This is a genomic window from Bosea sp. 685, assembly GCF_031884435.1.
Lineage (GTDB): Bacteria > Pseudomonadota > Alphaproteobacteria > Rhizobiales > Beijerinckiaceae > Allobosea.
The window spans coordinates 2,742,550-2,799,044 of the sequence record NZ_CP134779.1; the positions used below are offsets into that span (position 1 = coordinate 2,742,550).

Genomic DNA, 56,495 nt, shown 5'->3' on the forward strand with positions numbered 1-56,495 from the left:
GGCGGGCGCGATGTCCGGGCCGGCCAGCAAGGCGAGTGGCATGACCGTCATGACCGCGAGCGCCGGCAGCAGGCCCGCCGCACCGGGCAAGGCGACGAGCGGGCCGAGGACACGGCCGACGGACAGCCCGGCGCTCAATCGCGCCAGAGCGGCATGGCGCTTCTCCGGGCCGCTCATCCGCACGACCGCGGCCTGCGCCTGCGGCATCACGCCTGCAGCCGCGGCGCTGTAGACGATGCGCGAACCGGCCAGCAGCGCGAAGGCGAGCATGGCGGGCATCGACCCGGCGCTCAGCACGCCCAGGAACACGAGCTGCGCCCCGACCATCAGCCAGGCCAGCAGCCGGAAGCGACTGCGCAGCCCGCCTTCGCGATAGCCCCAGGCCGGCGCGGCGGCGAGGAAGGCCAGCGCACCGAGAAAACCGATCGCACCGATCGCCGGCGCATCAAGCCCCGTCGCCACCGAGATGATCGGCACCAGCGCCAGCAGCGCCGACTGGCCGAAGCCGACGGTCGCCGCCATGAGCGAGAGTCGATTCACATCTCTGGCGGCCATCACAAAAAACCCTCGAAGAAATCAATCCAAATCACGTCAATACATGCAATATCTTCGATATCAAGACGAAATATTCAATATAGAAAAAATCTAATCTAAGAATCTACCGATAAAACTAGGTCGTATATCTCGACAATGAAGGTCGAACCATGATCGAAACCAAACCCAAAACCCTGGAACTCGCCAGCCGTATCTCGGTGCGCGCACTTCTCCTGAGCCTGATGCGGGAATGGCAAGGCTGGTCCGTGGGGAACGAGGATGGCGCATCCGCCACGGATTCCGGGCTTCCGCGCCAGGTTCTCAAGTTGCCGCTGGCTGGGCGCGAGATCCATGTCGCGCTCACCCATCTCTCCCAGGTCGGCGCCCATGGTCTGCGCCCGCCCTTCTACGAGATCGGGCCGGAAGGCGCGATGCGTGTCGTCCCCTTCCCCGAGTTGTTGAACCTGATCACGGCAGAACCTGGCATCGCGGGCGCGGATTCCGACATAAGAGGGCTCGTCTTCCTGCGTCGCGCGCTCGACAGCCTCGCCACTATCGAAGACGCCTTGCGCCATCCCTGCCTCGATGAGGCGGTTTTCGCCGAACGCGACCCAAGCTTCATCGAGGCCGAGCAGGCCCTGCGCTTCGGCCACAATGTGCACCCGACGCCACGCAGCCGCGACCAGTTCACGCTGGAGGATACGCGCCGCTTCTCGCCCGAATATGGCCAGGGCTTCGCACTGCACTGGTGGTCCGTCTCGCCGCAGATCGTGCTCCAGGGCAGCTCACGCGGACAGGCTGCCTCGGAGATGGCTGCCAGCCTCGTCGCAGACGATGCCGCCATGGAACCGGCCATTCGCCGGCAGGTGGAAGAGGTGCGCGTGCTGCTGCCGATGCATCCCTGGCAGGCCTCGCAGCTGATGCTCGATCCCGCGATCACGCGCCTGATGACGGCTGGCGACATCCGCGCGCTCGGCCCGGCCGGCTCGAACTGGCACGCCACCTCGTCCCTGCGCAGCATCCATGCGCCGCATGCCGCCTGGATGCTGAAGATGTCGCTGAACCTGCGATTGACCAATTCGCAGCGCATCATCGAACCCTATGAATGCGAGCGCGGGCTCGAGATCGACAAGCTCCTGGCGGGACCCGTGGGACGGCGGATCGCCGCGCGGTTTCCAAGCTTCCGGGTCATGGGCGAGCCGGGCTATCTCGCTTTGCGCGACGAGAATGGCGCGACGCTGCGCTCGACCATCGTCGTCTTCCGCGACAACCCGTTCAGCGGCGATCGCCAGCACAGCACAGCAGTGGTGCTGGCGGCGCTCTGCGAGATTGGCCCGGACGGGCGCAGCAGCGCGCTCTCGACCACCATCGGACGCATCGCGACGCGCCAGGGCAGCGCACCAGCCGCAACCGCGCTGGCCTGGTTCGAGCGCTTCCTGCACAACGTCGCCCTCCCCCTGCTCGGCATTCAGGCGGATCACGGCCTGCTCTTCGGCGCGCATCAGCAGAACATCGTCGTCGGCCTTGATGATGGCTGGCCCGTCACGCTGCATTTCCGCGACTGCCAGGGCACCGGCTATGTCCGCGAATTCCTGCCGGATCTCGCGGCGCAGGCGCCGGATGTGCGGCTCGAGGCCGGGCATGTCTTCGACAGCGCCTATGCTGCGAGGCTCGCCGGCTACTACCTCATCGTGAACAGCGTCTTCTCGGTCATCGGCGCGCTCGCTCTTGCCGGTCTTGCCAGCGAGGAGCGCCTGCTTGCAGCGCTGCGCACCGCGCTGGCGGCGCTCGCCGCGCAGCCGCTGCGCGACAGGACCTGCCTCGACTACCTCCTCACCTCGCCAACCCTCGTCAGTAAGGGGAATTTCATGATCTGTTTCCGCAACATCAACGAGAACACCGATGTGACGGACCCGCTCGCCGGCTATGTCGAGCTGCCCAATCCGATCGCGGGAGCGCGGTCATGACCATCGCTCCCAGGATCGACACCGCTGCCGTGACCCCGTTGACGAAGCGGGCGACCAGCCGGCACTTCCCGGCGCGCGGCGAGAGCGTGTTCGTCATCGAGGCCAGCGACAGCGCTGACGGCGTGCTGTTCACCGGGGGCGCGGAGCGCGGGATCGAGGCACGGCTCACGGCCGCAGTCGACGCAGCCAGCGGCCGCCTCGACGTGACCCGGCCCGACGGCGACCATCCCGCCGATGCGGATGCGCTTGCAGCCCTGATCGAAGCGGCTTTCCAGAGCGCCCCGTTGCTGTCGCGGCTGGAGCTGCCCGGCTATGCCCGCAAGCCCGCGATCGTGGGGCTCTGCGTCGAGACCGGCCGGACGGCGGACGGCGCGGAATGCGCGGTGATCACCCGCAGCGTCTTCCAGCAGCTGCCGCTGCTCTGGCGGCAGGCCGGCGCGCATGCGGCCTATCCGGCGATCCGCTCCACGCTCGGGCCGGCGGAGCGCCTGCCGGTGCTGCGGCCGGCGCAGCCGAACGGGGTGATCTACCGCCGCTGGCTGCCCCATCTGGGCATGACGCTCTCGCTGCGCACCATCGACCGCCGCCGTGACCTCGACCTGTTCCATCACTGGATGAACCAGCCGCGCGTCGCCTTCTTCTGGGAGCTGGCACAATCGCGCGAGGAGCTCGATCGCTACCTCGCCGAGCAGGAGGCGGATCCGCATCTCATCGGCGTGATCGGCAGCTTCGACGACGAGGCGGTCGGCTATTTCGAGTTCTACTGGGCCAAGGAAGACCGGCTCGGCCCGCATTACGAGGTCGAGGATTTCGACAGGGGCTGGCACGGCCTCATCGGCAATCCGCGCCATCTCGGCCGCGCCAAGACGCTGGCCTGGTTCCGCTCGCTCACGCATTATCTCTTCCTCGACGAGCCGCGCACCCAGCGCATCGTCGGAGAGCCTCGCGCCTCGCATCACAAGATGCTGAGCTATTGCGCGGACGTGGCCTATGACAAGGTCAAGGAGTTCGACTTCCCGCATAAGCGCGCGGCTCTCGTCTGCTGCGAGCGCGAGCGCTTCTTCCGGGAGATCGCGCTGTGAATCTCGGCCCCCTCCCCGGCGGCCGGCCGGTCGAGGCCCGGTTGTGGCGCGAGCTCAACCAGGCCCTCATCGCCCGGGCGATCAGCGAGCTCAGCTTCGAAGAAGGGCTGAAGCCCGAACCACTGGACCAGCAGCACGAGCTCTGGACGCTGCGGCTCGGCGAGACGGTGAGCTATCGTTTCAAGGCGAAGCGGCGCATCTGGGGCAATCTCGCGATCGAGCCCCGGAGCCTGTCGCGCCATGAGGGCGCGCTCGCGGCCCCGGCGGACGATGTCGCCGGTTTCATAATCGATGCCAGGGCGGTGCTGGAGATCGAGCCCGACACGCTCGCCATCTACATCCGGGAATTGTCGAGCACCTTGTCCTCGGACGCCAGGGTCGCGGCCATCAACGCCGCGATCGGCGAGGACGAGCTGATCACCCTGCCCGACCATCTGCTGCAGCAATATCTCGACGGGCATCCGAAGGCGCCGGCCGCCAAGGGGCGCATCGGCTGGGGGCTCGGCGATGCCGAGGCCTATGCGCCGGAATTCCAGGCCGAGCTGCAGCTCTTCTGGGTGGCGCCCGCGCGCGACGCCTGCCAGATCTCGCATGATCCCGCGATCTTGGAAGAGGACCTCCTCGCCGCCTCGCTCGACCCCACTGAGCGGCGCCGGCTCGAAGCGGCCTGCCTGGAGGCCTGCAGGAAGCTCGGGCTGGATCGCTCCCGCTACCTGCTCATGCCCGTGCATCCCTGGCAGTGGGACAACATGATCGCGCTGCAATTTGCCGGCGAGATCGCGGCCGGTCGGCTCCTGCCGCTTGGTTCGTTCGGCAGCGGCTACCTGCCGCAGCAATCCTTGCGGACGCTCGCCAATGCCAGCGCCCCCCGCGCACTGCACCTCAAGCTCTCGCTCAGCATCCTCAACACCTCGGCCTGGCGCGGCGTGCCGGGGAAGTACATGGCGATCGGGCCGGCCTTCTCGGCCTGGCTCGCAGACAAGGCGGCGACTGACCCGGCACTCGCTCCAGCCACCGTGCTGCGCGAGCCCGCCGGCGCCTTCTATCCGCATCCGCTCTACGAGCGCATCGAGGGCGTGCCCTACCAGTTCCGCGAAATGCTCGGCGCGATCTGGCGCGAATCGGTCGAGACCCATCTGGAACCTGGCCAGAACGCCATGATGCTGGGCGCGCTCACCAAACTGACCTCGGCGGGGCGACCGATCGTGAGCGCGCTGATCGCCCGCTCCGGTCTGTCGCACGAGGCCTGGCTGGAGCGCTTCTTCGAAACTGTCGCCGTGCCGCTCTACCATTTCCTGTGTCGCTATGGCGTCGGCTTCATCGCCCATGGCCAGAACGTCACGCTGGTGCTGGAGCAATTCGCGCCCAGGGGCGTCGCGCTCAAGGACCTGCAGGGCGACGCCGATCTCGTCGATCAGGATTTCCCGGAGGCGGACGACCTCGCTCCGGAGATCAAGGCGGTTCTGCAGCGCCGACCCGCCGCCCATCTGCAGCAGCATCTCCAGACCGGCCACTTCACCAGCGTCCTGCGCTTCCTCTCGGATGCGCTGGAGACGCATGACCGTTTTCCGGAGCTGCGCTTCTATGCCTGCCTCGCCCGCAGCCTGCGGCGCTATCAGGCAGCTCATCCGGAACTGGCCGAGCGCTTCGCCCTGTTCGACCTATTCACCGCCAAGGTGCCACGCATCTGCATCAACCGGGTGCGGCTGGCCATCGGCTATGGCGACGCCAATCGCCGTCCGGTCCCGAGCCTCGGCACCCATCTCGACAATCCCCTTCATCTCGCCGAGCGCTCCGAAACGGAGCAGCCGCGCAGCCTCGTCGGAGCCCAGCCATGATGACAAACCACCCGCTCGATCTGGCCGGTATCGGCATCGGGCCGTTCAACCTCAGCCTCGCAGCCCATCTCGACGCGGTCGAAGGCGTCGAGGCGCTGTTCTTCGAGCGCCGCAACGCGTTTGACTGGCACCCCGGCATGATGCTGCCGGACGTGACGCTGCAGACCTCCTTCCTCAAGGATCTGGTGAGCGCCACCCATCCGTCGAGCCCCTGGACCTTCCTCTCCTTCCTGGTGGCGAAGAAGCGCTTCTACGATTTCATGAACGCGGATTTCAGCGCGATTCCCCGGCGTGAATTCGCGCAATATCTCAGCTGGGCGGCGCAGGGGCTCCCGACCCTGCGTTTCGGCGCCGGCATCGACGAGGTTGATTTCGATGGCCGCAGCTTCGTCCTGCGCAGCGGCAAGCGGGAACAGCGCGCCCGCAACATCGCGCTCGGGGTCGGGCTGAAGCCGGCCTTGCCGGCCTTCGCCGGCCGTCTGAGGGAGGATGACCATTTCCATTCCTCACAGGCGCGGTTCCGGCTGGGAGCTTGCGCCGGCAAGCGCGTGGCGGTCATCGGTGGCGGCCAGAGCGGCGCCGAAATCCTGCTGCACTTGCTGAGCCAGACAGACAATGCGCCGAGCCATGTCGCCTGGATCAGCCAGCGTCCCAATTTCCTGCCACTCGACGAGACGCCCTTCACCAACGAGCTCTTCACGCCGCCTTATGTCGCAAGCTTCCGCGATCTCCCGGAGCCGCGTCGCCATGCCACCGTGGAGCGCGAGAAGCTCGCCGGTGACGGGGTGTCGAGCGAGACGCTCACCGCCATCTATCGCCGTCTCTACGTTCTGCGGCATCTGGAGCCATCAGGCCCCGAGGTCGAGCTTCTGCCGCACCGCGACGTCGTCAATGCCGAGCCGAGAGAGGGCGGCTACCAGCTCATCATGCGCAACGGCATGGACGGGATGATGGAGATCGGCCATGCGGAGATCGTCATTCTCGCGACCGGTTACCGTTATGAGTTGCCCGATTGTCTCGCCCCGCTGACTGGGCGCATCGTCATCGACCGCACCGGCCGCCCCGTGCCGGACGCGGACTTCGCCATCGCCTGGGACGGCCCAAGCGCGAACCGGATCTTTGCCCTGAATGCGGGCCTCATCAGCCATGGCATCGCCGAACCGCAGCTCAGTCTGATGGCCTGGCGCGGCGCGGTGATCGCCAATGCGCTGCTCGGCCGGCGCCAGTTCGATGTCGAGGTGCCGAAGCCCATGGTGAACTGGCGCAGTCAGATGCACACGGACGCCCGCCTGGACACGGTGCGCTCGAATGGCGCGACGAGGCTCATGCCTCATTAAGGGGATTTAGAGTTATCCCTTTGTTTTAACGCGTTTTTTTCACGCGAACCGGTGGCCACTTCGCTCGAAAACGCTCTGACAGTGCGCGCGCATCAGCGAGGACATATCGCCTTGGACCATCACTTCGGCTGGACACTCGCCGCCGAGGTGATGGTTGGGTTTCTCGCTAGCAATTGGGCGAAACCGCCCTCTCCTCCCGGGCTTGAATGCGCCGAGAGCGGACGTTTCCTGTCAGCCAGAAGCCCGATTTCCGCGGGAGGGGGCGACGGACACAGATATGTGTAGAGCTGTCCGGCGACATTTTACGAGCGTATCGATAGCGAACGCTGCGATCGTCAAACGGGATCTCGGCAATGTGGAGGTCGTTCATGTGACACTATGAGCGGTCATTTGAACGGCTGCAATTCGGCGCTTCCTGCCGAATCTGCTTTCCCGATCGGGATCGAGAAATGGGAAGCGATCCGCGCTGATCGCGAACAAAAGGGATTGATGATCAAGACCGCAGCGCTGGCTAAGCCTGTCTTGCGCATGGATCTCAACGGGCGGCCACCTCCTTGGCGAAAGCGAGGAGGAGCGAGCTGAGCCGAACCGGCTGCTCCTGTTGGATCCAATGGCCTGCGCCGTCGATCAATTGAATGTTGCTCATTCTCGTTGTCGCCTTCGTCCTCATCAGGTCGAGCGCGCCTGGCGACACATAGGTCGCCCAATCGTTCTTCCCACCGATGAAGAGCGATGGGACATCGATCGTTCTACCCGAAAACAGGCGTAGCTCAGCAGTCAGGGCAGGATCGGTATAGACACGGTAGGTCTGCAAGCCGCCTTGGAACCCGGTGCGGTTATACTCCTGCGTATACACGGCAAGTTCGGGCTCGGTGAGCCAATGGCAGGCCATGACCTCGGCGGTTGAAGGTTCGAACGGTGCGACGTTCTCGGGCATCGTCTTGCTAGGTTCCATGACATAATAGGTAGGTAGTTGAGCGAACTCTTCGGCGGTCAACGCTTTTAACGGGTGCGGCTTGTTGCCCGACCAATCCGCGCTCTTGACGTGGAAGAACGTACGCAGAAACCTGTGCAAGCCCTGAGGGGGATGCGACAGATCGTGGTTCGCGTCCCGCGCGCTCAGATACTGTTGGTAGATCATTCTGGGCGGGCTGAGCGTCGCCAGCGCAGCGGCCAGCTTCTGATTGTCGGTGTTCGGTTGAACCGATGAAGCGCCGCTCTCCGCCGTGTTAAACGGAAATGCCGGCGTGCCGGGGAACGGCGCGCTCATGAGCACCACTGAGGGAAAGACATCAGGCCGGGCCATCGCACAATAGGCCGCGACGGGTGAGCCGAAGTCGTGCCCGACCAGCATCGCCGTTCGCCGATACCCCAATGCCGAAACCAGCCCGAGCGCATCGCGCGTCACGTTCAGGAGGCTGAAGGGCTCTAGCCGGGCGTCATAGTCGCTCACCCAGCCGGTGGTGCGACCAAAACCCCGCTGGTCGGGCGCAACGACATGATAGCCGGCGTCGGCCAGAAGGGGCATCAGGTGCCGCCAGCCAAAGGCCAAATCCGGAAAGCCGTGCAGCAGCAGAGCGAGCGGCCGGCCGGGGCTCTCGAACCCGGCCTCAAGAATGTGGACGTCCAGGCTGTTAACCCCGTGGATCATGCGCGAGCGGACACCTGCGGGAAGCGTTCCCCCGCCATAGGATGATGCGGTCATGTCAGTTCCTTCCTTGGGATCCGCAATCGCCGGTCGAAGCGAGGCCGCAACCAGACCGGCCGCCCCCATCCCTAGGAGGGCTCGTCGGGACGGCGATCGCGTCATCTGGCGGTGCGGCATTGCCTAGCTCCGTTATATGGTGATCACCATAGTATGGCGGTCACCATATCTACGTCAAGCGAGACGTGATATGCGTGCTGAATGACGCGCAAGACTGACGCCCGTGCCCGAGCAATCGCCGCCGCAACGCGACTGTTTCGCGTCCAGGGTTACACCGCGACGGGATTGACCCAAATCCTTCAGGAAAGCGGCGCGCCTAAAGGATCGTTCTACTTCCACTTTCCCCGAGGCAAGACGCAGCTGGCCGAAGAAGCGATCGACCAATACGTCGCTAGCAGGATGGCAGTGCTTGGAGTTATTTCGGCAGAAACGGCTGGTGATGCCCTGAACTTTGTTCATCGGATCTTCGACACCTTCGCGGCCGAGATGGTCGCCTCCGACTTCCAGTATGGATGTCTCATGCAAAATCTAGCCAACGAACTGCCCGCGCTCGACGCTGAGCTGACCGAACGCATAGCGCGCGGGTTCGTTGTATCGACCGAGGCCATTGCCGCGCATTTCAGGGGCTGTGGGTTTGCTCCGGCGCGTGCATCCTCCACCGCAGCTGCTTTGGTGGCCGCCCTTGAAGGTGCGCGGACGATCGCCCGCCTGGAACGCACGCCGGCTGTCTTCAAAGCGCTGGCGGACGTGAGTGCTCAGAGGTGGGCATCGGAGGTGATCTAGCCCGTGGGGCTTCCTGAAAACGAACGGCCTCTGGATCGATCCCGATGCACCATCGACCGCACTCGGGCCGCTTCGCCAGATGCGCGCCGTCGAAGGCCCGACAAAACCTTAGCGTATATCTGGATCCGTTCTATGCACCGACCCCAGGAGGGTTAGGTCGGGTCCGAGGTCAAAACGGCCAGCGTTCTCACCTTGAGCGGCTGCGGGGATCGGACGCATCGCGCAGGGCGTCGCCGAGGAGGTTGAGTGCAAGCACTGTCACCAGGATCGCGAGGCTCGGGAAAACGGCAAGCCACCAGGCATCGAGGATGTTCTCGAAACCCTCGCGGATCATGCCGCCCCAGGTCGCAGCCGGCGGCGGCACGCCGAGGCCGATGAAGCTCAGCGAGGCTTCGGTCCGGATCGCGGAAGCGAGCCAGAGCGAGCTCATCACCACCACATCCGAAATCATGTTGGGCAAGATGTGGCGCGTCATGATCCGGAACGGCCCGCAGCCGTAAGAGCGGCTGGCTTCGACGAAATCGCGCTGGCGCAGCGTGATCGTCGGAGCACGCGCGACGCGGGCGAAGGGCGCGATCTCCGTCACCGCGATCGCGATGATGAGGTTTTCCAGGCTGGCGCCAAGCATGGCCGCGATCATCAAGCCGAGCAGCAGCGTCGGGAAGGCGAGCAGCACGTCGAGGAAGCTCATGACGATCTGGTCGAAGATTCCGCCGATATAGCCGGCCAGCACGCCGATCGTCGTGCCGACCAGCATGGCGATCAGGATGGCGACGAAGCCAACGAAGAGCGAAATGCGCGCACCGTAGATCAATCGCGAGAGCACATCGCGGCCATAGCTGTCGGTGCCGAGCCAGAACTCCGCGGAGGGCGGCTCGAGCCGTACGACGATGTTCTGCTCCAGCGGATCATAGGGGGCCAGCCATGGCGCAAAGACCGCGATGAGGACGATGAGCGTGAGCAGGACGAGGCCGACCCAGGCGAGCTTGTTCTGCGTGAAGGCGAGCCAGAGGCCGCCCGGCCGCATTTCGACGGTCGTGGTGGCGACAGTGCTCATGTGTATTTCACCCTCGGATCGACGAGGCCGTAGGCCAGGTCGGTCAATGTGTTCACGATGATCACGCAGATGGCGAAGATGATCATCAGCCCCTGCAGCAGCGTGTAGTCGCGGGCGTTGAGTGCGCCGATGATCAGCTTGCCCAGGCCTGGGCGGTTGAAGATGATCTCGGTCAGCACCGAATTGCCGATCAGCGTGCCGAAATAGAGCCCGACCACCGTGATGATCGGGATCAGGCTGTTGCGCAGCGCATGCGTCACGACGAGCTGGCCCGGGCCTACTCCCTTGGCGCGCGCCGTGCGGATATAGTCCTCGGTCAGGACGCCGAGCATCGCGGCGCGGGTTACGCGCATCACATAGGCCGTCATGATGATGCCGAGATTGAACGCCGGCAGCGCCAGAGTCCGCAGCCGCTCGACCAGGTTCCCAGTGCCGCTGGTGTTGCCCAGCACCGGGAACCAGCCGAGCTGGATCGAGAAGACGATCAGCATCAGGATGCCTGAGACGAAGGCCGGGAAGGACAGGCCGACCAGCGAGACGACGCGCGAGACATAGTCGACCCAGCCATTGCGGCTGAGCGCGGCGGCGACGCCAAGCGGCAGCCCGAAGACGAGACCGATCGCGACCGCCGCGATGGTGAGTTCGATCGTCGAGGGAAGCACGAGCAGCACCTCCTGGATGACGCTGCGGCCGCTGCTCAAGGACTGGCCGAGATCGCCCGTCAGGACCTTGCCGAGGAAGGTGAGGTATTGGACATGGACCGGCTGATCGAGCCCGAGCTTTTCCCTGAGAGCGGCGAGCGAGGCGGCGCTCGCCTGGTCGCCGAGGATCACGGAGGCGGCGTCGCCCGGCACAAGCCGGACCAGCACGAAGATCGCCGTCAGCATCAGGAACAGCGTCGGCACGGCGAGAAGCACGCGCCTGAAGACGTAGCTCATCATGCCGCGACCCTTTCCTGCATCAGGCGCCGGGGCGCGAAGGCGGCGATCTCGCGCCGCGTCGTTCCCTCAACGACGAGATCCGTCAGGATCGCCCCGACGACAGGGACGAGCTGAAAGCCGTGGCCGGAGAAACCGAAGGCATGGACCAGGCCGGGCGCATTCGGCGAGGCGCCGATGACCGGCAGATGGTCATGCGTCTGCGCTTCGATGCCCGTCCAGCAGCGGGCGATGCGCACGCCACGCACTGCCGGGAAGAGTTCGCTCGCGGCCCGCGCGCCCTTGGCGAGCTCGGCGAAGTTGACGCTGCTGCGCTCCCGGTCGAGATCGGCCGCGCCCTGCAAGCCGCCGCCGATCACCAGAGTGCCCTGGTCCGATTGCTTGAAGGAGAGCGCCCGGCCGACGACGCTGACGACGGGGGCGAGCAGCGGCGCAAGGCGCTCCGTCACGATCATCATCGAGGCCCGGACGCCGAGCGCGATCTCGTCGCCGAACAGGGCTGCGAGCCGGGCGGCCCAGGCGCCGGCCGCATTGACGACGACGGGCGCGCGGAAGCGGCGCTGGCCGCAAACGAGCAGCCAGTCGTCTCCCTGCCGGTCGACGGACTCGACGCCGCAGTTCTCGACGATGGCGACGTTCTCCGCCTCACAGGCCCGGCGGTAGGCGAGGATGGTGCGGTGTGGATCGGCGGCGCCGTCGCGTCGCGCCACCAGCGCGCCGACGCAATGCGGGCTCAAGGCCGGCACGAGGCGGCGCAGCTCGGCAGCGTCGATGATCTCCTCATGGGTGTAGCCCAGTGCGCGGATTTTCGCCTCACGTTGGAGCAAGGCCGGCATGTGCTCCGCAATTTCCGCGACGCGGAGCTGGCCATGGGCATGAAAGCCACAGGGATCGCCGACGATCGTCGTGATCCGGTGCCACATCTCCATCGCTTCGAGCGAGATCGGGATCTCGGCGATGTCGCGCCCCAGCGTGCGCACGCCGGCTGCGGTGGCGCCGGAGGCATGCCGCCCGGTCCAGCGCCGCTCGATCACCGCCACGCGCCGGCCGGCGCGGGCCAGATGCAGCGCCGCCGACAGGCCGTGCAAGCCGCCGCCCACGACCGCGACGTCGAATGCCTCTGTGCTCATGCCGCCGGCTCCCGCTCGTCGAGGCTCGCCAATTCTCCGAGCGTCACCGGCTTCAGCGGTGGGCGGATACGATAGAATCCGACTTCCTCGACCGGCCGGTTCTGCGCGGTCGCGATGATATGGGCCATGGTGTAGCCGCATTGCCGGCCCTGGCAGGGGCCCATGCCGGCGCGAGTGAAGGCCTTGATCTGGTTCGGGCCCGGTCGCCCCTGCACGGCGCGAGCGCGCAATTCGCCGGCCGTGACCTCCTCGCAGCGGCAGACCAGCGTCTCGTCGGCCGGGGCGAAGACCTGTGGACGCGGCGCATAGAGCGCATCGAGGAAGGGCCGCAAGGCGAGCGCACGGGAAAGCCTGCCTCGCTCCGGCCGGGCGGCGGATTCGGCGGCGCCTTCGCCGAGTGTCCCGAGCCGGGCAGCGACGCGCAGTGCGGCGATCCGTCCGCGCGGCTCGGCTGCTTCGGCGCCGCCGACACCAGCGCCGTCGCCCGCGACGAAGACATTCGGCTGCGAGGTCTCGCCCCAGCTGTCGAGGTCCGGGACATAGCAGTGCTGGCCGGCGTGCCAGCTCACGGCACAGCCGAGCGCGAGCGGAGCGTGGATATTCGGCACCACACCCTCATGGACGAGCAGCACCTCGGCGGCCACCTCGCCTTCGCGGCCGTCTTCGGCTCGATAATGCAGGCTTTCAAGGCGCCCTTCCCCCTCGGCGCGAAGCTCCGCGACATGGCGGATGATCGGGAACCCGGCCCGCCTGAGCGCGAGCGACCAGGACAGGCCCTTGGCGAGATCGGCGAGGAGGCCGAGGCCCTGCGGCAGATGGCGCAAAGCCGCTCCGAGACGCCCGCGCGGCGTGGTGTCGAGGAAACCGGCGATCTGGCCCCCCGCCGCAAGCAACTGCGTCATGTAGAGCAATGGCAGAGGCCCGCAGCCAGCGATCCAGACGGGGCTCGTCGGCACGGAATCGGCCGTCTTCAGCAGAATCTGCGCGGCGCCGACCGTCAGCACGCCCGGCAGCGTCCAGCCGGGAAACGGAGCCGGGCGCTCCTGTGCGCCGGTGGCGAGGATGACGGCGCGCGCGGTCACGCTGCGCGCCCTGCCCTGCTGTGTCAGGAAGGCGCGAAAACCGGGCTCGATCTGCCAGAGTTGGCTTTCCGGTTCATAGAGCGCGCCGCAGGCGCGGAAAGCGGCGGCCCGATCCGCTCCGGCCCGGTATGCCTCGCCGAGCCGTGCGATGCGCGGCGTCTCGGCCACGGTCTCTATCGCGCGCCAGATCTGACCGCCGGGCGCCGGCTGATCGTCGAGGACGCGCACGGAGAGGCCTTGGCTGCGGGCGGTGACGGCGGCGGCCATGCCCGCGGGTCCCGCGCCGACGATCAGGAGATCGGTCTCGTTCGCGTTCATGCCGACAGGCTCCTGGGGCCCTGCTGACGGGCGACGCGCATGCCGTTTCGAACCGGCGTCAGGCAGCCTTGCACGGAGGCCAGGCCGTCGACCTCGACGAGGCATTCGAAACAGACGCCCATCATGCAATAGGGCGCGCGCGGACTCTCCGAGATTGGCGTCGTGCGGCACCAGGCTTCGGGCTGGCGCAGCAGCACCGCGGCGACGCTTTCGCCGAGCTCGGCGGGAACGGGGCGCCCGTCAATGAAGATCGTGACAGTTTGCGCCCCTGGATCATGCAGCTTGCGGAACATCGAAGCGTCTCTGGTGAAAGGGAGAAAGGTTTTCGGGCAGACCGCCGGCGGCGATGGCTCCCGCCAGCGTCTCGGCATGGAAAGCCGCGAGCGTCACACCGGAATGGCAGAGCGCGACGAAGGCGCCGGGATGGCTCTGCGACTGCGCATAGATCGGATGGCCATCGGGCGTCATGATCCTGAGGCCGGCCCATTGCCTGACGAGGCGGACCTGGGCCAGTGCAGGCACGATCTCGATCGTCTTGCGGCTCAGCCCGGCGGCGGCTTCAGCCGTCGTCGAAACATCGAAGCCCGGGTTATCCTTGGTCGCGCCGATCATCACCGTGCCCTCGCCGGTCTGGCGCAACCCGCTTGCCGGCAGCGGCAGGAACGGTTCGAGCCGCTCGGTGACCAGAACCTGTCCGCGTTCGGGACGCAGGGGCACCACGAGCCCGACCTGCCGGGCCAATGCGGGGGAGCCGAGCCCGGCCGCGATGACGATGCGCGGCGCGACCAATGTCTCGCCGTCGAGGATCAGGCGAAAATCGCGACCCACCGGCTCGATCCGCTCGACGCGGGCCCGATGGCGGATCCCGCCGCCATGGCGCAGGAGAGCTTCGTGCAGAGCGGCCAGCAGCCGCAACGGATTGGCGTGCCCGTCATGTCGGCCGAAGCTCGCCCCCGTCACATTGGGGCCAAGAGCGACCTTCGGCAGCAAGCGCTCCAGCGCCGAACGATCGAGCATCGCCCAATCCGGCGCGCGCTCGCCGCGCTGGTTGTGCAGTCGCATCAGGTCGTGGCGTCGCTTCTCGAAGCCCTCCTCGCCCAGGCAGAAAGCGAGGCCGCCATTCTGCTCATAGGCGAGGTCGATCTTCGTTTCGGCCTCGATTTCGTTGGTGAAGCCGCGCCATAAGGCGATGCTGTCACGGGTCAGGACCTGATAGGCCGGCATGCCGAGCCCCTTGCCCTGCAGCCAGACGAGCCCGAAATTCGCGCGGGCTGCGCGGAAGTCGCCATCATCGCCGTCGAGCAGAAGAACCTGCTGCCGTTGCTTCGCCAGGCCATACGCGATCGCCGCGCCGACCGTGCCCCCTCCGATGACGATGATGTCCGGCCGCATGTGAATTTCCCTTGCCGGCTTTGACGTTAGGAAGCCTTATTGTATTTCGTCAAAGTCGTTTTTCTCTCGATGCTATTCTCCAGGGTTATGCAATGGCGCGACGGCTCAATCTTCGGCAGGTCGAGGCCTTCAAGGCGGTGATCGAATACGGCACGGTCAGCCGCGCAGCCGAGATGATGAACATCTCGCAACCGGCCATGAGCAAGCTGATCGCCCATCTGGAGGAGGACACGGCTCTGCAGTTGTTCGACCGCGTCAAGGGACGGCTCGTGCTGACCCGGCGCGGGATGCGGCTCTACGAGGAGATCGACCGGATCTTCGCAGGCGTGCGCCAGGTCGAGAATGCGGTCGAGGCGATCCGCCGCGACGAGCAGAGCCGCCTGCTGATCGGCGTCATGCCGGCGCTCTCCGGCGCCTTCATAAGGGAGGCGACCACGCGCTTTCTCGCCCGCCAGCCGGGCGTCCTCTGCTCGGTGCAGTCGCGCAGCTCGCAATGGATCGCCGACGGGCTCGTGACCCGAAAGCTCGACGTCGGATTCACCGTCGCACCGATCGACAATCCATACATCGTCTCCGAGCCGCTGATGGCTCATCCACTCGTCTGCATCCTGCCGCTCGACCATCCGCTGACGGAAAAGAGCGTGATCACGCCCCAGGATCTCGACGGAACGGCCTTTATCTCATTCGATCCGGAGAGTTTTACGAGCCGCCGCATCGGGCAGGTTTTCGACGCTCACGGAGTAGCACCCGAGATCGTCATGGTCGTGAGCATTTCGCCGACGCTATGCGAGTTCGTGGCCGCCGGCATCGGGGTATCGTTGGTTCATCCATCGGCCGTCGGCGGCTTGCGGGGCAAGGTGGCGATACGAGCTTTCGAGCCGGCCGTTCAGCTCGACTTCCAGCTCTGCCGCATTCGCGACAGCCGCAATGCCCGGCTCGTCGATGCCTTCCTGGACGGCGCACGGGAAGCCGCGGCCGAGATTTCGCGAACAATCCTCACCCCAAGTGGAGCCTGATTGTCGCGAATGCATCCAGCAGCGGAGCATGGTTGCCAGCTCGCAACCGGCTGGAGGCGGCGAGCAACTGCTCCTGCTGTGCCGGCGTCGCGACGAAGCGGCTGGCTTTCCGGAGCTTGTCTTCGAGATCGAGCCATGATGGCGGCGCGGATGCCTCGCCGCGTGGCGCAGTGACGGGCGAGACGAATTCGCGTCTGCCGACACGGATGGCGACGCGCGACAGCGTCTCGGCCGGAAAACGGGCGTCGAGCTCGGGATCGAGACGCAGCGAGACTTTTTCCGCGAGGGCGACGATATCTGATCGGTCGATGGCGGCTTCCGCCAGCGGCAGCAAGGCGTCCGGTCCATCTATCGCGACCAGGCCGAGGCAATAGGGAATCGAGAACTGGATATCGGTGAAGCCCTGGGGACGCGGCCGGTTGGCGAGGCGCAGGGCCCCGCTATAGGTCGCGACCTCGATCCCCTCGATCGCTTGAGGATCGATACGGTGCCGGGCGAGCAGGCCGAGCAGCGCTTCGACCGGCGCATGAACATGCCGGCAGCAGGCATGGAACTTCATATAGGTGCGGGCGACATAGCCCTGCCCGCCGAGGCCGACGGCCAGTCCCTCCAGGCGGAAATGCTCCTCATTGTCGAGCAGGCCGAGCGGTCCGGTATGGCCGGCCTCGGCGAGCAGGAGCGCATTCACCGCCGTCAGGCTCGACCAGGGCATGCCTTCCTTGACGTCGCTGCCTTCCTGCGCGCGAAAGGCCGGCCCGGCCCCGGCATGGAGCTGGTTGGGAGCGCTCATGCCGGCGATGGCGAAGGCATGGGCCAGTTGTTCCGGGGCCGTGCGCCTGAGACATCCGAGCGCCGCGACCACGCCATAGCCCGACCACATGCCGGTATTGGCATAGAAGCGCCGCGCGGCCCCGACTGCGACGCCGACCTCGTAGCCGATGACGATCGCCCGCAGCAGGTCCTCGGTTGTCGAGCCCTCCTCCTGCGCAGCGGCGAAGGCCGCCGGGATGACGGCCGCGCCGGGATGGCCGCGCGCCAAGCGGTGGCCGTCATCGAGATCGAGCGCGGCCGCGGCGGAGGCATTGCACCAGACAGCTGCAGCGAGGCCGGCTGTCTGCCCGGAGAACCAGACCGGAAGCGCGCCGCCCGCCATCGTCATCCGCGCCACCTGGCGAACCGCTTGCGGTCCAGGCGCAGCGATCCCGGCGGCAGCTGCGATGACGAGGTCGAGGACGCTGCGGCAGGCGGCCTCGCGCAGATCATCCGTCAGCAGCTGCCTGCGGGCAGCAGCGACATAGTCTGCGAGTTGGCGCGATACCGCCATCGCCAATGCCTTGTCGGTCACTGCCGCCACCCTCAGCGCGGCTTCAGTGTCGTGGCTTCGGTGATCGGCGGCGCGAGGTTCAGCGCCCCCTTCAGCTCGTAGCCGAAATCCAGCCGGTCGCTGCGGGCCCAGACCTGACGCAGTTCGAACAGGGGGATGGCGCAGACATTGTCCATGATCTTCCGCTGCGCCTCCTTCCAGAGGGCTTTCTGGGCTTCGGCGTCGGGTTCGATGCGGGCCTGCTCGATCTCCTTGTCGGCCACGGCGCAATGCGAGAAATTCGTCGCGGCGGTCGGCGTGCCGACGATCGCGCGTGAGTGGAAGAACTCGCTGAGATAGGTATCGGCTATGGGGAAGCGCGCCGCGCCGTAGAAGACGAGAGCGCTCAGATCCTTGCGGGTCTGGCTCTGATAGGTCGCGTGGTCGACGACCTGCATCTCGAGCTTGATCCCGGCCTTGGCGAGCTGCGCCTGCATGATCTCCATGAAGGGCTGCTGCGCCGAGATATTGGAGACGATGGCCTTGATCGTGATGCCGTCCTTGTGGCCGGCTTCGGCCAGCAGCGCCTTGGCCTTGGCGAGATCGAAGCTGTAGCGTACCGAGCAGTCCTCCCCGAGATAGCCCGGCGGAACGACGGAACAGCCCTTGGGACCGACATCCTTGCCGACATAGCGCACGAGGTCGTCGACATTGATCGCGGCCGCGATGGCACGGCGCACGCGGATATCGTCGAGCGGCGGCATGCTCTGGTTGATATGCAGGAGCCGGTACTCGCCCGGCCGGAAGATCTCGACGTTGAAGCCGGGCCGGCGGCGGGCGGCATCGACCCAGCGCTGCTCGCGCTTGCCATACATCAAATCGATTTCGCCGGAGGTGAAGGCGAGTTCGCGGGCGCTGTCGGAAGGGATCACGCGCACCATGATCGTGTCGATCTTCGGCTTGCCGCGGAAATAGCCGGGATGGGCGGTGAGCTTCACATATTGCTGCGTCACTTGCTCGACGAAGGCGAAGGGGCCGGTGCCGACGGGCTTGCTACCGAATTTGTCGCCCAGTTCCTCCGCCGCCTTGCGGCTGACGATGTTGCCGCCGTGATAGTTGGAGACGCGGCCGAGAAAATTGACATCGGCATATTTCAGCGTGATGCGGACGGTGAGATCGTCGACCTTCTCCACCCTCTCGACTGCCGAGAAATCCGAGGAGAAGGTCGAGCGTTTGGGATCGGCCGAGCGTTGCAAGGAATAGACGACGTCGTCGGCGCTGAGCGTGCCCCAATCACCCTGGAACTTCACGCCCTGGCGCAGATGGAAGGTCCAGGTCTTTCCGTCGGCGGAGGTGTCCCAGCGTTCGGCGAGATCGGGTTCGAGGTCCTTGGGATCGGCGCTGCCCGGCTTGAAGCGAACGAGGCCGTTATAGATCCAGCCGACCAGCGTCTTGTCGCTGGTGGCGCTGGCACGATGGGCATCGAGCGTCGAGACGTCGCCATCGCCGGCGACACGCAGCAAGCTTTCCTGGGCCGAGCCCGCGCCCGGCAGGCAGGCGACCAGAATCAGGCTCGCGAGCCCCAAGACAGACGGCTTCATCGTTCGATCCCCTCGTTTTCCGTTATTTGGACGGAATAGTGGGGGCGACTATCCCACGCTGTCCAAGTCGAAATCGGGGATGGATTATTCCGCAGGGTTATAGCAACGGGCCAAGCAGTCTAAGGCTGTGCCTTGCCCAGGCTCCGGACCGGGATCGTGTCGAGGTCGGGGCGATACTGGCCCTCGCTGCGGACCGAGAGAACGCCGTCCTTGATCGAGAAGCTCCTGAGCAGGCCGCTGCCGTCGCGCCAGCCGGTGGTCTCACCATCATCCTCGTAAAGCTCGCCGCGCGCGTTACCCGCGCCGAAGGTGAGCAGCTCCCGCACCGGGCTCAACCGCTCGGCATCGCCGACCGGAATGATGGCGCCGGCACGGATGAAGATCGGCAGGCGCCCGAGCGGTGCGTCGACGCTGACCACGCCGCCCCCGGGGTAGTGCCGGCCGCCATGCCAGTCATACCAGCCGCCGGGATGACTGGGCAGGTTGACCCCGCGCTGTGTCGCGCCCTCCTCCAGCACCGGCGCGACCAGGATGTCGGGGCCGAGCATGAAGGCGTCATCGATGCCGCGCACCGCCGGATCGTCGGGGAAATCGTAGAAGAGCGGGCGCACGGCGGGCTCGTTGTCGCGGCTGGCGCGCCACATCTGGGTATAGAGATAAGGCATCAGCCGGTAGCGCAGGCCGATCGCCTCGCGCACCTGCGGGACCATCTGCGGATACATCCAGGGCAGGTTGACGACGCCGTCATCGTTCCAGGAGTTCATCACCATGCGCGGCCAGAGCGCGCAGAACTCGTTGAAGCGCACGAACAGCTCGGGACCGGGCGTCGGCCCGTGGAAGCCGCCGACGTCATGGCCGATGCTGAACATGCCCGACAGGCTCATATTGAGCCCCTGGGTGAGATTGTAGCGCAGCGTCTTCCAGGCGGTCTCGTTGTCGCCGGACCAGGTCTGGCTGTAGCGGGCAATACCGGCGCCGCCGCCGCGCGTCACCGAATATTGCCGCTTGCCGGGCTCGCGCGCGGCTTGCGCCTCATAGGAAAGCTTGGTCATCAGCAGCGCATGGGCCGGGCGCGCCAGGGCCTGCCGGAACGGGCGGCCGTCGCCATGGCAGAGCGCGTCCTCATCCCAGATCTCGTATTCGTTGTTGTCGTTCCAGACGGTGGTGAAACCGTAGTCGAGCAACGCAGTTTCGATGCCGTTGCGCCACCAGGCCCGCCCGGCAGGATTGGTGAAGTCGATGTGGAAGCCGAGGCCATCCCAGAACTGCGCGACCGCCGGCTCCCCGGTCTTGCCGTCCTTCACCAGGATGCCCTGGTCCAGCGCTTCCTGGAGCCGTGGATGGTCGTCAAGCAGGCAGGGCTTCAGGTTGGCGACCGGCTGCAGGCCCGCCTGTTTCAGTCGCGCCATGGTCGCGGCTGGATCGGGGAACTTGTCGCGGTTCCAATTGAAGGCGTAGCGGCGATGGCCGATCTGCGTGTAGCCCGAGCCGAAATGGAAGCTGTCGCAGGGAATGCGGTGTGTCTCGCACTTGCCGATGAAATCGCTGATGCGGGCATCAGCATCAGGCGCATCGGCGATCGCCATGGACGTCACGCCGAAGCCGAAGGACCAGTGCGGCGCAAAGGCCTGCCCGCCGGTGAGCCAGGAGAAGCGGCGCGTCACCGCCGGCACGGTCGGGCCCGCCAGGACGTAATAGTCGAGGTCGCCATCGTCGCCGCGCCAGGAGCGGAACAGGCCGTGATAATTGTCGAGCGTGCAGCCGAGGTCGACCGAGCCGGTGGCGAGGTTGTCATAGAACACGCCATGGGCGCCTTGCGGGCCGTCAACGATGAAAAACGGCAACATCTTGTAGAGCGGGTCGCTGAGTTCTGCGTCGAAGCCGCAGGGGTCGACGGCATCGATGGCGAAGCGCCGGCCGGTCCGGTCGAGCGGGCCGGCCTTGTCGCCCAGGCCATAATGCCGCTCGTGATAATCGCGCGCCATGTAATGCGCGACGGCGCCGGTGCGAGGCGAAGCGAGATAGGCCTGGGTCGGCCGGTCGCGCAGGAAGGGCGTTTCCTCACCCGCTCGGCGCCAGGCGATGCCGAAGGGCTCGAGCGTGATCTCGGCGGAAAGGCCACCGACTGACAGCACCACCCTGCCCTCGCTCTCCGTGACGTTCGCCTGCGGGTTCGCGAAGCCGGACAGATCGTCGCGTTGGCGCCCCTCATAGGACGGCTCCAGCCCGCCGGGCGCGATCGACCAGCCGCGGTCGAGCCGATAGCCGTCCTGCGGCTTCAATGTGACCCTGCCAATGTCGCCTTCGAGAATGCGAACGGCGATGGTGTTGCCGAGTCCGACGTCGAACAGGGCGGCTTCTCCATCGCGGCCGATATAGCGGCCTTGCGTCAGGGCTTTCATCACGGGGCTCCAGCGGGACAGATAAGAGAACGAAGGGTTTGCACGGCGGCGTTCAGGCGGCGCCGGGCCGCAGGGCTTTGCCGGCCGCGTCGAACAGGTGCAGATGCGCTGGCGCGAAACGCAGCGCGACGCGGTCGCCCCGGCCATGGCTCGTCTGCCCGTCCAACCGCACGGTGATCTGCGGCAATCCGGGCGCGGAGCCGTAGAGATAGCTCTCCCCGCCGAGCCGTTCGACGAGGTCGACCGTCATGGCGAGACCTACCTCACCCTCCCCGGCAAGAGTGATGTGCTCCGGCCTGATGCCCAGCGTCACGGCGGTTCCAGCCGGGAGCGCGGTTTCGCGACCCAGCTCCACCTCTTGCCCCGCCTCCCCCAGCGCGACGGCTCCCTGCCCTGCAGCGCGGGCTGGCAACAGGTTCATGCGCGGCGAGCCGATGAAGCCGGCGACAAAGAGGTTGTCAGGCCTGTTGTAGAGTTCGAGCGGGGTGCCGATCTGCTCGATACGCCCGCTTTGGAGCACCACGATGCGGTCGGCCAGCGTCATCGCCTCGACCTGATCATGGGTGACATAGATCATCGTGCCGCCGAGTTCTGCATGCAGGCTGGCGAGTTCCTTGCGCGTGGCGACGCGCAATTCGGCGTCGAGATTCGACAAGGGTTCGTCGAACAGGAAGATCTTGGGATCGCGCACGATGGCGCGGCCGATGGCGACGCGCTGGCGCTGCCCGCCCGAGAGCGCCTTGGGCTTTCGCTCAAGATAGTCGCTGAGGCGCAGCATGGTCGCGGCGCGGCGCACCCTGGCGTCGATCTCGGGCGCCTTCAGGCCCATATTCTCGAGCGCGAAGGCCATGTTCTTGTAGACGCTCATATGCGGATAGAGCGCATAGGACTGGAACACCATCGCAAGCCCGCGCTCGGAGGCCGGCCACCCGGTGACGTCGGCGCCATCGATCGCGATCGACCCCGTCGTGACCTCCTCCAGCCCGGCGATGATGCGCAGCAAGGTCGACTTGCCGCAGCCGGACGGGCCGACGAAGACGACGAATTCGCCATCCGCGACATGCAGGTCGACGGCATGGATCACGGTGGTCGCGCCGAAGGATTTTGTGATGCCGCTGAGCGTCAGTTCAGCCATGGAGAACCCGTTCCGGTCATTTCATTCCCGTATTGGCGATGCCGGTGGTGATGAAGCGCTGCAGGAAGACGAAGACCAGCGCGACAGGCGCCAGCGTCGCCACCGTCATGGCGAGCAAATAGTGCCATTGCGTCTGGAGCTCGCCCTGGAAGGCGTTGAGGCCGATCTGCAGCGTATGGACCTCGGTCTTGGTCAAGACCGCGAGCGGCCAGAGGAACTCGTTCCAGCGCCACATGATCGAGAAGATCGCGAGCACGGCGAGCGCCGGCATGGCGAGCGGCATGACGATACGCCAATAGATCTGCCACTCCGAGGCCTTGTCCATGCGCGCGGCCTCGATCAGGTCACGCGGCAGGGTCAGCATGTATTGCCGCAACAGGAAGACGCCGGTCGGCGTCGCGGCGCCGGGCAGGATCACGGCCCAGAGCGAATTGACCAGGCCGAGCTTGGTGATCACCAGATAGACCGGCACCAGGATGATGGTGATCGGGATCATCAGCGTGCCGACCACCATCAGCATCGCGGCATTCTTGCCCTTGAACTCGTAGATCGAGAGGGCGTAGGCGGCCATCGAGTTGATCAGCAGCGTGATCAGCGTCGCCACCACCGTGACGAAGACTGAGTTGCCGAGGAAGCGCGTGAAGGCGAAGCGTTCGAGCGGCTCGGTATAGTTCTCCGTCGCCAGTTTGAATTCGCGCACCGGTATGCGCTTGTCGATCGGTATCCGGAACTGCTGGGCCGGGTTCTCCGGATCGACCATCTGCGCGACGATACCGATGCGCCGGACCTGGGCCAGAACCCGGGTCGAGCCGTCATCGAGCGTCGCGCTGAAGAGCGGCAAAGGCTGCGGAAAGCCCGCTACCGCGACCTCGCGCTGCGACATCGGCAGCAGCGAGGGCGGGAATTCCAGCAGGCCGGCCTGCGTCTTGAAGGAGGACAGCACGAGCCAGAGCACGGGCCCGAACATCAGCACGACGCCGAGCGCCAGATAGCTGTAGGCGGCGATATCGGTCCAATGCCAACGGCCGGATTTACGCCGGATCTGCAGGAGGCGCGCGACACGATTCATGCCGACCTCCTGCGGCTGGCCGCGAGCTGTGCCAGCGTCAGCCCGAACAGCACGATGCCGAGCACCACCGAGGCTGCCGCCGCCAGCCCGAAATTCTGCACCTGGTTGGAAAAGGCCGTCTCGTAGATGTACTGCACGACCATCAGCGTCGCCGTGCCCGGCCCGCCTCCTGTCAGCACGAAGACCTCGTCGAAGGTCTGCACGCCGCGGATCAGCGCCAGCACGATAACGACGATGAGATTGGGCCAGAGCAGCGGCAAGGTGATGCGCCAGAAGGCGCGCCAGCGCGGCGTCGCATCCATTTCCGCCGCCTCGTAGAGATCGGCGGGTATTGCCTGGAGGCCGGCGAGCAGGATCAGTGTGTAGAAGCCCATATGGGCCCAGATCGAGACGAAGACCGCCCAGAACATCGCCCAGCCCGGATCGATGAAGAACAGGATCTTCTGGCCGCCGAGCGCGGTGAGGCCGGCATTGAGCAGGCCGTCGCGCTGCAGGATCCACTTCCAGATCAGCGCCACCACGACGGGCGAGAGCAGGACGGGGAAGAAATAGACGGCGCGAAAGAAGCCGCGGCCGCGGATGCGCATGTTGAGCACCACCGCGGTGACCAGCGAGAACAGCACCATGGCGACGACCTGGAACACCGTGAAGCGCAGCGTATTGGCGACGCCGCGCCAGAAATGGTCCTCCCGGCACGAGCCAGGATCGACGAAGCTGCCGCAGTCGAAGAGATAGGCGTACTGCCCACCCCCGACATAGGGCCGCTCCGACGGGAACAGGGCCGCCCCGCCCGTCACCGAGAAGACGACGTTGATGATGAGCGGCAGGAAGACAAAGAGCGAGAAGAAGACCAGGTTCGGCAGCAGGAAGACATAGGCCATCCGGCGCTCGCCGAGGAGCCGCTGCAGCCCCCGCATCGGCCAATCGACCAGCCGCATCAGCGCCGCGACGAACAGGCCGAGCCAGCTTGCTGCGCTGCGGCGGGGGGAAAGTGGAGGCGTCACCGGGCTACTTCTTGTTGCGCTCGGCGATCTGCTGCTCAATATCGGAGGCGACCCGCTTATAGGCCTCGTCCATCGTGGTTTCGCCCGAGATCGCCTGGCCGACACGGCTGATCACGGCATTGAAGATGATGCGGTTGTTGGCATAGCCCTGCAGCTTGTAGGCAACCGGCGACAGACCCGCGACCTGGTCGGAAAAGACCTTGAGCGAGGCCTTCGCCAGCGGGCTCGCATCCTTGTAGTCGAGCCCCTTCGCGGCGATGCCGATATGGCCGGGAACGAAGAGCGAGCGGCTGTAGAACTCGCTCAGCACCGGCTCGCTGGCGAGATATTCCATGACCCTGGCGACGGCTGCGGGGTTCTTCGTCGTCTTGATCGCGACGAGCCCGGCGCCGCCGGGCATCGCCGTGCATCCGGCGGGGCCGCATGGCGTCGGCACCGCGACCCAGTCGAAAGCATTGCCGACCGTCTTGTCGAGCTGGGCGATCTGCCAGGAACCGGACATGTACATCACGACCTGGGCGTTCTTGAACTCATCATTGGCGCCGCGATAGGCCGCGCCGGAGACCGAGCCCCAGAGCTCCTTGGCCATGACGCCGCTCTTATGCCAGTCATAGACGAGCTGCGCCGCGCGCTTGAACCCGTCATCGATCACGGCAGGCTCGCCCTTGGCGTCGAACAGCTTCGCGCCTTCCGAGATCGCCAGACCGAAGAAGCGGTGGCCCGAGCGGTCCATGGCGATGGGGAACGGCGCCTGCACCTTGGCGGCGACATCCTTCGTCGCCTTGGCCCAGTCTTCCCATGTCGCTTTGGCGCCGGGCAGGGCGATGCCGGCCTGCTCGAACAATGTCTTGTTGACGAAGGGGCCGGTGACGGTGAGCTGTGTCATGAAGCCGGGGATGGAGTTGGTGTCGCCCTGCGGACGCATCCATTCCAGGAACGGGCCGAAATTGGCGTCCCAATACGCGGCGTCCTTCAGATAAGGCCGCAGGTCGAGCGCATAGCGGGCGATGCCGCCGAGATCGACGACGCGGGCGATGTCCGGCCCCTGCCCCGAGGCGAGCTGGACCGGCAGATTCTCGGTGATCGCCTTGTAGGGCACCTGATCGAGAACGATCTTGATGTCCGTGTTCTGGGCCTCGAAGCGCTTGAGCAGATCGGCGACGACCTCGCCCTCATTGCCATCGGAATACCAGCTCATGCGCACGGTGGTCTGCGCCTGAGCGACGTCGACCGCCAGAAGCCCTGTCACGACGGCCAAGGCCGAAACCCACGCTCTCATTGTCATCTGCGTTCCATCCCGGGATCGTTCCTGGCATCTCAGCTGGATGCCTTGTGGATATTAGGCAAACGTTTGCCTAACTTGTCAACGGAGGCGTGGCGAGGCATTGAAAGACAGGCCTCGATGATGACGGGAGGCCAGGGCAGGCTCGTTTCGGCGCATCTCGCCGGCATGAAAATCGATTGGAGCCTGGGAATCGATTGGAGCCGATGCAAAGATTCGTGTCTGCCGCCCAGGTTTCGCTTGCGACGGTTGCCGCCGAGGCAGGGGTTTCGGTCGCCACCGTATCCCGGATCGTGAATGGCGAGACGCGGCGGGCCTCGGCTCAGACGGTGATGCGCGTACAGGCGGCCGTCGTCGCGCTCGGCTACCAGCCCAACCATGTCGGGCGGGCGCTGCGTCGGCGCCAGAGCCGCGTCGTCGCGATGCTTGCACCCAACCTCGACAACCCGGCCATGGCCGCCATCGCAGTGTCGACGGAAGCGGCGCTGCGTGCGGCCGGCTACGTCATGATCCTGTGCGACACGCATGACCGCGCCGATCTGCAGGACGAATACCTGCAGGCCATGCGCTCGCAGCTGGTGCAGGGCTATGTCCTGGTGAGCGCCGTCACGAGCCCGGCACTAAGCGACGCGCTCGCACGCGGAGAGCCGATCGTCTTCGTCAGTCGCCGCAATCCCGAGGGCGGTGCCTATGTCGGCATCAACAATCACGCCGCGGGAGCTGCTGCCGCCGATTATTGCCTGGCACGCGCGATCACCGAACCAGCCGTGATCTTTCCCGCGCAGGGCTCGTCATCGACGGCGGAGCGCGTCGCCGGTTTCGTCGAGCGACTAATCGCGCGCGGTGTCGAGGCTGACCGCATCCGGCGCGCTTCGGCGCCTGGATTGTCGCATCTTCAGGTCGGCTACGACGCGGCGCGGGCCCTCGTCGCGGCAAGCGCCGGGGCCTGGCCGAAAGGCCTGCTCTGCGTCAGCGACATGATGGCCTATGGCGCCTACAGATTGGCCGTCGAGCGTGGCGTCGCCATTCCCGAAGCCTGCCTCCTCATCGGCATCGACGCGAACCCGCTCAACGCCTGGATCGCGCCCTGGCTGACCTCGGTCCATATCCCCTACCCCGATTTCGGCGCCAAGGTCGTCGAGCAGCTCACGGCGCTCTGGGGCGGCACGATGCCGGACGATATCCTGTTGCCGCATTCCCTGGAGCCCTGATCGGCGGGGAGCTATGCGACTCAACGCTTAGCCAGGCCGGAAGCGCTGCGCCTATGCTGCTCGTCCGGTGGTTCGAACGATGCTCGACACCCCTCCCCTTTGACCTGAAGGAGCCGGGAGATTCGTCACTCCCGTATGCAGGAGGCTATGCGACCTCGCCCAAAGCCCGGTATTCCTGTTCATTCGGAGCGCCCAGGAAAAGATCGTCGCCCCATGCTCATCTTCGAGACCATCCTTGTGCTCCTGCTGGGAGCGACGATCCTGTCGGTGGTCGCGAAGCGGCTGAACATCCCCTATCCGACGCTCCTCGCCTTGGGGGGCGCCGCAGTCGCGTTCCTGCCGGGCGCGCCGCGGCTTGATCTGCCGCCGGAGCTCATCCTCGCCCTCTTCGTCGCGCCCGTGCTGCTCGATGCCGCCTATGATACCTCGCTGCGCGATCTTCAAACCAACTGGGTGCCGATCCTGTCTCTCGTATTGGCCGCCGTCGGCCTCACCACAGTGATCGTCGCGCTTGTCGCTCGCGCCATCTTCCCGGATTTTCCATGGGGTGCAGCGATCGCGCTCGGCGCGCTGCTTGCGCCGCCTGACGCCGTGGCGGCGCTGGCCGTCCTGAAGCAAGTGGATCCACCGCACCGCATCCGGATGGTGCTGGAAGGCGAAAGCCTGCTCAACGACGCCTCGGCGCTGCTGATCTACAAGCTTGCCGTGGGAGCGGTCGTGGCAGGCAGCTTTGCCGTCACGGATGCGCTGCCGACCTTCGCCCTCGTCAGTTTCGGCAGCGTGCTGGTCGGCTGGGCGTTGGTGTGGCCTGTCGGCCGATTGATCGGGCTCATCGAGGATGCGCCGAGCTCCGTCATCTTCCAGTTCGTCTCGACCTTCAGCATATGGCTCTTCGCCGAACATCTCGGTCTTTCCGGAGTCGTGACCATCGTCGTCTATGGGCTGACGATGGCATGGCAGTCAGGCCCGCCAATGCCGGCGCGGCTGCGCGTGCCGTCCTTCGCCATCTGGGAAACAGCGGCCGTCGTGTTGAACGTATTGGCGTTCACGCTGATCGGGCTGCAGATCCGCCCTATCCTTGAACCTCTCAGCGATGCCGAGCGCCTGCGCTATCTCGGCGCCTCGCTTGCCGTCCTGGCGACAGTGATCACCGTTCGCATCGCCTGGGTGATGACGCATCACATGCTGGTGGAATGGAAGAACCACCTGTTCGGGGCGCCATCCGCTACAGCCACGATGCCGGCGCCAACTGCGAAGGGAGCTCTGGTGATCGGCTGGTCGGGCATGCGCGGTATCGTCACGCTGGCGGCTGCCATGGCACTCCCCGCCGGATTTCCCTATCGCGACTTCATCCAGCTCGCTGCCTTCGTCGTCGTGCTGGGAACCCTTGTGATTCAGGGCGTCACGCTGCGCCCGCTCCTGGCCCTGCTCAGCCTGCCGAAGGACGCAGTCGTTGATACGGAGCTCAAGCTGGCTCGGAAAGCCGCACTAAAGGCGGCCCTCTCCGAATTGAAGCGCGAGGATTCACCAGCCGCTCGGCGCCTTGGCATCGAATATGGCGAGGCGTTGAAGCTCGCCCTGCGCGGACATGATCCGCTCGATACGCCGGAGAATGATTTGCGCCGCCGCGTGGTGGCCGTGGCGCGCGACGCGCTTGATGCGCTCCGCAACGCCGGAACCATCGGCGATGACGCCTATCGACGCGTCGAGGAGGAACTCGACTGGCTCGAGCTCAGCTCCTTGCCCGCGCAGGAGCGCACATAGCGCGCCCGTAGATGCCGCTCCACTTCCTCGCTCCGGACGGTGAAGTCGCCGCCACGCATCATCGCTGCGCTAGAAGGAGTGTCCTTCACGGCCGGATCATGGATCGCCTTGGGCTGTGAGGTTTCGGCGCTGGTTGAGCGGCGGCACACACTGCTGGATCAGATCTTGAGCCCATCTTGGGCAATTGCCGCCGAAGGGGCTGCTCAGGCCTTCGGCCTGCGCCGATAGGCGAAGTAGCGTCCGAGCGGTACGCCCTCGGGCAAAGGCGTCGCCAGCAGCGCCTCGTCGATCAACTCCGACCCGCTGATAATGAGCGCGTCGTCCGCAGCGAGGGCCGCGACATGCCCCGGCAGCCAGGCCAATGCGACGGCGTCGCGCTCGGGCACACCGGTCGTGGCGTCGACATGAAGTAGAACCGAGCGGCGACCATGGGCAGCGGCGAAGGCCGGCAGCGTCTGCGCCATGTCGCCCAGCACCAGCGCCTCGGGCGGCGGCAGCGAACGCGGATTGGCCCTGGCCTCACGATCGAAGGCGTAGATCACGCGCTCCGGCAGGATCTCGCGCAAATGGTCGTAAGTCCGGCCATTGCCGAGGCCGAGCTCAAGCACGAGCCCAGCCCGACCCGTGATGGCGGCAGCAGCCCAGTCCAGAATCCGGCGCTGGGCCTCGAGACGGCGGATGAAACTGTCGAGGCGGCTCATGACGTTCTTGATCGGTGGCAAGACGAAAGAAGTCAATCATCTGATGCCCGCACCTGATGCCTGCGCTCCCAGCCACGTGCTTGCTAAAGCAACAGTCCAATGCCCTAATCCGCGATATAGCGGACGCGATTGCGCCGTTTTCCATCGGAAATGGCCGAAAAGAGCCTGATTTCACAATTCACGGGAGGTCTCTCATCATGTTCATCTCACGCCGAATCCTGCTGCTGCTCACTGCGGCCGGGCTCGCAACGACAGCAACAGTTCCAACCGTCGCGCAAACCTGGCCAACGAAATCGATTACCTTCATCGTGCCTTTCCCCGCCGGTGGCGGCACGGATACCTTCGCTCGGCCGATCGCGGTGCAGCTGGAGCAGCAGCTTGGCCAACGCATCATCATCGACAACCGCGGCGGTGCAGGCGGCACGGTCGGCGCCTCGGCCGCCTCGAAAGCCGCGCCCGACGGCTACACCTTCTTCGTCGGCGCCGCCCATCACGCCATCGCGCCCGCGCTCTATCCGAAGCTCGACTATAACATCGAGAAGGATTTCATCCCCGTCGGCGTGATCGCGCAGCCACCGCAGGTCATCGTCGTCAACCCCAAGAAGGTCGAGGCCAAGACGCTTGCCGAGCTGATCGCCTTCGCCAAGGCCAACCCCGACAAGCTGAACTATGCGTCCGCCGGCAACGGCACAACGCATCACCTCGCCGGCGAGCTCTTCAAGCTGCTGGCGAAGGCGCCGCTCACCCATGTGCCCTATCGCGGCGCCGGCCCCGCCATGCAGGACCTCGTCGCCGGCCAGGTCGATGTCATGTTCGACGGGCTGGGCTCCTCCGCGGCACAGATTTCAGGCGGCACGCTGCGTGCGCTGGCAGTTGCTGCTCCGACCCGCTCCGAGGTGATAGCCACCGTGCCGACAGCCAAGGAGGCCGGGCTCGACGGCTATGACGTCGCGACCTGGTACGCGATCTGGGCAACCAAAGGTACGCCGCCGGACATCGTCGCGCGCATGCGCAGCGAAGTCGCCAAGGCGTTGAAAGCCCAGCTGATCGTCGATGTCTGGCAGAAGAACGGCTCGCCTATCCCGGACATCGCAGGCGACGAATTCGGCAAATTCGTGACGGCGGAGGTCGCGCGCTGGGGTGCCGTCGTGAAGGACGCCAACGTCAAGCTCGACTGACGGCATTCTCCGGATAGACTGGGTAGGGCGGCGCACCGCCCTACTCGGCTCCATCGGCATCATGAGGGTCAGAAGAACGGTGCCTGCTATATTTGGCAAGCGTCATATCCGATGGCCGGAATTTTGTACGGTGAGTCCATCATAATGCAGGAAACTGCAATTTTCCGTCATAGCTGCACCCGATCAGCGTCTTACCCGGAAAAGCCGAATTTGTTGCGATCTGCAGGGCTGACCGGTTCTTGAAGCCAAATCCCGTTTCCTTATCCACCCTGGTCGATTCATCCACGAGGCGCTCGCCCATGAATTGCCCGGAACCCTCAAGGATATTGGTGACGCCCTGCGCCACCCCGAGTGCGGTCGGGTTCTGCAGATCCAGGACCGCAAACATCGCAGAGCCGGTGAAGGCCACGGTGCTGGTGGTGTAGCCAAAGACGCCAAGCGGTTTGGGAAGGCGGTATGATGAGAACATCAGGCTCTGGGTCGGAAGCTTCACCCAGCCACGCGTCTTGGCGCTACCCGGACTGCCGCTATCGCTGATCGATACCGCAAAGCCTAAATAATGACCTCCATCGATCTTGCAGGCCAGGACATCGGCCAGATCGATCCTAGCCAGATCGAATGGTGCGGGTCGGGCCGCATCTGCAGAGGAGCATGACAACAGTGCCGCCAGCGCAAATTTATAGATGACCTGCATCATTCTCTCCGTCATGCAGCTTTGGGCACATTTCCATTTTGAGGCTATTTTTCCAACAGCCCAGCATTGATGAAGCCCTATGTGTAGAGGCTCGTAGTCATAATCGAGCGGAATCGCAATAAAGCGCGGTTTTCGGCGCAGATTAGACGAGATAGAAGCATCCCGACGTCGCGCTTCAGGAGATCGTCAAGATCGACCTGACGCTATTCATGGCTGGCTTAGGAATCTGACCTTCGAAGACGATGCCGAGCTGGCTTCAACAACGGCGAACAACGCCATGCCCTGACGCAGGCGATCCACACCTTCCATCAAGGACGCATCATCGACCGCAGCCATCGTCGATCACGGTGCGGGCAATCGTCATTGAGAAACCGGCGCGGGCCAGCGCCGCGATCTCCTTCTGCCGCTCGAAAGGCCGGTCGGGGCGTCGCCAGGGGCCGATCCGCTTGCGTTTCGCGGCGATGCGCGCCGCGGCCAATTCGTCCTCCGGCTCGGCCGCGCTGGCCTCGGTCGCGAGGTCGCGCGTCACGCCCTTGGCCGCGAGCTTTGCCGCCACGGCCCGCGTGGACTGGCCGCGCCGGCGCAAGCTCGCCGCGCGCGCCTCGGCAAAACGACGGTCATCGACCAGCCCCGAGGCGACGCAGCGCGCCACCACTTCGTCGAGCAAGCTTGAGAACCGGCCGGGTTCGTCGCCATGGTGGCGGCAGCTCAGCACGACCTTGCGCTCCAGCACGCGGCGAAGCTGCGCGGCAGGCGCCGCATAGCGTTCGAGATAGTGCATGGCGGCGCGTTGCAGATAGTCGGGCGTGATGCGACGTGGCGGCTTGCGCACCTGCCGCTTGTCGCGCAGCGCGCCCGAAGCGTCACCCGCCACTAATCCGCCCCCGGCTTGGAGCGGCCGGCCTTGATCGAGGCGCGCTTGTCCTTGGAGACCAGCCGCTTCTCCTTCGAGGCCTTGGTCGGCTTTGTCGGCCGGCGCGTCTGCGGGCGGACCGCTGCCTCCCGGATCAGTTCGAGCAGGCGTTCCCGCGCCTCCTCGCGGTTGCGTTTCTGGCTGCGCTGTGCCTGCGCCACGATGACGATGACGCCATCCTGCGTCAGCCGGCTGCCGGCGAGCTTCATCAGGCGCACCGCGACGTCGTTGGGCAGCGAGGGCGAGCGCCGGATGTCGAATTTGAGCTGGACCGCACTCGACACCTTGTTGACATGCTGGCCGCCTGGGCCAGAGGCGCGCACGAAGCTTTCTTCGAGCTCGCTCTCGTCGATCGCGATGGACGGGGTGACTTGAATCATGGGACGAGGCTATCTCACTTCACGGAGATTTGCAGCGTTGAAGCCTTCTCGCGACATCGCCCGCCTGATCGAGATCATGGCGGCGCTCCGCACGCCGGGCACAGGCTGCCCCTGGGATCTGGAGCAGGACTTCGCCTCGATCGCGCCCTATACGGTCGAGGAGGCCTATGAGGTTGCCGATGCGATCACGCGCGGCGACAGGCTCGATCTCAAGGACGAGCTCGGCGATCTGTTGCTGCAGGTGGTCTACCACGCGCAGATGGCGGAGGAGGAAGGCGCTTTCGCTTTTCCCGACGTGGTCGAGGCCGTTACCACCAAGATGATCCGCCGCCACCCGCATGTCTTCGGCGCTGCGCGCGATCTGTCTCCCGCCGAGGTCAAGGCGCTCTGGCACAGCATCAAGGCGCAGGAGAAGGCCGAGAAGGCAGCAGTGCGGCAAGCGGCCGGCCTGCCCGAGCAGGTCGAGGACAAGGGCGTGCTGGCGGGTGTCACCCAAGGCCTGCCCGCCCTCAGCCGCGCCTGGAAACTCCAGGCCAAAGCCTCGACCGTCGGCTTCGACTGGAACGACGCCAGGCTCGTGCTCGACAAGGTCCGGGAAGAGACCGCCGAGATCGAGGAGGCGCTCGCACTGGGCGACAAAGCGGCGATCCGCGAGGAAATCGGCGATCTGCTCTTCGTCGTCGCCAATCTCGCCCGCCATGTCGATGCCGACCCGGAAGGCTGCCTCCACGCCGCCAACGCCAAGTTCGAGCGCCGCTTCAAGGGCATCGAGGCCGCGCTGGAGGCGGAGGGGCGCCACGCAAAGGACGCCACGCTCGAAGAGCTGGAAGCGCTCTGGCAACAGGTCAAGCGCGGGGAGAAGGCATCGCCGCCCGGCACAGGCTGAGGCGCGAGGCCGGTCTCGGCCACTCTCTATGTCAGGTGCAGGCCGCTATGTCAGATGCAGGCCGCCATCGACATCCAGAATCACTCCGGTGACGAAGGTGTTTCCCATCAGGAAGAGCACCGCATCAGCGACCTCATCCGGCTGGCCGGGGCGGGCGAGCGGAGCCTTGCCATATGAACTTTCAAACAGGTCTGCCGGTTTGTTGTCCCACCAGCCCGTATCGATCACGCCTGGCGATACCGCATTGATGCGGATTGGCGCCAACTCCCGTGCCAGAGTCACGACCATGCGCTCGAGCGCGCCGTTGACGGCTGCGAGCCCTGAGGTTCCGGGATTTGCCAGCCGCGATGAAGCCGCCGTGATGAAGACCATGGAGCCAGCGGGTTGAAGCGTCGGAAGCGCCGCCTGGGCTGCGTTCCATTGCGCCCAGAACTTGGCTTCGAAACCGGCGCGCAGCCCGTCGCCGTCGAGTTCGCGAAACGCCCCGGCCCCGCGACCGCCGGAAGCCGCCAAAATCAGATGGTTGAAAGGCCCAAGTCTCTGGAAGAACCCCGCCAGAGCAGTACGATCCCGGGCGTCAACGATTTCGCCACGCGCTGACGGTCCGATCGCGGAGACTGCAGCCTCCAACTTGGTCTTTTCACGTCCAATGATGACCACGCGCGCGCCTTGCGAGGCCGCCAGCCGCGCGACGGCCAGGCCAATCCCGGACGAGCCACCGATCACGACAACTGTTTCACCCACGCCAATCATGCGATGTGCTCCTCGACCGAGATCACATTACCTGCCGCGCTGGAGGCCTAGCTTTGCCGCTCCGCCTCCGGGAACCGCACGCCAAAGGCTCCTTCGCGCTCGGGCGGCAGCCGCACGACGAGGCTCAGCGCCCCGTCCTCGGCATCCGCCCGCTCCAAGATTTCACCATTGGCGTGCAGCCAGGCAAGCGATTTACCGTCGCCGGGCGCCAGCACCAGCCGGTAAACCGGCCGGCTCCTGGCAATGCGTGCCTCTATCGCGTCCGTCAGCCGGGCGATGCCGTCGCCGGTCAAGGCCGAGACCAGCACCGGCCGCGAGGCTTCGGACTTCAGTGCGACGAGGCTAAGCTGGCGCTCGCGTTCCGAGCCATCGAGCAGGTCCGACTTGTTCCAGACCTCGATCACGCGCTGGCCATCATCGGGATCGATGCCGAGATCGCGCAGGATGCCCTGCACGTCGGCGGCCTGGGCCTGCGTGTCCTCATGGGCCACGTCGCGGACATGCAGCAGCACATCGGCCTCGATCGCATCTTCCAGCGTCGCGCGGAACGCCGCGACGAGCTGCGTCGGCAGGTCCGAGATGAAGCCGACCGTGTCCGAAAGCATGATCCGCGCGCCATGCGGCAGCTTGATCGCGCGTGCGGTCGGGTCGAGCGTGGCAAACAGCATGTCCTGCGCCAGCACCTCGGCCGAGGTCAGCCGATTGAACAGCGTCGATTTTCCGGCATTGGTATAACCAACCAGCGCAACCACGGGATAAGGCACGCGTTTACGGCTTGCGCGATGGAGCGAGCGGGTCCGCTTCACGCTCTCGAGATCGCGCTCGATCTTGGTCATGCGCTCCTGGATGATGCGCCGGTCCGCCTCGATCTGCGTCTCGCCGGGGCCACCGAGGAAGCCGAAGCCGCCGCGCTGGCGCTCAAGATGGGTCCAGGACCGCACCAGCCGGCTCTTCTGGTAGTTGAGATGCGCAAGCTCTACCTGCAGCGCGCCTTCGCGTGTGCGCGCCCGTCGACCGAAGATCTCGAGGATCAGGCCGGTGCGGTCGATCACCTTGCAGCCGAACGCCTTCTCAAGATTGCGCTGCTGCACCGGCGACAGCGCGCAATCCATCACGACGAGGCCGATCTCCTCGATCTTGATGCGCTCAGTCAGCTCCTCGACCTTGCCCTTGCCGAGATAGGTGGCAGGACGAAACGCCGTGAGCATAACCTGGATCGGCTCGATGACGGTCAAATCGATGGCGGCGGCAAGGCCGACGGCCTCGTCGAGCCGTGCCGCGAAGGAGCGCTGATTCGTGTCAGCGCTGCCCGCACCGCCGCGGCGCTGCGAATACGGGCCCACGACATAGGCGCGCGTATTGGCGGCAATGTCGCGTTCGATCTCGTCGAGCGGCTTGACGGTCTTCTCGGTCTCGTCTGCCCCGCCGCGACCGGCCATGAGCCTCAGGCCTTGTCCACTTCCTCGGGCTCGAACAGCTGCACGGGGTGGCCCGGCATGATCGTCGAGATCGCATGCTTGTAGACGAGCTGCGAATGCCCGTCGCGCCGCAGCAGCACGCAGAAATTGTCGAACCAGGTGACCACGCCCTGCAGCTTCACGCCATTGACGAGGAAGATCGTCAGAGGAATCTTCTGCTTGCGAACGTGATTGAGGAAAGTGTCCTGAAGGTTTTGTGCCCGCTCTGCGGCCATGGGTAGCCCCTATTGTTGGGATCGCTCATCGGGTTGCACCCGCGATCCATTTCGTTTCGTTCGCGATCGCGCGCTGAGCGCGCCGCTTCGAAACACCGATCCTGCATTAGATCGTCGTGTTCTATGACAAAGCAAGGGTGATGCCGCATCCTATTTGCGCATGACGCCTGCGTATCGTGCAGACGGACATGCAATCAGCGCTTAGCCGCCGCTCAACCGACTCCGAGCGACTTCAGCTTGCGATGCAAGGCCGAGCGCTCCATCCCGATGAACTCGGCGGTTCGCGAGATATTGCCGGAAAAGCGGGCGATCTGGGCGATCAGATATTCGCGCTCGAAGATCTCGCGCGCATCGCGCAGAGGCAGGCTCATCAGCCGTTCGCCGCCCGAGCCGGAGGGCGTCGTCGGCACCATGGCACCGACTTCGGCCGGCAGCATCTCGACCGTGACATCCGCCGTGGGATCGCCCTTGGTCAGGATCATCAATCGTTCGACATTGTTGCGCAGTTCCCGGACGTTACCCGGCCATTCATGCGACTGCAGCACCGCCATCGCGTCCGAGCCGATGCGCCGCTTCGGCAGGCCGGTCGCGACCGAGATCTGGTCCATGAAGAACTCGATCAGCTCCGGCACGTCCTCGCGCCGCTCCGACAGCGCCGGCACCTTGACCGGCACGACGCTGAGGCGGTGATAGAGATCCTCGCGGAACTGCCCCTCGCTGATCAGTTGCGCCAGATCGCGGCTGGTCGACGAAATGATCCGGACATCGACATGCACGCGCGTTGCGCCGCCGACACGCTGGAAATTCTGGTCGACCAGCACGCGCAGGATGCGGTTTTGCGTCTCGCGCGGCATATCGCCGATCTCGTCGATATAGAGCGAGCCGCCATGCGCTTCCTCGAGTGCGCCGACGCGGCGCGTCCGCCCCTCGCCGCCCTCGACGCCGAACAGCTCCTCTTCCATCGTGTCGGGCGTGATCGTCGCCGCATTGATGACGATGAAGGGCGCCGAAGATCGGCTCGACGCTTCGTGCAGCGTGCGCGCCGTCAATTCCTTGCCGCAGCCCGGCTCGCCGCTGATCAGCACGCGGGCATTGGTGGGTGCGACGCGTTCGATCGTCTGGCGCAATTGATTGACCACGGTCGAGCGGCCGACGATCCGGCTCGCCTGCACCGAGCCCTTCTTCAGCTCGCGGACCTCGCGCCTGAGCCGCGAAGCCTCCAGCGCCCGCTCGGCCACCAGCACGAGACGGTCCGCCTTGAACGGCTTCTCGATGAAGTCATAGGCGCCGCTCTTGATCGCCGAGACCGCCGTCTCGATGTTGCCGTGACCCGAGATCATCACCACCGCGAGATCGGGATGGCTCTCCTTGATCAGCTCGAGCACCTGCAGGCCGTCGAGCCGGCTGCCCTGCAGCCAGATGTCGAGGAAGACGAGATTAGGCCTGCGCGCCGCGATCGCCGCGAGCGCCTCGTCGGCGGAGCCTGCCTTGCGCGTGCGATAGCCTTCATCCTCCAGCAGGCCGGCCACCAGCTCGCGAATATCGACTTCGTCATCAACGACCAGAATATCGGCACTCATACGGCAATTCCATTTCGCTTGTCTCGGGCGTCGGGCGCGCTCATGTCGCGGCCATTCGCAGTCTCGTTGTCCGGATCCTCAGCGGGACCGGTTTCGGGGAACCAGAGCCGGACCCGCGCCCCGCGCTGACCTTCCGTGGCGTCGGGTCGGTCGAGAAGCTCGATCCCGCCGCCATGGTCCTCCAGAATCTTGCCGACGATCGCCAGTCCCAGACCGGTGCCGCCCTCGCGCGTCGTCATATAGGGCTCCAGCAGCTTCTGGCGCTGGTCGGCGGGCAGGCCCTTGCCGTTGTCGATCACGTCGATGACGATCCGGCCATCCTCATAGCGCGCGAACGCGACCTCGATCTGGCCGGGCCCACGCGTCTCCATCGGCACGGCCTCGATCGCCTCCGTCGCGTTCTTGATCACATTGGTCAGTGCCTGCGAGATCAAGCGGCGGTCGAACTGGGCCAACACCGGCGTCGCCGGCAAGTTTTCCGAGATCGTCAGCTCGGGGTTGCCGACCCGCATCAGGAAGACGATCTGGCGCACCGTCTCGACGATGTCGTCGCGAGACAGCGACGGCTTGGGCATGCGGGCGAAAGAGGAGAATTCATCGACCATCCGCCGGATATCCTCGACCTGGCGGACAATGGTGGCGGTGCACTGGTCGAAGATCTCCTTGTCCTCGACGATGACGCGGCCGAACTTGCGACGGATGCGCTCGGCCGAGAGCTGGATCGGCGTCAGCGGGTTCTTGATCTCATGGGCGATACGGCGCGCGACATCGGCCCAGGCGGCCGTGCGCTGCGCCGAGACCAGATCGGTGATGTCGTCGAGCGTTACCACGAGCCCGGCACCCGCCCCCTCGCCTTCTCGGACCGCACGAACATTGACCATGCGGTCGCGCCCGGCCCGCGTGATCGCGACCTGGCCGGCGCTCTGCCGCTGGCGCCCATGCAGCGCATCGCCGACGAAGGCTGCGATCTCGGGAGCGACCTGTGCGATCGGTTCGCCGAAGACCCGTCCACCAGTGCCGAGCAGCCCCTCGGCGGAGCGGTTGATGATGGTGATATGGCCGTCGCCATCGAGACCGACGACGCCCGAGGAGACGCCCGACAGAACCGTTTCGGTGAAGCGTCGTCGTCGGTCGATCACCTCGCTTGCGGTCACCAAGCCATCGCGTTGCCGGCGCAACTCCGCCGTCATCTTGTTGAAGGTCTCGCCGAGATGGGCAAGATCCCCCTCCGATCGTCGGATCGGCACCTGGACATAGAAATTGCCGCTGGAGACCTGGTCGGTTGCATGAATCATCCGCCGGATCGGCGCGACCAGGCCGTTGGCGAAGCTGAGACCGAGCCAGATCGCCGAGAGCAGCAGGATGACCGCGATCAGCCCGTACATCGAAGCGAAGGCGATCTGCACGCCCTTTCGCCGGGCGTCGATGGCGAGATATTCGACGGCCGCCCCGCGCGCGACAGCGGGGAACTCGACCGCGAGTGGATCGACCTCGCGGGCGATATAGAGAAAGCCGTTGTCATAGGCCGGCAGTTTGACGAGCGCGCCGAAGATCCGGCTGGTCTCGGGCACGACGCAGATCGGCTCTGGGGCCGATTGTGCATCGTCGAACGCGGCCTGGTCCGGCTTGGGCGCATCGCGCAGAATATCGATATTCGCCCGCACCAGCACCTTGTCGGGCGGGCTCATGATCGCCGCCACCGGCACTCCGAGAGCTGTCGCGCGGGCTGTCAGGAAGTTCTCGAACCATTTGCGGTCGACATCGAAGGCAGGTTTCGCGCGCGCCAGGTCGTCGGCGAAGATCCGGATCTCGCGCCCGAGCGACTTGCACTGTCCCGCGGCATAGGCGTCGGCGACCTCGACGGATTTGAAGATCGCGTCGCGCATCCGGTCGGAGAACCAGGGCTCCAGCCCACGCTCGATGGTCACGGTCGCGATCACCGCGACCAGAATCGCAGGCAATGTCGCGATGATGCTGAAAAGACCGACGATTCTGACATGAAGGCCGGCCGCAGCGGCGCCGGCTCGCCGCGCCCGGATCAGCACCGCCGTCTCGAAAGCGACGATGACCAGCAGCAGCAGGATCAGCAGGGCGTTGAGGATGAAGACGCCGACGACCACCTCATGGACCGGGGCGATCGGCGTGACGCCTGACAGCACCAGGAAGGTGACCAGCGCCGAGACGAGCGCGAAAACGACGACGACCGCGCCGAGCCAGCCCGACACGCGGCGTGGCGGGTCCTCCCCACGCGGCATGATTCTGACATCGCTGATCGAGGCTGACACGGTTCTTCGACAACTCCGGTGCAGCAAGCGCGGACGGACATCCAAGCTTGCGGGCGGCATAGATGCGCCGCCGCAACGGTGTTGTCAAAATGCGACATATGAAAGGCGGCACGGCCGCCCTTGCAGAAGCCTCAGAGCCGGATGATTTCAGTCGGGATCACCAAGTGATCCCGACTGAAATCTGAATCCGTCTCTCGTCAAAGAGTTAGAGCAGGATCGATTGCGAAAAACCGGTTCCCAATTTTTCGCATCCTGCTCTAGCGCGGCGAGCGCACGACCTGCATGTCCAGTTCGCGGATCTTCTTGCGCAGCGTGTTGCGATTCAGGCCGAGCAATTCGGCGGCACGGATCTGATTGCCCCGTGTCGCGGCCAAGGCTGCAGCAATCAAAGGCGGCTCGACCTCGCGCAGAATACGGTGATACAGGCCCGGCGGCGGGATATTATCGCCGAAACCGCCGAAATACTGGTTGAGATGGCGCTCGACCGAACCCGACAGCGTCTCGGCCCGCTCGGGCGCTGTTCCGCCCGAGAAACTCGTCGTCGGCGAAGCCGGTTGGAGCTCCGCATCGACGATCGGCGCCGTGATCGTCTCCTGCGGATAGAGCGCGGCGAGCCTGCGGACGAGATTCTCGAGCTCGCGGACGTTGCCGGGCCAGCGATAGCGCCGCATCACGTCCATCGCTTCCGAATCGATCTGCTTATGCGGCAGCCCCTCCTTCTCGACCAGCGAGAAGAAATGGCGCGCCAGATCCGGAATGTCCTCGACGCGCTCGCGCAAGGGCGGCAGGCGGATCGGCACCACGTTGAGCCGGAAGAACAGATCCTCGCGGAACAGCCCCTGCGCGATCGAGATGCGCAAATCCTTGTTGGTCGCGGCCACGATGCGGACATTGGTCTTGATCGGCGTCCGGCCGCCGACGGTGGTGTATTCGCCCTGCTGCAGCACGCGCAGGAGGCGCGTCTGGGCCTCCATCGGCATGTCACCGATCTCGTCGAGGAAGAGCGTTCCGCCCTCGGCCTGCTCAAAGCGGCCCGACGAGCGCGTCAGCGCGCCGGTGAAGGCACCCTTCTCATGGCCGAACAGCTCGGATTCGATCAGGTCCTTCGGGATCGCGGCCATGTTGATCGCCACGAATGGACCGTTCTTGCGCTTGCCGTAATCGTGCAGAGCCCGCGCGACCAGCTCCTTGCCGGTGCCGGACTCGCCGTTGATCATCACGGTGAGATCGATCGGCATCAGCCGGGCAAGCGCGCGGTAGACATCCTGCATCGCCGGCGAGCGGCCGATCAGGGGAATATCGTCAGGCTCGGCCGCATTGGCCCTGCCACCATCGCCGCGTGGCCGCGACAGGGCGCGCCCGACGATGGCGACGAGCTCCTTCAGGTCGAAGGGCTTGGGCAGATACTCATAGGCGCCGCGCTCGGAGGCCTTGATCGCCGTCATGAAGGTATTCTGCGCGCTCATCACGATGATCGGCAGCTCGGGGCGCACCCGCTTGATGCGCGGCAGCAGGTCGAAGGCGTTGCCGTCGGGCATCACCACATCGGTGATGATGAGGTCGCCGAGGCCCTGCGCGGCCCAGGTCCAGAGCGTCGCCGCCTGGCCGGTTGTCCGCACCTCATATCCGGCCCGGGCAAGGGCTTGATTGAGGACGGTGCGGATCGCGGCGTCGTCGTCCGCGACGAGAATGTTACCGGTCGGCATTCACTGTGGTCCTGTAGGCCTTAAACTGTCTGCCGCGCCCGGGGCTGGTGCAGAGGCAGCAGAATTCGAAACGTCGTACGGCGAGGAACGGATTCGCATTCGACGATTCCGCCATGATCGCCGATCACCTTGGCAACGAGTGCAAGTCCAAGGCCACTGCCTTGCGCCTTGGTGGTGACGAAGGGATCGAACAGATGCGGCAGCAGGTCCGAGGGCACGCCCGGCCCGTTGTCGCGGATGCCGATCTCGAGCGGCAGGGCGATCCGGCCCGGCGAGCCGGCGAGCTGCATGCGGATGCCCGGCCGGTAAGCGGTCGTCAGTGTGATCTCGCCATCGATCGATTGCATTCCAATGGCTTCGGCCGCGTTCTTCATCAAGTTCAGCAAGACCTGAACGAGCTGGTCGCGATTGCCGGCCACCGGCGGCAACGACGGATCGTAGACCTCGTTGAAGCGGATGTGGCGCGCAAAGCCCGATTGCGCCAGTCGTTTCACATGGTCGAGCACGTCATGCACATTGACGGCGTCGCGCTCGCTCGGACGCTCGTCGCCGAAGAGCTCGACCCGCTCGACGAGCTTCACGATCCGGTCGGTCTCGTCGCAGATCAACTGTGTCAACATGCGCTCGCTGTCGGGCACCGAGGCCTCGAGCAGCTGCGCTGCGCCGCGAATGCCCGATAGCGGGTTCTTGATCTCATGGGCCAGCATGGCGCCCAGCGCTGTGATCGAACGTGCTGCCCCTCTATGGGTCAGCTGTCTGTCCATTTTTTCAGCAATTGTTCGTTCTTGCAGCATAAGCACGACGGCATCGCTCTGACTGGACAAAGGCGAGGCAAAGACATCGACCACGCGATCGACGCCGAGACGGGGCGAGCCGAGGTCAAGCCGATATTCGCTGACGCTCGCGCCGCGCCGCTGCACCTCCTCCACCAGCGCCAGCACCGGCGAACCGAAAGCGATCAGATCGTCGATGCGCTGCCGCTTCAACACGACGGCGCTGGACTGGAAGAAGTCCTCGGCGGCCGTGTTAGCGTAGAGGATGCCATGACCCTCGCCGATCACGACGACCGGCATGGGCAGCACGTTGAGGGCCTGCATCTCGATCGGATCGAGCAGGAAATCGTCCCTGCCCCGTCCGCCGCCATCGAAAAACGCCATCGCCATACGCAACACCTTTCGGTCAGGCCGCAGCGCGGCTGAGCTCGGGAGAAAACAGTCGCGTCAATGCCCCGAGCACCAGATGCGGATCATCAGAGGTCAGAAGCGCGCGCCGCTGTTCGGGATCGGGCGCGCCGCCGCTCGCCACGGCCTCGTCGGCATAGGCCGCCAGATGCTTGCGGGCATGGCGCACGCCATGGGCGATGCCCAGCAGGCTGAGCAGCCCCTCATAATGGTCGCGCGCGATGGCGAATTTCTGGCCAAGGCCGAGCTGCGGGGACGGCCGCCCGGCAAGCGCAGCGCCAATCTCGCCGACCAGCCATGGTCTGCCGAGCGCGGCGCGGCCGACCATCACGAAATCGGCGCCCGATTGGGCAAGACAGTTGCGCGCATCATCCTCGTCATGGATGTCGCCATTGGCGACGAGCGGAAAATCGCCCTGCTCGCGCACCGCCCGGATCGCGCCCCAATCGGCAACGCCCTTGTAGAATTGCTGCCGGGTCCGGCCATGCACCGTGATCATCGACGCGCCCGACGCGACGGCGCGGCGCGCCAACTCCGGCGCGTTGCGCGAGGCATCATCCCAGCCTAGCCGCATCTTGACGGTGACAGGCACGCTCACGGCCTTCACCGCGGCCTCGACGAGCCCGATCGCATGGTCGAGGTCGCGCATCAGCGCCGAGCCCGCCCAGCCACCCGTGACCTTCTTGGCCGGGCAGCCCATGTTGATATCGACGATCGCCGCGCCATTGGCCTCAGCCAGCCGCGCCGCTTCGCCCAGCCAATGCGGATCGCAGCCGGCGAGCTGGACGACATGGGGCGACACGCCGGCTCCCTCGGCGCGAATGCGCGCCTCCTCGCTACCCCTGACGAACTCGTCGGAGGCGACCATCTCGGAAACGACAAGACCCGCGCCATGGCGCGCCGCGATCCGACGCATCACAATGTCGGTGACGCCCGACATCGGCGCCAGGAAAGCGCGCGACACAGGGGCGACATCCGGCAGGGTCGCTACGTCAGCGCTCGAATTTGAGGCAACTTCCATTATGCATATTTATTGGACATTGCTGCGAGAGCGCAAGAGGTCTCGGAACATATTGCAATGCATCATCGCCGCACCCCTGCCGCATGGGCTTCCCGAGCATCTCGTCTCCGGACTTGGCGATCGCGCGCCGTGCCACTATCACCCAATCCCCTGCTGGACGATTGCCCTGCTGGACCAATGCCCCTGCTGGACCATTGCTCGTGCTCACAGAAACAGAAAGCCGCCGCTCAGCTGTCGCCGCCCTGATCGTCGCCGCAGGGCGCGGGCTGCGCGCAGGCGGAGACCTGCCCAAGCAATATCGCGCCCTCGCGGGCCGGCCAGTTCTTGCGCAGGCCCTGACGCCTTTTTTGGCTGATGCTGCGATCGATCATGTCATGGCCGTCATCGGGCCTGGCGACGATGCACGCTATGCCCACGCCGTCGCCGACCTGCCGGCAGGGAAACTGCTCTCACCGGCGCAAGGCGGCGCAACACGGCAGGATTCCGTGCGCCTGGGCCTGCAAGCGCTTGCCGCCACCGGCTTCGACGGCATCGTGCTGGTCCATGACGCCGCCCGCCCCTTCGTCACCGCCGCGCTCATGCGCCGTGCGGTCGAGGCGCTCCAAAGCGAGATCGCTGCCATCCCCGCTTTGCCGGTGACCGATACGATCAAGCGCCTGGGTAGCGATGGTCGCGTCGCCGAGACACCGCCCCGCGATACGCTTGTCAGCGTGCAGACGCCTCAGGGGTTCCACTTCCAGGCCTTGCTGGCCGCTCACGAAGCCGCTGTCGCCGCCGGCCTGTCTGGCTTCACCGACGATGCGGCTCTGATGGAATGGGCCGGGCATCCTGTGAAAACCTTTCCCGGAGACCCAGCCAACGTGAAGCTCACCCATCCCCAGGACTTTGATCGGGCCCAGGACTTCGATCGCTCCCGGGACTTCGATCGCTCTCAGGACGCGCCTCTTCATGTGCGCGTTGCGACCGGCTATGATGTCCACGCTTTCGGCGATGGCGACCATGTCTGGCTCGGGGGCGTCCGCATCGCTCATGATCGCGGCGTGCTGGCGCATTCCGATGGCGATGTCGCGCTGCATGCCTTGACCGACGCGCTTCTCGGCGCGCTCGCTGAGGGCGATATCGGCACGCATTTCCCGCCCAGCGACCCGCAATGGAAGGGCGCTGCCTCCGCGCAGTTCCTGGCCTTCGCAGCCGGGCGCGTCAGGCAGCGCGGCGGGCGCATTGACTTCCTCGATCTCACCATCGTCTGCGAGGCGCCCAAGGTCGGCCCGCATCGCGAAGCGATCCGCGCCGCAATCGCCGCGGCAGCCGAGATCCGCATCGATCTGGTCGCCATCAAGGCGACCACCTCCGAGCGTATGGGCTTCACGGGGCGCGGCGAAGGCCTGGCCGCCCTGGCGACCGCCACGATCCGCTTGCCGGAACCGGAGTAAAGCCATGTTCGACGCTGAGATCACCAAGCTGGCAACCGAGGTGCTCGACGCCTGTCGCCAGGCTGGGCTCACCGTCGCGACCGTCGAATCCTGCACGGGCGGCCTCATCGCCGGCGCGCTGACCGCGATCCCCGGCTCTTCCGATGTCGTCAATGGCGGGCTGGTGACCTATTCCAACGCGGCCAAGAGCGCGCTCGCCGGCGTGCCGGCCGAATTGATCGAAGCCCATGGCGCGGTCAGCGAGCCGGTGGCGCGCGCCATGGCCGAGGGCGGCTGGATGCGGCTTGCCGCCAACCTCGCCATCGCTGTCACGGGCGTGGCCGGCCCCGGTGGCGGCAGCGCGGAAAAGCCTGTGGGGTTGGTGCATTTCGCTTGTGCCGGAGGCCACGCAACCGTTCATCGCGAACAGCGTTTCGGGCCGCTGTCACGCGACGAGATTCGCCGTCTGACGGTTGTCACCGCGCTCGACATGCTGCGCGAAGCCGCGCGCGACGCGGTCTGACGCGATCTCAGACCTCGGCTGCGGGCAGCGCCGGCTTGCCCCGCCCATAGACGACATCCGCCCGGCGCTCGAAGGCTTCCGCGAATTTGCGGAAGGCCTTGTCGAACATCGCGCCCATCAGCAGGCCGAGCATGCGGCTGGCGAATTCGTAGGAGATGAAGAAGCCGACCTCGCAGCCGCTCTCGCCCGGCTTGAAGGTCCAGCGGTTCTCCAGATAGCGGAACGGCCCGTCGACATATTCGACCAGGATCTTGAGATTGGCCGGGTCGAGCGTCACCCTGCTGGTGAAGGTTTCGCGGATCGCCTTATAGCCGACGCTCATATCGGCGAGCAGAACCTCGCCGCCGCCCTCGCGCGGCGTCCGCTTGCGCACTGTCAGCCCCTCGCAGAGCGGCAGGAACTCCGGATAGTTTTCGACACTGGCGACGAGCGCGAACATTTGCTCGGGCGAGTGCCTCACCCGGCGGGCGCTGTTGAACATCGGCATGATGGTCTGCGCGTCCTCAGCCGAGCTTCGCGGAGCGTGCGGCGCGCAACTTGGCGAAATCCTCGCCGGCATGATGCGAGGAGCGCGTCAGCGGCGTCGAGGACACCATCAGGAAGCCCTTCACATAGGCGATTGCCTCGAACCCCTTGAACTCCTCGGGCGTGACGAAGCGGATCACCGCATGGTGCTTGCGCGACGGTGCGAGGTACTGGCCGATGGTGATGAAATCGACATCGGCCGAGCGCAGATCGTCCATCAATTGGAGGATCTCGTTCCGCTCCTCGCCCAGGCCGACCATGATGCCGGATTTGGTGAAGATCGTCGGGTCGAGCTCCTTGACCCGCTGGAGCAGGCGCAAGGAATGGAAATAGCGCGCGCCGGGTCGCACGGTCAGGTATTTGCCGGGCACCGTCTCGAGATTGTGGTTGAAGACATCGGGCTTGGCCGCGACGACGACCTCCAGCGCGCCGGGCTTGCGCAGGAAGTCCGGCGTCAGGATTTCGATCGTCGTACCCGGGGAAGCCTCGCGGATCGCGCGGATGACGCGGGCGAAATGCTCGGCGCCGCCATCCTTGAGATCGTCGCGGTCGACCGAGGTGATGACGACATGCTCCAGCCCGAGCTTGGCGACGGCCTGCGCCACCTTATGCGGCTCATCCTGGTCGAGCGGCTGCGGCACGCCGGTCTTGACGTTGCAGAAGGCGCAGGCCCGCGTGCAGGTGTCGCCCATGATCATGAAGGTGGCGTGCTTCTTCTCCCAGCACTCGCCGATATTGGGGCAGCCGGCCTCCTCGCAGACCGTGACGAGCTTGTTCTCCTTGACGATCTTCTGGGTCTCGGCCCATTTCGGCGAGCCCGGCGCCTTGACCCTGATCCAGTCCGGCTTGCGCAGGATCGGATTCTCAGGCCGCTTCTGTTTCTCGGGATGGCGCAGCTCCGCGGCCGGTGCCGGGGCTTCCGCCTTCGGATTGCCGATATTGGGTCGCGGATCGCGGTTCAATAGATCGAGAACGAGCGCCATGCTCACAAACTTCCATATATGTGGCAGGCTGAAGCCAATGCTCCCGCCTGCCCTCTAGCTAATCCGCCTTGAGGCGGACGACAACAGGCGCCGATGCCGCGTCAGGCGGTGGGCTTGCGGAAGGCATTCCAGACCACGATGACGATCACCGCGCCCGCGATCGCGGCGACCAGGGTGCGAAAGAAGCCGAAGATCGGGATATCGAGCAATTCCGCCAGCCGGCTGCCCAGGAACGAGCCGGCGACGCCAACCAGCATATTGGTCAGGATGCCATGGTTCGAAGACGTGATGCGCTCGGCGATCCAGCCCGCAAGAAGACCGATGAAGATCGTCGCGAAGAAGCCGTAGCCCGGCTGCGCCGACATGGCGGCATTGATAGAGTCCATCGTCCTTGACCTTTCAGCTCGTTGTGAAACAGGCAGAAACGGAACCATCCTAGAGCATTTTCTTCACGCGAACCGGTTTCCACTTCGCTCGAAAATTCTCTAGGTCATTATTTGCGGTCACGCGATAAAGCGCGCCAGAAGAACCACAAGAATTGCGCCCAATACAGCCATCGCCATCTCGTCGAGAAAACCATGGCCGGTGCGCAGTCGCCAACCGGTCAAGCGCACCAGCCCCTGTCCGACGAGCATACCAAGCACGCCCACGACGGCGTGGCGGACCAGTCCGCCGCCGCCCACGATTAGACTGGCGACGAAACCCGTCACGGTGCCCAACGCGATCGTCGGCGCCAGCACGCGCCAGTCGAGCATCAAGCCGCCGCCAGGCGGCAGAATCTCGACCTTGTCGTCAGGGACGATCCGTTCGGGACCACGGGGTTTGCGGCTACGTGCGGTCATCGCTGCGATAGGCCGTCCCGTGTCGAGCGGATTGCGGAATCGAGCCTGATATCAGGCGATCAGCCGGGCCAGCAGGACCACGACGATCGCGCCGATCGTCGCCGTGATGATCTGCGAGACGAGCGGATTGCCGATGCCGAGATTGATGCCCAGAGCCGAGAGCAGGAAGCTGCCGACAAAGGCGCCGATCAGGCCGGTGATGATGTAGCGGATCAGCCCGCCACCGCCCACGACGATGCTGGCGAGCCAGCCTGCGACAAGACCGATGACGATAGCGACGATGATCGAACGCGTGTCCATGACGAGTTTCCTGCCCCTACCGGTCCGTTATTGGCCGGCATTTCCACAAGATGCGTGAACGCGCAATTCGATCTTCAGTTCGGTCAGGCGTTCAGCACTTTCCCATAAGCGTCGAGCACGCTCTCCTTCATCGTCTCCGAGATCGTCGGATGCGGGAAGATGCTGTGCATCAATTCTTCCTCGGTGGTCTCGAGGTTCATGGCCACGACAAAGCCCTGGATCAGTTCGGTCACTTCAGCGCCGACCATATGCGCGCCGAGGAGCTTGCCGGTCTTGGCGTCGAAGATCGTCTTGACCAGGCCGCTATCCTCGCCCAGCGCCACTGCCTTGCCATTGGCGGCGAAGGGGAATCGTCCGACCTTGAGCTCGTAACCGGCTGCCTTCGCCTTGGCCTCGGTCAGGCCGACGCTGGCGATCTGCGGGTGGCAATAGGTGCAGCCCGGGATCATCAGCTTGTCCATCGCGTGCGGATGCAGCCCCTTGATCGCCTCGACGCAGATCACTGCCTCATGCTCGGCCTTGTGCGCCAGCATCGGCGGCCCCGCGACATCGCCGATCGCATAGACGCCCTTCACATTGGTGCGGCAGAAATCGTCGATGACGATGCAGCCACGATCGGTCTTCACGCCGAGCGTCTCCAGTCCGAGATTCTCGATATTGCCGACGACGCCGACGGCCGAGATCATCCGGTCGGCAGTGATGGTCTGCTTGCCGCCCTTCTCGTCCTCGATATGAGCGGTGACGCTGTCGGCCCCCTTCTCGACCTTGGTGACCTTGGCGCCGGTCAGGATCTTCATGCCCTGCTTCTCGAAGGCTTTGCGCGCGAAGGCGCCGATCTCGGCATCCTCGATCGGCACGACCTGAGACATCACCTCGACGACGGTGACCTCGACGCCCATCGTCCGGTAGAACGAGGCGAATTCGATGCCGATCGCGCCCGAGCCCATCACGAGCAGCGATTTCGGCATTTTCGCCGGCACCATCGACTCGAAATAGGTCCAGATCAGCTTGCCGTCGGGCTCGATGCCAGGCAGCGCCCGCGGCCGCGCACCGGTCGCGACGATGATATGGTCGGCGGTATAGGTGCCCTCGCCCTTGGCCCCCTTGGGCGGCGGCACCTGCGGCTGCATGGCGGGCTTCTTCGTCAGCGCGACCGTGATCGTGCCGGGCTTGGTCAGCTTCGCCTCGCCCCAGATCACATCGACCTTGTTCTTCTTCATCAGGAACTGGACGCCGTTGTTCATGCGCGCAGCGATGCCGCGCGAACGCGCCACCACAGCAGCGAGATCGGCCGTGAAGGTGCCTTCCAGCTTCAGTCCGTAATCCTTGGCGTGCTGGCCGTAATGCAGGATCTCGGCCGAGCGCAGCAGCGCCTTGGTCGGGATGCAGCCCCAGTTCGAGCAAATGCCGGCAAGATGCTCGCGCTCGACGATCGCCGTCTTGAAGCCGAGCTGCGCCGCACGGATGGCGGCGACATAGCCGCCGGGGCCGGAGCCGATGATGATGACGTCATAGTCAGCCATGGTCAGGCTCCCATCAAACCAGCATCGCCATGGGCTTCTCGATATAGCCCTTAAAGGCCTGCATCAGTTCGGCCCCGAGTGCGCCGTCCACCGCGCGGTGGTCGGTCGAGAGCGTCACCGACATCACGGTCGCGACCGCGAGCTGTCCGCCCTTGACGACAGCGCGCTGCTCACCGGCGCCGACCGCCAGGATCGTCGCATGCGGCGGATTGACGATCGCCGCGAAATCCTTGACGCCGAACATGCCGAGATTGCTGACCGCCGTGGTGCCGCCCTGATATTCCTCGGGCTTCAGCTTGCGGTTCTTGGCGCGGGCAGCCAGGTCCTTCATCTCGTTGGAGATCTGGCTTAGCGTCTTGTGGCAGGCATCGCGGATCACCGGCGTGATCAATCCGCCGGGGATCGAGACCGCGACGCCGACATCGGCATGCTTGTGCTTGAGCATGGTGTTCTCGGTCCAGCTCACATTGGCCTCTGGCACCGCGCGCAGCGAAAGCGCCAACGCCTTGATCACGAGGTCGTTGACCGAGAGCTTGTAGGCCGGCTTGCCGTCCTTCTCGGGCGCGGCTGCATTGAGTTCGGCGCGCAGCTTGAGCAACGCGTCGAGTTCGCAATCGATCGTCAGATAGAAATGCGGGATCGTCTGCTTGGATTCGAGCAGGCGGCGCGCGATCGTCTTGCGCATACCGTCATGCGGCACTTCCTCGTAGGAATCCGGCGCGAACAGCTTCTTGACCGCTTCGTCGGACATGCCGGCAGCCAGCGGCGCGGCAGCCGGCTTGGGCGCGGCCGCAGGAGCAGCGGATGGCGTGGCCTTGGCGGCTCCGCCGGCCTTGGCAGCCTCGATGTCCTTCTCGACGATGCGGCCATGCGGACCCGAGCCCTGGATCTTTCCAAGATCGAGGCCCGCTTCCTTCGCCAGACGCTTGGCGAGCGGCGAGGCGAAGGGACGCTCACCGCTGGTCGAGGCTGTCGGAGCAGCGGCGGCCTTGGGAGCCTCGCTCGCCTTGGGCGCCTCGGCGGCGGGCGCGGGAGCAGCTGCCTTGGGCGCAGCCTCGGCCTTGGGAGCCTCAGCCTTGGCCGGAGCGGCCGCCGCCTTCACATCCTCGCCCTCGGCCGCGATGACGCCGATGATCTCGTTGACGGCGACATCGGCCGTGCCGTCCGGCACCAGGATCTTGGCCAGGATGCCTTCATCGACGGCCTCGACCTCCATGGTCGCCTTGTCGGTCTCGATCTCGGCGATGATGTCGCCGGACTTGATCGTGTCGCCTTCCTTCTTCAGCCATTTGGCGAGATTGCCTTTCTCCATGGTCGGAGAGAGCGCGGGCATCAGGATGTTCACGGGCATGGCATCAGCTCACTTTTGATCGCTGAAAAACGCGCATCAGGGCACATGGGCTTGTTAATTCGCGGCACAGGCGCGGCCGCCGGTGGTTGACGGTCCGCAATAGATCAAGACAGCGCCCTCGCTCCGAGACTGGACCGGAAGGAGGAGCATGTAGTCGAGCTGCCCACTCCGATCACAGGAGACGTGCCAGGAAGCCGCCTTTGGTCCAAGCGCCGCCAAGTGTTGACTGGAGTTGACGCAAGACCGACCCCAGACGCGCTGGGCCAGCCGATTGATCGACTGAGCGCGATTCGTGGCTGAAAGCCGCTCGAACTCAGCATGTACGAAGGGCGTCGGCTTCACCGAGGCTCTCATCGGCGCCCCCATAGCCTCCGCTGTCGGCAGCGCGCCCATGCCAAACAGGCACGCGGCCAGCAATGCTCGATTTCCGCTCGGCTCACAGGACGCCATGGCTCACCCTTCTCAGCGGTAGCAGACGGCTTTGGCCGCGGCGATGACCTCGCCGATATTCGGCAAGGCAAGCTTCTCGAGGTTCGCCGCGTAAGGCATCGGCACGTCCTTGCCGGTGACGCGAGCGACCGGCGCGTCGAGATAATCGAACGCGGCCTCCATGATGCGCATGCCGATCTCGGCGGTGACGCCCGACTGCGGGAACCCCTCCTCGACCGCGACGCAGCGATTGGTCTTCTGCACGGAGGCGATGACCGTCTCGATGTCCATCGGCCGGATCGTGCGCAGATCGATGACCTCGGCCTCGATGCCCTCCTTGGCGAGCGCTTCGGCCGCGCCCAGCGCATAGGTCATGCCGATGCCGAAGGAGACGATGGTGACGTCCGTGCCCGGGCGCACGATCTTGGCCTTGCCGATCGGGACCAGGAAATCATCGCTCTTGGGAACCTCAAAAGTCCGGCCGTAGAGGATCTCGTTTTCGAGGAAGATGACCGGGTTCGGGTCGCGAATGGCGCTCTTGAGCAGGCCCTTGGCATCCGAGGCGCTGTAGGGAACGACCACCTTCAAGCCCGGCACGTTGGAATACCAGGCGGCGTAGTCGTGGCTGTGCTGCGCGCCGACGCGGGCAGCAGCGCCATTGGGGCCGCGGAAAACGATCGGACAACCCATCTGGCCGCCCGACATGTAGAGCGTCTTGGCAGCGGAGTTGATGATCTGGTCGATCGCCTGCATGGCGAAGTTGAAGGTCATGAATTCGACGATCGGCTTCAGGCCGGTCAGAGCCGCGCCAACGCCGATACCGGCGAAACCGTGCTCGGTGATCGGCGTATCGATGACGCGCTTGGCGCCGAATTCCTGCAGCAGCCCCTGGGTGACCTTGTAGGCGCCCTGATATTCCGCGACCTCCTCGCCCATGACGAAGACATCGCCGTCGCGGCGCATTTCCTCGGCCATGGCGTCGCGCAAGGCCTCGCGCACCGTCATGGTCGCGACCTCGGCGCCTGCCGGGAATTCGGAGGAAGCGTCGTAGGACTTCGCCTGAGCCGGCACGCTTTGCGGCGCAGCTGCTGTCGGCGCGGCCTCAACCTTGGCTTCGGGCTCGGCCGGCTTCTCAGCAGGCTTGGCGGCAGCTGGCTTGCTCGCCGCGCTGACATCCTCGCCCTCGGCCGCAATCACACCGATCCGCGTATTGACCGCGACGTTCTCGGTGCCGTCGGCGATCAGGATCTTGGCCAGGATGCCCTCATCGACGGCCTCGACCTCCATGGTCGCCTTGTCGGTCTCGATCTCGGCGATGATGTCGCCGGCCTTGACCGTATCGCCTTCGGCTTTCAGCCATTTGGAGAGCTTGCCCTGCTCCATCGTCGGCGAAAGAGCAGGCATGAGAATGTCGATCGGCATGAACGCACCCGGATTTCTGAAAGACGCGGGGATTGGGATTAAGGCCGCAAGGCCTTCGGAAGCGGAAAGGCCTGCGGAAGCGGGCGCGCCCCTCAGGCGCGCGCCGTCTCCAGCGTGATGTCGGTCCAGAGCTCCGAGACATCGGGCTCGGGATCGTGCGTCGCGAATTCGGCCGCGTCGTTGACGATCTCGCGGACCTTCGCGTCGATGGCCTTGAGCTCGTCCTCGCTCACCTTGAAGTCGCGGGTCAGACGCCCCCTCACCTGCTCGATCGGATCGTGCTCCTCGCGCATGCGCTGGACCTCGTCCTTGGAGCGGTACTTCGCCGGGTCGGACATCGAGTGGCCGCGGTAGCGATAGGTCTGCATCTCCAGGATATAGGGCCCCTGGCCGGAACGGGCGTGCTCGATGGCGCGCTCGGCGGCGGCGCGCACGGCGCGCACATCCATGCCGTCGACCTGCTCGCCGGGAATGCCGAAGGAGAGGCCGCGCCGCGAGAAATCGGTCTGCGCCGAGGCGCGATTGACCGAGGTGCCCATCGCGTAACGGTTGTTCTCGATCACATATACGACCGGCAGCTTCCAGAGCTGAGCCATGTTGAAGCTCTCATAGACCTGGCCTTGATTGGCCGCGCCATCGCCGAAATAGGCAAACGAGACGCGCCCGTCATCGCGATACCAGTTGGCGAATCCCAGGCCGGTGCCGAGGGAAACCTGCGCCCCGACGATGCCGTGGCCGCCATAAAAATTCTTCTCGCGGGAGAACATATGCATCGAGCCGCCCTTGCCGCGCGAATAGCCGCCCTGGCGCCCGGTCAGCTCGGCCATCACGCCGCGCGATTCCATGCCGCAAGCCAGCATATGGCCGTGGTCGCGATAGCCGGTGATGACCTGATCGCCGTCCTTGGAGGCCATCTGCATGCCGATGACGACGGCTTCCTGCCCGATATAGAGGTGGCAGAAGCCGCCGATCAGGCCCATGCCGTACATCTGGCCGGCCTTTTCCTCGAAGCGGCGGATCAGCAGCATCTCGCGATAGGCGTGAAGCTCCTCTGCCTTGTCGAAGGCCGGCATGTTGCTGAGCGCCTTGGACGCCCCCTTGTCGACTCCGGTCTTGGCGGAGCCCGTCTTGGTCGCCGTCTTCGCGGCGGCCTTGGATTGAGCGGGAGCTTTCGTCTTGCGCACGGCAACGGCCATCAGCGGTCCTCCAGGGTCATTCAACCTTGGTTGTAGAGGATCGCAAAACCCTTGGCGAGGGAGCCATCTCGCACTGCAGCATTGTCTAAGCTGTTATAATTGCACAGTTTTCGATAAATAACTGAAATCCAGTTAATCGATGTGCCGGGGACTATTTGCCGGCGTCTGTGCCTTCAGCGCCCCATCAGGATGACGTCGTTCTTGTGAACGCGGCCGAGCGTGCTGCGCGCCATCTCCTCGAGCAGGTCGCGATCGACCGCCTCGTCGCGAACCAGCGACAGGCGCTGCTCCCAGCTTTTGCGCTCGACGGTCAGGGCGGCGAGCTCCGCCTCCATCCCGCGCAACGTCCCCTGCAAGGTGTCGCGCGCCTCCAGTCCGCGCGCGCCGTGCTGGGCGTGGAACAGGAAATAGCTCACCACCGCGCCCGAGACGAGGTAGAGCGCGAGCGTGACGAGGACGGATCTGACACCGCGACGAATAACCATGCCGGCAGGCTAGGCCGGGTTGGTTTCCGGCGGGTTAACGCGAAGGTCGCGCGACCCAGGCGACGCCATCGGGCGCAAGCGTCTCGCCATGCGAGACGGCCGCCAGATCAGCCTCGACGCGCCGAGCGATCGGCAGCCTGAAATGCAGCGGGTCCCAGTAATTCTCGTCGATCTGCGTCACCGCCGAACCATGCGCATAGTCGACGATGGTCGCGCCCTGGCGCGCCGCGAGCCCATGCAAGGCGGCCTTGCAGGCATTGTAGCGCTGCGCAGCGACGGAGCCTTCGCGTGGCTGCGCAGCGACATGGGTCGGCGGCAGCACGATCAGCTTTGAGGTGTCGGCGGGAAACGCGGACAGGGCCGCGTCGAGCCAGGCCAGGGCTGGAAAGCGCCAGCCCAGACGCTCGGCTTCGCTGACGGGCGCAGGCGGCGACAGCGGCGTCAAATCCGGCGCGGAACCGTGATTGTCGGCGTAAAGATGGCTTCGCGCCCGCGCCAGATCATAGCTGGCCTCGGGCGGCGTGAAGACCTCGTAGCCATCGCCGCGGATGCGCGCAGGCAGGTAGCCGAGCCTGTGCGCGAGCAACCGCGCCGAGATCTCAAGCGTCGTCAGGTTCAGCTGCCTCAATGCGTCGGCCCAGCTTGCGCCGTCATAGAGCCAGGGCGGAAACGGCCGTGGCGTCAGGCGTTTGGCTGGCGAGGTCGCGTCGCTTTCGCACCAGGTCAGGTCGAGCCCCCAGATTACGGCTTTCGGCGCCGTAACCGTGCGCGCAAACAGGTCGGCCATCTGCACCTGCTCCCAGGGCGTGGCCGCGTTCATCGCAAGATTGGCGAAGCGCCCGCCGATCGAGCGCGACAGAATCGCAGGATCGAGCAAGCGCATGGTCGAGGTGCCGAAGACCCCCGAATCGAAGGCGCCCGAGCGCACGAGCTGAGGATACATATAGCGCTGGTTGATATCCATGAGCGGCCGCGCCGGCACGCCGGCCCGCACCCGCAGCCCGAACGGATCGAGCGCCACGACGAAGCCGAACAACAGCCCACCCAGCAGGAGGGCCGAGACCAGGAACGCCACCGTCCATGCCAGCCAGACCGGACGCTGCGCCCCAGGCGCATCGGCCATCGTCTTGTTAGCTCCAAACGGCATCGCGAACCTCCGGCGCGCTTCTGCCACAGAAGCGGCCTTACGAACAATGTTGACCCGCGCGCGACGCCTGCCTATGTCAGCGCACCGGTGAGGGCGGGTAGCTCAGTGGTAGAGCACGTGACTTTTAATCATGTGGTCGAGGGTTCGATCCCCTCCCCGCTCACCAGCGTCTTCAACAACGTCGTGATTGAAGACGTAAACGGCGTCCTGCTCGGGCACTGGGACGCAGATTTCCAAGGTTGAGAATCGGGCGGACCCGAGGCTAATGCCTCGCGATATGAGGCTTTCAGCGCTTTTATCCGCTGAGCGAAGCCGGGAAAATTGACACGCGCCGCCGAATTGCACAGATTTACACACGCATGTCGTCGATTTAGGCGACACCTCGCTACAGTGGCGGAAGAAGTAGCAGGAAGGGCGACGATGATGACCATCAACA

Annotated in this window: 51 protein-coding genes and 1 tRNA gene (2 of these 52 only partly in view); 14 read left to right on the top strand and 38 right to left on the bottom strand. The window is 65.4% G+C overall.

Translation table 11 applies throughout. The annotated features are described in order from the left end of the window. Positions 1 to 522, bottom strand: the 5' end (the start) of a protein-coding gene (locus RMR04_RS14405; protein ID WP_311915278.1) for an MFS transporter. 621 nt of this gene lie to the left of the window's left edge; only the first 522 of its 1,143 coding nucleotides appear in the window; the start codon lies at positions 520 to 522; its stop codon lies off the left edge, out of view. 182 nt (positions 523 to 704) lie between these two features. Between RMR04_RS14405 and RMR04_RS14410 the strand changes: the two genes are divergently transcribed. The 4 genes from RMR04_RS14410 to RMR04_RS14425 are packed head-to-tail and all read left to right on the top strand — an operon-like array spanning position 705 to position 6,758. Next, positions 705 to 2,501, top strand: a complete 1,797-nt coding sequence (locus RMR04_RS14410; RefSeq protein WP_311915280.1) for an IucA/IucC family protein — start codon at positions 705 to 707, stop codon at positions 2,499 to 2,501. Then, complete coding sequence (locus tag RMR04_RS14415) at positions 2,498 to 3,583, top strand: GNAT family N-acetyltransferase (protein ID WP_311915281.1); 1,086 nt, start codon at positions 2,498 to 2,500, stop codon at positions 3,581 to 3,583. The genes RMR04_RS14410 and RMR04_RS14415 overlap by 4 nt, the downstream gene beginning before the upstream one ends. After that, entirely contained in the window at positions 3,580 to 5,421 is a 1,842-nt protein-coding gene (locus tag RMR04_RS14420) for an IucA/IucC family protein (protein WP_311915282.1), read from the top strand. Before RMR04_RS14415 ends, RMR04_RS14420 begins: the two co-directional genes overlap by 4 nt. Further along, on the top strand, positions 5,421 to 6,758 hold the full coding sequence (locus RMR04_RS14425) for a lysine N(6)-hydroxylase/L-ornithine N(5)-oxygenase family protein (RefSeq protein ID WP_311915841.1): 1,338 nt from the start codon (positions 5,421 to 5,423) through the stop codon (positions 6,756 to 6,758). The genes RMR04_RS14420 and RMR04_RS14425 overlap by 1 nt, the downstream gene beginning before the upstream one ends. A gap of 535 nt (positions 6,759 to 7,293) precedes the next feature. On the opposite strand, the gene RMR04_RS14430 is transcribed toward RMR04_RS14425, so the two are convergent. Further along, on the bottom strand, positions 7,294 to 8,463 hold the full coding sequence (locus RMR04_RS14430) for an alpha/beta fold hydrolase (RefSeq protein WP_311915283.1): 1,170 nt from the start codon (positions 8,461 to 8,463) through the stop codon (positions 7,294 to 7,296). A 201-nt stretch (positions 8,464 to 8,664) separates the two neighbouring features. On the opposite strand from RMR04_RS14430, the gene RMR04_RS14435 reads away from it, so the two are divergent. Then, positions 8,665 to 9,246 carry a TetR/AcrR family transcriptional regulator gene (locus RMR04_RS14435; protein ID WP_311915284.1) on the top strand — a complete coding sequence of 194 codons (582 nt, stop codon included), beginning with the start codon at positions 8,665 to 8,667 and terminating at the stop codon, positions 9,244 to 9,246. Positions 9,247 to 9,433: 187 nt separating this feature from the next. Here RMR04_RS14435 and RMR04_RS14440 read toward each other — a convergent pair whose 3' ends face one another. From RMR04_RS14440 to RMR04_RS14465, 6 genes are read right to left on the bottom strand one after another with little or no spacing between them, the layout of a single operon-like run. Continuing rightward, positions 9,434 to 10,303, bottom strand: a complete 870-nt coding sequence (locus tag RMR04_RS14440; protein ID WP_311915285.1) for an ABC transporter permease — start codon at positions 10,301 to 10,303, stop codon at positions 9,434 to 9,436. Then, positions 10,300 to 11,244 (bottom strand): ABC transporter permease, encoded by a 945-nt coding sequence (locus tag RMR04_RS14445; RefSeq protein WP_311915286.1) that lies wholly within the window; start codon positions 11,242 to 11,244, stop codon positions 10,300 to 10,302. The genes RMR04_RS14440 and RMR04_RS14445 overlap by 4 nt, the downstream gene beginning before the upstream one ends. Further along, positions 11,241 to 12,371 (bottom strand): NAD(P)/FAD-dependent oxidoreductase, encoded by a 1,131-nt coding sequence (locus RMR04_RS14450; RefSeq protein WP_311915287.1) that lies wholly within the window; start codon positions 12,369 to 12,371, stop codon positions 11,241 to 11,243. The genes RMR04_RS14445 and RMR04_RS14450 overlap by 4 nt, the downstream gene beginning before the upstream one ends. After that, a complete protein-coding gene (locus RMR04_RS14455; RefSeq protein ID WP_311915288.1) occupies positions 12,368 to 13,771 on the bottom strand; it encodes an FAD/NAD(P)-dependent oxidoreductase in 1,404 nt (467 codons plus the stop codon). The genes RMR04_RS14450 and RMR04_RS14455 overlap by 4 nt, the downstream gene beginning before the upstream one ends. Beyond that, entirely contained in the window at positions 13,768 to 14,064 is a 297-nt protein-coding gene (locus RMR04_RS14460) for a (2Fe-2S)-binding protein (protein ID WP_311915289.1), read from the bottom strand. Before RMR04_RS14460 ends, RMR04_RS14455 begins: the two co-directional genes overlap by 4 nt. Further along, on the bottom strand, positions 14,045 to 15,163 hold the full coding sequence (locus tag RMR04_RS14465) for an NAD(P)/FAD-dependent oxidoreductase (protein WP_311915290.1): 1,119 nt from the start codon (positions 15,161 to 15,163) through the stop codon (positions 14,045 to 14,047). Before RMR04_RS14465 ends, RMR04_RS14460 begins: the two co-directional genes overlap by 20 nt. Positions 15,164 to 15,255: 92 nt before the next feature. On the opposite strand from RMR04_RS14465, the gene RMR04_RS14470 reads away from it, so the two are divergent. Further along, positions 15,256 to 16,179: a LysR substrate-binding domain-containing protein gene (locus RMR04_RS14470; protein WP_311915292.1), complete on the top strand. Its 924-nt coding sequence runs from the start codon at positions 15,256 to 15,258 to the stop codon at positions 16,177 to 16,179. Here RMR04_RS14470 and RMR04_RS14475 read toward each other — a convergent pair. From RMR04_RS14475 to RMR04_RS14505, 7 genes are all read right to left on the bottom strand, one after another. After that, on the bottom strand, positions 16,160 to 17,524 hold the full coding sequence (locus RMR04_RS14475; RefSeq protein WP_311915293.1) for an MmgE/PrpD family protein: 1,365 nt from the start codon (positions 17,522 to 17,524) through the stop codon (positions 16,160 to 16,162). The two genes, RMR04_RS14470 and RMR04_RS14475, sit on opposite strands and share 20 nt — an antisense overlap. Before the next feature lie 11 nt (positions 17,525 to 17,535). Next, positions 17,536 to 19,083, bottom strand: coding sequence for an ABC transporter substrate-binding protein (locus tag RMR04_RS14480; RefSeq protein WP_311915294.1), 1,548 nt, complete (start codon positions 19,081 to 19,083; stop codon positions 17,536 to 17,538). Positions 19,084 to 19,202: 119 nt separating this feature from the next. Continuing rightward, positions 19,203 to 21,485: a glycoside hydrolase family 31 protein gene (locus tag RMR04_RS14485; protein WP_311915296.1), complete on the bottom strand. Its 2,283-nt coding sequence runs from the start codon at positions 21,483 to 21,485 to the stop codon at positions 19,203 to 19,205. Between the two features lie 52 nt (positions 21,486 to 21,537). Beyond that, positions 21,538 to 22,620: an ABC transporter ATP-binding protein gene (locus RMR04_RS14490; protein WP_311915297.1), complete on the bottom strand. Its 1,083-nt coding sequence runs from the start codon at positions 22,618 to 22,620 to the stop codon at positions 21,538 to 21,540. Between the two features lie 16 nt (positions 22,621 to 22,636). After that, on the bottom strand, positions 22,637 to 23,689 hold the full coding sequence (locus tag RMR04_RS14495) for a carbohydrate ABC transporter permease (RefSeq protein ID WP_311915299.1): 1,053 nt from the start codon (positions 23,687 to 23,689) through the stop codon (positions 22,637 to 22,639). Further along, positions 23,686 to 24,627, bottom strand: coding sequence for a carbohydrate ABC transporter permease (locus RMR04_RS14500; protein WP_311915842.1), 942 nt, complete (start codon positions 24,625 to 24,627; stop codon positions 23,686 to 23,688). The genes RMR04_RS14495 and RMR04_RS14500 overlap by 4 nt, the downstream gene beginning before the upstream one ends. A 70-nt stretch (positions 24,628 to 24,697) precedes the next feature. Beyond that, positions 24,698 to 25,978, bottom strand: coding sequence for an ABC transporter substrate-binding protein (locus RMR04_RS14505; protein ID WP_311915300.1), 1,281 nt, complete (start codon positions 25,976 to 25,978; stop codon positions 24,698 to 24,700). 215 nt (positions 25,979 to 26,193) lie between these two features. Between RMR04_RS14505 and RMR04_RS14510 the strand changes: the two genes are divergently transcribed. Both RMR04_RS14510 and RMR04_RS14515 read left to right on the top strand, forming a co-directional pair. Further along, positions 26,194 to 27,186, top strand: coding sequence for a LacI family DNA-binding transcriptional regulator (locus RMR04_RS14510; protein ID WP_311915301.1), 993 nt, complete (start codon positions 26,194 to 26,196; stop codon positions 27,184 to 27,186). Positions 27,187 to 27,399: 213 nt separating this feature from the next. After that, the gene (locus RMR04_RS14515) at positions 27,400 to 28,950 is read left to right on the top strand and encodes a cation:proton antiporter (RefSeq protein WP_311915303.1); all 1,551 of its coding nucleotides are present in this window, start codon (positions 27,400 to 27,402) and stop codon (positions 28,948 to 28,950) included. Between the two features lie 203 nt (positions 28,951 to 29,153). Here RMR04_RS14515 and RMR04_RS14520 read toward each other — a convergent pair whose 3' ends face one another. After that, a complete protein-coding gene (locus RMR04_RS14520; protein WP_311915304.1) occupies positions 29,154 to 29,651 on the bottom strand; it encodes a class I SAM-dependent methyltransferase in 498 nt (165 codons plus the stop codon). Positions 29,652 to 29,848: 197 nt separating this feature from the next. Between RMR04_RS14520 and RMR04_RS14525 the strand changes: the two genes are divergently transcribed. Beyond that, positions 29,849 to 30,829 carry a Bug family tripartite tricarboxylate transporter substrate binding protein gene (locus RMR04_RS14525; RefSeq protein WP_311915306.1) on the top strand — a complete coding sequence of 327 codons (981 nt, stop codon included), beginning with the start codon at positions 29,849 to 29,851 and terminating at the stop codon, positions 30,827 to 30,829. 139 nt (positions 30,830 to 30,968) lie between these two features. On the opposite strand, the gene RMR04_RS14530 is transcribed toward RMR04_RS14525, so the two are convergent. The 3 genes from RMR04_RS14530 to arfB form a co-directional block, all read right to left on the bottom strand. Continuing rightward, on the bottom strand, positions 30,969 to 31,523 hold the full coding sequence (locus tag RMR04_RS14530) for a hypothetical protein (protein WP_311915307.1): 555 nt from the start codon (positions 31,521 to 31,523) through the stop codon (positions 30,969 to 30,971). 319 nt (positions 31,524 to 31,842) lie between these two features. Next, positions 31,843 to 32,397: a regulatory protein RecX gene (locus RMR04_RS14535; protein WP_311915308.1), complete on the bottom strand. Its 555-nt coding sequence runs from the start codon at positions 32,395 to 32,397 to the stop codon at positions 31,843 to 31,845. After that, a complete protein-coding gene (gene arfB / locus RMR04_RS14540) occupies positions 32,397 to 32,816 on the bottom strand; it encodes an alternative ribosome rescue aminoacyl-tRNA hydrolase ArfB (protein WP_311915309.1) in 420 nt (139 codons plus the stop codon). Before arfB ends, RMR04_RS14535 begins: the two co-directional genes overlap by 1 nt. 37 nt (positions 32,817 to 32,853) lie before the next feature. Here arfB and mazG point away from each other — a divergent pair, with 37 nt between their 5' ends. Then, a complete protein-coding gene (gene mazG, locus RMR04_RS14545) occupies positions 32,854 to 33,702 on the top strand; it encodes a nucleoside triphosphate pyrophosphohydrolase (RefSeq protein WP_311915310.1) in 849 nt (282 codons plus the stop codon). A gap of 45 nt (positions 33,703 to 33,747) precedes the next feature. On the opposite strand, the gene RMR04_RS14550 is transcribed toward mazG, so the two are convergent. The 8 genes from RMR04_RS14550 to dusB form a co-directional block, all read right to left on the bottom strand. Next, positions 33,748 to 34,455, bottom strand: a complete 708-nt coding sequence (locus RMR04_RS14550; RefSeq protein ID WP_311915311.1) for an SDR family oxidoreductase — start codon at positions 34,453 to 34,455, stop codon at positions 33,748 to 33,750. A gap of 47 nt (positions 34,456 to 34,502) precedes the next feature. Further along, the gene (gene hflX, locus RMR04_RS14555) at positions 34,503 to 35,894 is read right to left on the bottom strand and encodes a GTPase HflX (RefSeq protein WP_311915312.1); all 1,392 of its coding nucleotides are present in this window, start codon (positions 35,892 to 35,894) and stop codon (positions 34,503 to 34,505) included. Positions 35,895 to 35,899: 5 nt separating this feature from the next. Further along, complete coding sequence (gene hfq, locus RMR04_RS14560) at positions 35,900 to 36,148, bottom strand: RNA chaperone Hfq (protein ID WP_069691554.1); 249 nt, start codon at positions 36,146 to 36,148, stop codon at positions 35,900 to 35,902. A 212-nt stretch (positions 36,149 to 36,360) separates the two neighbouring features. Then, the gene (locus RMR04_RS14565) at positions 36,361 to 37,728 is read right to left on the bottom strand and encodes a nitrogen assimilation response regulator NtrX (RefSeq protein WP_310153553.1); all 1,368 of its coding nucleotides are present in this window, start codon (positions 37,726 to 37,728) and stop codon (positions 36,361 to 36,363) included. Further along, complete coding sequence (locus RMR04_RS14570) at positions 37,725 to 39,983, bottom strand: sensor histidine kinase NtrY-like (protein ID WP_311915316.1); 2,259 nt, start codon at positions 39,981 to 39,983, stop codon at positions 37,725 to 37,727. The genes RMR04_RS14565 and RMR04_RS14570 overlap by 4 nt, the downstream gene beginning before the upstream one ends. Before the next feature lie 287 nt (positions 39,984 to 40,270). Continuing rightward, entirely contained in the window at positions 40,271 to 41,719 is a 1,449-nt protein-coding gene (ntrC, locus tag RMR04_RS14575; protein WP_103716763.1) for a nitrogen regulation protein NR(I), read from the bottom strand. Between the two features lie 20 nt (positions 41,720 to 41,739). Then, positions 41,740 to 42,816: a two-component system sensor histidine kinase NtrB gene (locus RMR04_RS14580; protein WP_311915317.1), complete on the bottom strand. Its 1,077-nt coding sequence runs from the start codon at positions 42,814 to 42,816 to the stop codon at positions 41,740 to 41,742. An 82-nt stretch (positions 42,817 to 42,898) separates the two neighbouring features. Next, entirely contained in the window at positions 42,899 to 43,840 is a 942-nt protein-coding gene (dusB, locus tag RMR04_RS14585; protein ID WP_311915844.1) for a tRNA dihydrouridine synthase DusB, read from the bottom strand. A gap of 281 nt (positions 43,841 to 44,121) precedes the next feature. On the opposite strand from dusB, the gene RMR04_RS14590 reads away from it, so the two are divergent. Then, complete coding sequence (locus tag RMR04_RS14590) at positions 44,122 to 45,354, top strand: bifunctional 2-C-methyl-D-erythritol 4-phosphate cytidylyltransferase/2-C-methyl-D-erythritol 2,4-cyclodiphosphate synthase (RefSeq protein ID WP_311915318.1); 1,233 nt, start codon at positions 44,122 to 44,124, stop codon at positions 45,352 to 45,354. 4 nt (positions 45,355 to 45,358) lie between these two features. Continuing rightward, positions 45,359 to 45,856 (top strand): CinA family protein, encoded by a 498-nt coding sequence (locus RMR04_RS14595; protein ID WP_311915319.1) that lies wholly within the window; start codon positions 45,359 to 45,361, stop codon positions 45,854 to 45,856. A gap of 7 nt (positions 45,857 to 45,863) precedes the next feature. On the opposite strand, the gene RMR04_RS14600 is transcribed toward RMR04_RS14595, so the two are convergent. From RMR04_RS14600 to RMR04_RS14650, 11 genes are all read right to left on the bottom strand, one after another. Then, positions 45,864 to 46,343 carry a type II toxin-antitoxin system RatA family toxin gene (locus RMR04_RS14600; protein ID WP_311915320.1) on the bottom strand — a complete coding sequence of 160 codons (480 nt, stop codon included), beginning with the start codon at positions 46,341 to 46,343 and terminating at the stop codon, positions 45,864 to 45,866. 16 nt (positions 46,344 to 46,359) lie between these two features. Next, entirely contained in the window at positions 46,360 to 47,364 is a 1,005-nt protein-coding gene (lipA, locus tag RMR04_RS14605) for a lipoyl synthase (RefSeq protein WP_069691547.1), read from the bottom strand. A 101-nt stretch (positions 47,365 to 47,465) separates the two neighbouring features. Further along, positions 47,466 to 47,750 carry a GlsB/YeaQ/YmgE family stress response membrane protein gene (locus RMR04_RS14610; protein ID WP_311915321.1) on the bottom strand — a complete coding sequence of 95 codons (285 nt, stop codon included), beginning with the start codon at positions 47,748 to 47,750 and terminating at the stop codon, positions 47,466 to 47,468. 117 nt (positions 47,751 to 47,867) lie between these two features. After that, entirely contained in the window at positions 47,868 to 48,206 is a 339-nt protein-coding gene (locus RMR04_RS14615; RefSeq protein ID WP_310153582.1) for a GlsB/YeaQ/YmgE family stress response membrane protein, read from the bottom strand. Between the two features lie 51 nt (positions 48,207 to 48,257). Next, positions 48,258 to 48,506, bottom strand: a complete 249-nt coding sequence (locus RMR04_RS14620) for a GlsB/YeaQ/YmgE family stress response membrane protein (protein ID WP_069691545.1) — start codon at positions 48,504 to 48,506, stop codon at positions 48,258 to 48,260. Between the two features lie 83 nt (positions 48,507 to 48,589). Then, on the bottom strand, positions 48,590 to 50,029 hold the full coding sequence (gene lpdA / locus RMR04_RS14625) for a dihydrolipoyl dehydrogenase (protein WP_311915322.1): 1,440 nt from the start codon (positions 50,027 to 50,029) through the stop codon (positions 48,590 to 48,592). Between the two features lie 13 nt (positions 50,030 to 50,042). Further along, positions 50,043 to 51,380, bottom strand: a complete 1,338-nt coding sequence (locus RMR04_RS14630; RefSeq protein ID WP_311915323.1) for a pyruvate dehydrogenase complex dihydrolipoamide acetyltransferase — start codon at positions 51,378 to 51,380, stop codon at positions 50,043 to 50,045. A gap of 462 nt (positions 51,381 to 51,842) precedes the next feature. Beyond that, positions 51,843 to 53,231: a pyruvate dehydrogenase complex E1 component subunit beta gene (locus tag RMR04_RS14635; protein WP_311915324.1), complete on the bottom strand. Its 1,389-nt coding sequence runs from the start codon at positions 53,229 to 53,231 to the stop codon at positions 51,843 to 51,845. A gap of 92 nt (positions 53,232 to 53,323) precedes the next feature. Beyond that, a complete protein-coding gene (pdhA, locus tag RMR04_RS14640; RefSeq protein ID WP_311915845.1) occupies positions 53,324 to 54,304 on the bottom strand; it encodes a pyruvate dehydrogenase (acetyl-transferring) E1 component subunit alpha in 981 nt (326 codons plus the stop codon). A gap of 296 nt (positions 54,305 to 54,600) precedes the next feature. Continuing rightward, positions 54,601 to 54,912, bottom strand: a complete 312-nt coding sequence (locus tag RMR04_RS14645; RefSeq protein WP_103716751.1) for an FtsB family cell division protein — start codon at positions 54,910 to 54,912, stop codon at positions 54,601 to 54,603. Between the two features lie 34 nt (positions 54,913 to 54,946). After that, the gene (locus RMR04_RS14650) at positions 54,947 to 56,059 is read right to left on the bottom strand and encodes a hypothetical protein (RefSeq protein ID WP_311915325.1); all 1,113 of its coding nucleotides are present in this window, start codon (positions 56,057 to 56,059) and stop codon (positions 54,947 to 54,949) included. Between the two features lie 91 nt (positions 56,060 to 56,150). Here RMR04_RS14650 and RMR04_RS14655 point away from each other — a divergent pair. After that, a tRNA-Lys gene (locus RMR04_RS14655) sits at positions 56,151 to 56,225 on the top strand. A 254-nt stretch (positions 56,226 to 56,479) separates the two neighbouring features. Further along, positions 56,480 to 56,495: the 5' end (the start) of a hypothetical protein gene (locus RMR04_RS14660; RefSeq protein WP_311915326.1), read on the top strand. 419 nt of this gene lie beyond the right edge of the window; 16 of the gene's 435 nt are visible here — the first part of the coding sequence; the start codon lies at positions 56,480 to 56,482; the stop codon falls past the right edge of the window.

What these genes read in the sequence shown, in the direction of transcription:
- RMR04_RS14410 (WP_311915280.1), top strand. Translation starts at nt 705, where the DNA reads ATGATCGAAACCAAACCCAAAACCCTGGAACTCGCCAGCCGTATCTCG.
- RMR04_RS14415 (WP_311915281.1), top strand. Translation starts at nt 2,498, where the DNA reads ATGACCATCGCTCCCAGGATCGACACCGCTGCCGTGACCCCGTTGACG.
- RMR04_RS14425 (WP_311915841.1), top strand. Translation starts at nt 5,421, where the DNA reads ATGACAAACCACCCGCTCGATCTGGCCGGTATCGGCATCGGGCCGTTC.
- RMR04_RS14430 (WP_311915283.1), bottom strand. Translation starts at nt 8,463, where the DNA reads ATGACCGCATCATCCTATGGCGGGGGAACGCTTCCCGCAGGTGTCCGC.
- RMR04_RS14435 (WP_311915284.1), top strand. Translation starts at nt 8,665, where the DNA reads ATGACGCGCAAGACTGACGCCCGTGCCCGAGCAATCGCCGCCGCAACG.
- RMR04_RS14440 (WP_311915285.1), bottom strand. Translation starts at nt 10,303, where the DNA reads ATGAGCACTGTCGCCACCACGACCGTCGAAATGCGGCCGGGCGGCCTC.
- RMR04_RS14445 (WP_311915286.1), bottom strand. Translation starts at nt 11,244, where the DNA reads ATGATGAGCTACGTCTTCAGGCGCGTGCTTCTCGCCGTGCCGACGCTG.
- RMR04_RS14450 (WP_311915287.1), bottom strand. Translation starts at nt 12,371, where the DNA reads ATGAGCACAGAGGCATTCGACGTCGCGGTCGTGGGCGGCGGCTTGCAC.
- RMR04_RS14455 (WP_311915288.1), bottom strand. Translation starts at nt 13,771, where the DNA reads ATGAACGCGAACGAGACCGATCTCCTGATCGTCGGCGCGGGACCCGCG.
- RMR04_RS14460 (WP_311915289.1), bottom strand. Translation starts at nt 14,064, where the DNA reads ATGTTCCGCAAGCTGCATGATCCAGGGGCGCAAACTGTCACGATCTTC.
- RMR04_RS14465 (WP_311915290.1), bottom strand. Translation starts at nt 15,163, where the DNA reads ATGCGGCCGGACATCATCGTCATCGGAGGGGGCACGGTCGGCGCGGCG.
- RMR04_RS14470 (WP_311915292.1), top strand. Translation starts at nt 15,256, where the DNA reads ATGGCGCGACGGCTCAATCTTCGGCAGGTCGAGGCCTTCAAGGCGGTG.
- RMR04_RS14480 (WP_311915294.1), bottom strand. Translation starts at nt 19,083, where the DNA reads ATGAAGCCGTCTGTCTTGGGGCTCGCGAGCCTGATTCTGGTCGCCTGC.
- RMR04_RS14485 (WP_311915296.1), bottom strand. Translation starts at nt 21,485, where the DNA reads ATGAAAGCCCTGACGCAAGGCCGCTATATCGGCCGCGATGGAGAAGCC.
- RMR04_RS14490 (WP_311915297.1), bottom strand. Translation starts at nt 22,620, where the DNA reads ATGGCTGAACTGACGCTCAGCGGCATCACAAAATCCTTCGGCGCGACC.
- RMR04_RS14495 (WP_311915299.1), bottom strand. Translation starts at nt 23,689, where the DNA reads ATGAATCGTGTCGCGCGCCTCCTGCAGATCCGGCGTAAATCCGGCCGT.
- RMR04_RS14500 (WP_311915842.1), bottom strand. Translation starts at nt 24,627, where the DNA reads ATGCGGCTGGTCGATTGGCCGATGCGGGGGCTGCAGCGGCTCCTCGGC.
- RMR04_RS14505 (WP_311915300.1), bottom strand. Translation starts at nt 25,978, where the DNA reads ATGACAATGAGAGCGTGGGTTTCGGCCTTGGCCGTCGTGACAGGGCTT.
- RMR04_RS14515 (WP_311915303.1), top strand. Translation starts at nt 27,400, where the DNA reads ATGCTCATCTTCGAGACCATCCTTGTGCTCCTGCTGGGAGCGACGATC.
- RMR04_RS14520 (WP_311915304.1), bottom strand. Translation starts at nt 29,651, where the DNA reads ATGAGCCGCCTCGACAGTTTCATCCGCCGTCTCGAGGCCCAGCGCCGG.
- RMR04_RS14525 (WP_311915306.1), top strand. Translation starts at nt 29,849, where the DNA reads ATGTTCATCTCACGCCGAATCCTGCTGCTGCTCACTGCGGCCGGGCTC.
- RMR04_RS14530 (WP_311915307.1), bottom strand. Translation starts at nt 31,523, where the DNA reads ATGCAGGTCATCTATAAATTTGCGCTGGCGGCACTGTTGTCATGCTCC.
- arfB (WP_311915309.1), bottom strand. Translation starts at nt 32,816, where the DNA reads ATGATTCAAGTCACCCCGTCCATCGCGATCGACGAGAGCGAGCTCGAA.
- RMR04_RS14550 (WP_311915311.1), bottom strand. Translation starts at nt 34,455, where the DNA reads ATGATTGGCGTGGGTGAAACAGTTGTCGTGATCGGTGGCTCGTCCGGG.
- hflX (WP_311915312.1), bottom strand. Translation starts at nt 35,894, where the DNA reads ATGGCCGGTCGCGGCGGGGCAGACGAGACCGAGAAGACCGTCAAGCCG.
- hfq (WP_069691554.1), bottom strand. Translation starts at nt 36,148, where the DNA reads ATGGCCGCAGAGCGGGCACAAAACCTTCAGGACACTTTCCTCAATCAC.
- RMR04_RS14565 (WP_310153553.1), bottom strand. Translation starts at nt 37,728, where the DNA reads ATGAGTGCCGATATTCTGGTCGTTGATGACGAAGTCGATATTCGCGAG.
- RMR04_RS14570 (WP_311915316.1), bottom strand. Translation starts at nt 39,983, where the DNA reads ATGCCGCGTGGGGAGGACCCGCCACGCCGCGTGTCGGGCTGGCTCGGC.
- ntrC (WP_103716763.1), bottom strand. Translation starts at nt 41,719, where the DNA reads ATGCCGACCGGTAACATTCTCGTCGCGGACGACGACGCCGCGATCCGC.
- RMR04_RS14580 (WP_311915317.1), bottom strand. Translation starts at nt 42,816, where the DNA reads ATGCAGGCCCTCAACGTGCTGCCCATGCCGGTCGTCGTGATCGGCGAG.
- dusB (WP_311915844.1), bottom strand. Translation starts at nt 43,840, where the DNA reads ATGTCGGGCGTCACCGACATTGTGATGCGTCGGATCGCGGCGCGCCAT.
- RMR04_RS14595 (WP_311915319.1), top strand. Translation starts at nt 45,359, where the DNA reads ATGTTCGACGCTGAGATCACCAAGCTGGCAACCGAGGTGCTCGACGCC.
- RMR04_RS14600 (WP_311915320.1), bottom strand. Translation starts at nt 46,343, where the DNA reads ATGCCGATGTTCAACAGCGCCCGCCGGGTGAGGCACTCGCCCGAGCAA.
- lipA (WP_069691547.1), bottom strand. Translation starts at nt 47,364, where the DNA reads ATGGCGCTCGTTCTCGATCTATTGAACCGCGATCCGCGACCCAATATC.
- RMR04_RS14610 (WP_311915321.1), bottom strand. Translation starts at nt 47,750, where the DNA reads ATGGACTCTATCAATGCCGCCATGTCGGCGCAGCCGGGCTACGGCTTC.
- RMR04_RS14615 (WP_310153582.1), bottom strand. Translation starts at nt 48,206, where the DNA reads ATGACCGCACGTAGCCGCAAACCCCGTGGTCCCGAACGGATCGTCCCT.
- RMR04_RS14620 (WP_069691545.1), bottom strand. Translation starts at nt 48,506, where the DNA reads ATGGACACGCGTTCGATCATCGTCGCTATCGTCATCGGTCTTGTCGCA.
- lpdA (WP_311915322.1), bottom strand. Translation starts at nt 50,029, where the DNA reads ATGGCTGACTATGACGTCATCATCATCGGCTCCGGCCCCGGCGGCTAT.
- RMR04_RS14630 (WP_311915323.1), bottom strand. Translation starts at nt 51,380, where the DNA reads ATGCCCGTGAACATCCTGATGCCCGCGCTCTCTCCGACCATGGAGAAA.
- RMR04_RS14635 (WP_311915324.1), bottom strand. Translation starts at nt 53,231, where the DNA reads ATGCCGATCGACATTCTCATGCCTGCTCTTTCGCCGACGATGGAGCAG.
- pdhA (WP_311915845.1), bottom strand. Translation starts at nt 54,304, where the DNA reads ATGCCGGCCTTCGACAAGGCAGAGGAGCTTCACGCCTATCGCGAGATG.
- RMR04_RS14645 (WP_103716751.1), bottom strand. Translation starts at nt 54,912, where the DNA reads ATGGTTATTCGTCGCGGTGTCAGATCCGTCCTCGTCACGCTCGCGCTC.
- RMR04_RS14650 (WP_311915325.1), bottom strand. Translation starts at nt 56,059, where the DNA reads ATGCCGTTTGGAGCTAACAAGACGATGGCCGATGCGCCTGGGGCGCAG.